At 39.1% G+C, this 57,671-nt stretch carries 46 protein-coding genes and 2 tRNA genes (2 of these 48 cut by a window edge); 26 read left to right on the top strand and 22 right to left on the bottom strand.

Annotated features, from left to right (window positions below):
- The 3 genes from IAG46_RS06245 to IAG46_RS06255 all read right to left on the bottom strand — a co-directional run.
- Window positions 1-2,126 carry the 5' portion of a CusA/CzcA family heavy metal efflux RND transporter gene (locus IAG46_RS06245; protein ID WP_190809444.1) on the bottom strand. Its footprint begins 2,206 nt before the window's first position, so only the first 2,126 of its 4,332 coding nucleotides appear in the window; its start codon is at window positions 2,124-2,126; the stop codon falls past the left edge of the window.
- Between the two features lie 79 nt (window positions 2,127-2,205).
- Entirely contained in the window at window positions 2,206-2,604 is a 399-nt protein-coding gene (locus tag IAG46_RS06250) for a hypothetical protein (RefSeq protein ID WP_190809445.1), read from the bottom strand.
- Window positions 2,605-2,857: 253 nt separating this feature from the next.
- Window positions 2,858-3,886: a LacI family DNA-binding transcriptional regulator gene (locus IAG46_RS06255; protein WP_190809446.1), complete on the bottom strand. Its 1,029-nt coding sequence runs from the start codon at window positions 3,884-3,886 to the stop codon at window positions 2,858-2,860.
- Window positions 3,887-4,093: 207 nt separating this feature from the next.
- On the opposite strand from IAG46_RS06255, the gene IAG46_RS06260 reads away from it, so the two are divergent.
- From IAG46_RS06260 to IAG46_RS06270, 3 genes are all read left to right on the top strand, one after another.
- Window positions 4,094-5,761 (top strand): sodium:solute symporter family protein, encoded by a 1,668-nt coding sequence (locus IAG46_RS06260; RefSeq protein ID WP_190809447.1) that lies wholly within the window; start codon window positions 4,094-4,096, stop codon window positions 5,759-5,761.
- 24 nt (window positions 5,762-5,785) lie between these two features.
- A complete protein-coding gene (locus IAG46_RS06265; protein WP_190809448.1) occupies window positions 5,786-8,086 on the top strand; it encodes an FAD-dependent oxidoreductase in 2,301 nt (766 codons plus the stop codon).
- A 160-nt stretch (window positions 8,087-8,246) separates the two neighbouring features.
- Window positions 8,247-10,187 carry a glycoside hydrolase family 3 protein gene (locus IAG46_RS06270; protein ID WP_368668168.1) on the top strand — a complete coding sequence of 647 codons (1,941 nt, stop codon included), beginning with the start codon at window positions 8,247-8,249 and terminating at the stop codon, window positions 10,185-10,187.
- A gap of 81 nt (window positions 10,188-10,268) precedes the next feature.
- Here the strand turns inward: IAG46_RS06270 and IAG46_RS06275 are convergent, their stop codons facing one another.
- The 6 genes from IAG46_RS06275 to IAG46_RS06300 are packed head-to-tail and all read right to left on the bottom strand — an operon-like array spanning window position 10,269 to window position 19,371.
- On the bottom strand, window positions 10,269-11,186 hold the full coding sequence (locus IAG46_RS06275) for an alpha/beta hydrolase (protein WP_190809449.1): 918 nt from the start codon (window positions 11,184-11,186) through the stop codon (window positions 10,269-10,271).
- A gap of 26 nt (window positions 11,187-11,212) precedes the next feature.
- Window positions 11,213-12,763 carry an arylsulfatase gene (locus tag IAG46_RS06280; protein WP_190809450.1) on the bottom strand — a complete coding sequence of 517 codons (1,551 nt, stop codon included), beginning with the start codon at window positions 12,761-12,763 and terminating at the stop codon, window positions 11,213-11,215.
- Between the two features lie 42 nt (window positions 12,764-12,805).
- Window positions 12,806-14,590, bottom strand: a complete 1,785-nt coding sequence (locus tag IAG46_RS06285) for a hypothetical protein (RefSeq protein ID WP_190809451.1) — start codon at window positions 14,588-14,590, stop codon at window positions 12,806-12,808.
- Window positions 14,591-14,600: 10 nt separating this feature from the next.
- Window positions 14,601-15,794, bottom strand: coding sequence for a DUF4249 domain-containing protein (locus tag IAG46_RS06290; protein ID WP_190809452.1), 1,194 nt, complete (start codon window positions 15,792-15,794; stop codon window positions 14,601-14,603).
- 3 nt (window positions 15,795-15,797) lie between these two features.
- Window positions 15,798-18,593 (bottom strand): TonB-dependent receptor, encoded by a 2,796-nt coding sequence (locus tag IAG46_RS06295; protein ID WP_190809453.1) that lies wholly within the window; start codon window positions 18,591-18,593, stop codon window positions 15,798-15,800.
- Complete coding sequence (locus IAG46_RS06300) at window positions 18,583-19,371, bottom strand: hypothetical protein (RefSeq protein WP_190809454.1); 789 nt, start codon at window positions 19,369-19,371, stop codon at window positions 18,583-18,585. Before IAG46_RS06300 ends, IAG46_RS06295 begins: the two co-directional genes overlap by 11 nt.
- A gap of 604 nt (window positions 19,372-19,975) precedes the next feature.
- Between IAG46_RS06300 and IAG46_RS06305 the strand changes: the two genes are divergently transcribed.
- The 9 genes from IAG46_RS06305 (at window position 19,976) to IAG46_RS06345 (ending at window position 34,585) form a co-directional block, all read left to right on the top strand.
- Window positions 19,976-22,798, top strand: a complete 2,823-nt coding sequence (locus IAG46_RS06305; protein WP_190809455.1) for a hypothetical protein — start codon at window positions 19,976-19,978, stop codon at window positions 22,796-22,798.
- Between the two features lie 122 nt (window positions 22,799-22,920).
- Entirely contained in the window at window positions 22,921-25,020 is a 2,100-nt protein-coding gene (locus tag IAG46_RS06310) for a glycoside hydrolase family 20 zincin-like fold domain-containing protein (RefSeq protein ID WP_190809456.1), read from the top strand.
- A 12-nt stretch (window positions 25,021-25,032) separates the two neighbouring features.
- Window positions 25,033-25,866: a glycoside hydrolase family 16 protein gene (locus IAG46_RS06315; protein WP_190809457.1), complete on the top strand. Its 834-nt coding sequence runs from the start codon at window positions 25,033-25,035 to the stop codon at window positions 25,864-25,866.
- A gap of 13 nt (window positions 25,867-25,879) precedes the next feature.
- Entirely contained in the window at window positions 25,880-27,064 is a 1,185-nt protein-coding gene (locus IAG46_RS06320; RefSeq protein WP_223826594.1) for a cellulase family glycosylhydrolase, read from the top strand.
- A gap of 262 nt (window positions 27,065-27,326) precedes the next feature.
- The gene (fucP, locus tag IAG46_RS06325; RefSeq protein ID WP_190809458.1) at window positions 27,327-28,658 is read left to right on the top strand and encodes an L-fucose:H+ symporter permease; all 1,332 of its coding nucleotides are present in this window, start codon (window positions 27,327-27,329) and stop codon (window positions 28,656-28,658) included.
- Window positions 28,659-28,737: 79 nt separating this feature from the next.
- Window positions 28,738-29,571, top strand: coding sequence for a fumarylacetoacetate hydrolase family protein (locus IAG46_RS06330; RefSeq protein WP_190809459.1), 834 nt, complete (start codon window positions 28,738-28,740; stop codon window positions 29,569-29,571).
- Window positions 29,572-29,575: 4 nt separating this feature from the next.
- Window positions 29,576-31,057 (top strand): alpha-L-fucosidase, encoded by a 1,482-nt coding sequence (locus IAG46_RS06335; RefSeq protein WP_190809460.1) that lies wholly within the window; start codon window positions 29,576-29,578, stop codon window positions 31,055-31,057.
- A 159-nt stretch (window positions 31,058-31,216) separates the two neighbouring features.
- Window positions 31,217-32,212 carry an alkaline phosphatase gene (locus tag IAG46_RS06340; RefSeq protein WP_223826595.1) on the top strand — a complete coding sequence of 332 codons (996 nt, stop codon included), beginning with the start codon at window positions 31,217-31,219 and terminating at the stop codon, window positions 32,210-32,212.
- A 6-nt stretch (window positions 32,213-32,218) separates the two neighbouring features.
- Entirely contained in the window at window positions 32,219-34,585 is a 2,367-nt protein-coding gene (locus tag IAG46_RS06345; protein WP_190809461.1) for a glycoside hydrolase N-terminal domain-containing protein, read from the top strand.
- Window positions 34,586-34,604: 19 nt separating this feature from the next.
- Here IAG46_RS06345 and IAG46_RS06350 read toward each other — a convergent pair whose 3' ends face one another.
- The 6 genes from IAG46_RS06350 to IAG46_RS06375 form a co-directional block, all read right to left on the bottom strand.
- Window positions 34,605-35,228 carry a hypothetical protein gene (locus tag IAG46_RS06350; RefSeq protein ID WP_190809462.1) on the bottom strand — a complete coding sequence of 208 codons (624 nt, stop codon included), beginning with the start codon at window positions 35,226-35,228 and terminating at the stop codon, window positions 34,605-34,607.
- 101 nt (window positions 35,229-35,329) lie between these two features.
- Window positions 35,330-35,605, bottom strand: a complete 276-nt coding sequence (locus IAG46_RS06355; RefSeq protein WP_190809463.1) for an ATP-dependent Clp protease adaptor ClpS — start codon at window positions 35,603-35,605, stop codon at window positions 35,330-35,332.
- Between the two features lie 20 nt (window positions 35,606-35,625).
- Entirely contained in the window at window positions 35,626-36,462 is an 837-nt protein-coding gene (gene prmA / locus IAG46_RS06360) for a 50S ribosomal protein L11 methyltransferase (protein WP_190809774.1), read from the bottom strand.
- Window positions 36,463-36,465: 3 nt separating this feature from the next.
- Window positions 36,466-37,215 carry a triose-phosphate isomerase gene (gene tpiA, locus IAG46_RS06365; RefSeq protein WP_190809464.1) on the bottom strand — a complete coding sequence of 250 codons (750 nt, stop codon included), beginning with the start codon at window positions 37,213-37,215 and terminating at the stop codon, window positions 36,466-36,468.
- A gap of 26 nt (window positions 37,216-37,241) precedes the next feature.
- Window positions 37,242-38,336, bottom strand: a complete 1,095-nt coding sequence (locus tag IAG46_RS06370; RefSeq protein ID WP_190809465.1) for a BT_3928 family protein — start codon at window positions 38,334-38,336, stop codon at window positions 37,242-37,244.
- Window positions 38,336-38,875 carry a DUF1599 domain-containing protein gene (locus tag IAG46_RS06375; protein ID WP_190809466.1) on the bottom strand — a complete coding sequence of 180 codons (540 nt, stop codon included), beginning with the start codon at window positions 38,873-38,875 and terminating at the stop codon, window positions 38,336-38,338. Before IAG46_RS06375 ends, IAG46_RS06370 begins: the two co-directional genes overlap by 1 nt.
- Window positions 38,876-38,970: 95 nt before the next feature.
- Between IAG46_RS06375 and folP the strand changes: the two genes are divergently transcribed.
- The 5 genes from folP (at window position 38,971) to IAG46_RS06400 (ending at window position 42,482) form a co-directional block, all read left to right on the top strand.
- Window positions 38,971-39,804: a dihydropteroate synthase gene (gene folP, locus IAG46_RS06380; RefSeq protein ID WP_190809467.1), complete on the top strand. Its 834-nt coding sequence runs from the start codon at window positions 38,971-38,973 to the stop codon at window positions 39,802-39,804.
- 44 nt (window positions 39,805-39,848) lie between these two features.
- Window positions 39,849-40,634, top strand: coding sequence for a diadenylate cyclase CdaA (gene cdaA, locus IAG46_RS06385; protein WP_190809468.1), 786 nt, complete (start codon window positions 39,849-39,851; stop codon window positions 40,632-40,634).
- Between the two features lie 2 nt (window positions 40,635-40,636).
- A complete protein-coding gene (locus IAG46_RS06390; protein WP_190809469.1) occupies window positions 40,637-41,401 on the top strand; it encodes a DUF3667 domain-containing protein in 765 nt (254 codons plus the stop codon).
- Window positions 41,402-41,573: 172 nt separating this feature from the next.
- Window positions 41,574-42,005, top strand: coding sequence for a DoxX family protein (locus tag IAG46_RS06395; protein WP_190809470.1), 432 nt, complete (start codon window positions 41,574-41,576; stop codon window positions 42,003-42,005).
- Window positions 42,006-42,029: 24 nt separating this feature from the next.
- Window positions 42,030-42,482, top strand: coding sequence for a nuclear transport factor 2 family protein (locus IAG46_RS06400; protein ID WP_190809471.1), 453 nt, complete (start codon window positions 42,030-42,032; stop codon window positions 42,480-42,482).
- 17 nt (window positions 42,483-42,499) lie between these two features.
- Here the strand turns inward: IAG46_RS06400 and IAG46_RS06405 are convergent, their stop codons facing one another.
- Both IAG46_RS06405 and truA read right to left on the bottom strand, forming a co-directional pair.
- Window positions 42,500-44,272 (bottom strand): ABC transporter ATP-binding protein, encoded by a 1,773-nt coding sequence (locus tag IAG46_RS06405; RefSeq protein WP_190809472.1) that lies wholly within the window; start codon window positions 44,270-44,272, stop codon window positions 42,500-42,502.
- The gene (truA, locus tag IAG46_RS06410) at window positions 44,262-45,011 is read right to left on the bottom strand and encodes a tRNA pseudouridine(38-40) synthase TruA (RefSeq protein ID WP_190809473.1); all 750 of its coding nucleotides are present in this window, start codon (window positions 45,009-45,011) and stop codon (window positions 44,262-44,264) included. Before truA ends, IAG46_RS06405 begins: the two co-directional genes overlap by 11 nt.
- An 88-nt stretch (window positions 45,012-45,099) precedes the next feature.
- On the opposite strand from truA, the gene IAG46_RS06415 reads away from it, so the two are divergent.
- The 3 genes from IAG46_RS06415 to IAG46_RS06425 all read left to right on the top strand — a co-directional run bounded on the left by IAG46_RS06415 (window position 45,100) and on the right by IAG46_RS06425 (window position 47,478).
- A complete protein-coding gene (locus tag IAG46_RS06415; protein ID WP_190809474.1) occupies window positions 45,100-45,594 on the top strand; it encodes a metallophosphoesterase in 495 nt (164 codons plus the stop codon).
- The gene (locus tag IAG46_RS06420) at window positions 45,595-46,554 is read left to right on the top strand and encodes an MBL fold metallo-hydrolase (RefSeq protein ID WP_190809475.1); all 960 of its coding nucleotides are present in this window, start codon (window positions 45,595-45,597) and stop codon (window positions 46,552-46,554) included.
- 144 nt (window positions 46,555-46,698) lie between these two features.
- A complete protein-coding gene (locus IAG46_RS06425; protein WP_190809476.1) occupies window positions 46,699-47,478 on the top strand; it encodes a DUF6503 family protein in 780 nt (259 codons plus the stop codon).
- A gap of 73 nt (window positions 47,479-47,551) precedes the next feature.
- Here the strand turns inward: IAG46_RS06425 and IAG46_RS06430 are convergent, their stop codons facing one another.
- Window positions 47,552-47,962, bottom strand: coding sequence for a DUF4293 domain-containing protein (locus IAG46_RS06430; protein WP_190809477.1), 411 nt, complete (start codon window positions 47,960-47,962; stop codon window positions 47,552-47,554).
- Window positions 47,963-48,152: 190 nt separating this feature from the next.
- Here IAG46_RS06430 and rho point away from each other — a divergent pair, with 190 nt between their 5' ends.
- The 4 genes from rho (at window position 48,153) to IAG46_RS06450 (ending at window position 53,518) form a co-directional block, all read left to right on the top strand.
- Entirely contained in the window at window positions 48,153-49,727 is a 1,575-nt protein-coding gene (gene rho, locus IAG46_RS06435; protein WP_190809478.1) for a transcription termination factor Rho, read from the top strand.
- A gap of 139 nt (window positions 49,728-49,866) precedes the next feature.
- Window positions 49,867-50,529, top strand: coding sequence for a hypothetical protein (locus tag IAG46_RS06440; protein ID WP_190809479.1), 663 nt, complete (start codon window positions 49,867-49,869; stop codon window positions 50,527-50,529).
- A 7-nt stretch (window positions 50,530-50,536) separates the two neighbouring features.
- Entirely contained in the window at window positions 50,537-51,226 is a 690-nt protein-coding gene (locus tag IAG46_RS06445; protein WP_190809480.1) for a hypothetical protein, read from the top strand.
- 288 nt (window positions 51,227-51,514) lie between these two features.
- The gene (locus tag IAG46_RS06450) at window positions 51,515-53,518 is read left to right on the top strand and encodes an LruC domain-containing protein (RefSeq protein ID WP_190809481.1); all 2,004 of its coding nucleotides are present in this window, start codon (window positions 51,515-51,517) and stop codon (window positions 53,516-53,518) included.
- A gap of 70 nt (window positions 53,519-53,588) precedes the next feature.
- Here IAG46_RS06450 and rpsT read toward each other — a convergent pair whose 3' ends face one another.
- The 4 genes from rpsT to proS all read right to left on the bottom strand — a co-directional run bounded on the left by rpsT (window position 53,589) and on the right by proS (window position 55,694).
- Window positions 53,589-53,840, bottom strand: coding sequence for a 30S ribosomal protein S20 (rpsT, locus tag IAG46_RS06455; RefSeq protein WP_190809482.1), 252 nt, complete (start codon window positions 53,838-53,840; stop codon window positions 53,589-53,591).
- An 86-nt stretch (window positions 53,841-53,926) separates the two neighbouring features.
- Window positions 53,927-53,998 (bottom strand) — tRNA-Glu (locus IAG46_RS06460).
- A 71-nt stretch (window positions 53,999-54,069) separates the two neighbouring features.
- Window positions 54,070-54,141 (bottom strand) — tRNA-Glu (locus tag IAG46_RS06465).
- Between the two features lie 77 nt (window positions 54,142-54,218).
- Window positions 54,219-55,694, bottom strand: a complete 1,476-nt coding sequence (proS, locus tag IAG46_RS06470) for a proline--tRNA ligase (protein WP_190809483.1) — start codon at window positions 55,692-55,694, stop codon at window positions 54,219-54,221.
- Between the two features lie 95 nt (window positions 55,695-55,789).
- On the opposite strand from proS, the gene IAG46_RS06475 reads away from it, so the two are divergent.
- Entirely contained in the window at window positions 55,790-57,124 is a 1,335-nt protein-coding gene (locus IAG46_RS06475) for a hypothetical protein (RefSeq protein ID WP_190809484.1), read from the top strand.
- 40 nt (window positions 57,125-57,164) lie between these two features.
- Window positions 57,165-57,671, top strand: partial view of an OmpP1/FadL family transporter gene (locus tag IAG46_RS06480; protein ID WP_190809485.1) — the 5' end (the start) only. It continues 993 nt past the right edge of the window; 507 of the gene's 1,500 nt are visible here — the first part of the coding sequence; the start codon lies at window positions 57,165-57,167; the stop codon falls past the right edge of the window.

The raw sequence follows: 57,671 nt of genomic DNA on the forward strand, positions 1-57,671 counted from the left end.
GTGCCTATCTCGTTGCCTTTTTTTGCCAGAACCTCCAAATCCTCCCCAAAAATCTTAATGGCAATATCGGCACGCACTCCGGTAATGAGCTCATTGAATCGCATTTCTATGGGTTGGGTAAACTCTACTTCCATTCCTGGAATAACTTCCAGCGCCTTTTTAAACTTGTCTGCCAACTGATCTTTAGACGATGCGGATGTCCATTCACTTTTAGGTTTAAGTACGATAATGACATCGCTTTCTTCCATAGACATGGGGTCCGTAGGCACTTCCGCAGCTCCTATACGTGTGACCACTTGCTTAACTTCTGGAAATTCTTTTAAAAGTATTTTTTCAATTTCAGTGGTGATTTTTACCGTATTGCTTAACGAAGTTCCGGTTTTCAATACGGGTTGAATCACAAAATCACCTTCATCCAAGGTTGGTACAAATTCGCTGCCCATGGAAGTATACAGATAGATTGAAATAGCTAGAAGTGCCGTAGCGATTCCCAGTACCAACTTCTTACTTTGCAATGCCCAATGGATAACAGGGTCATACATTTTGTTGATCCATTTCATTAACCGTACCGATATATTTTTATCAGTGGTATTAGAGGGCTTCAGGAATATGGAAGCTACAACCGGAACATATGTAAAGCAAAAGATCATTGCTCCAATAAGTGCAAAACTGAATGTCAATGCCATAGGCTTGAACATTTTTCCTTCTACCCCACTCAATGATAAAACCGGTATAAAAACAATTAAAATAATAAGCTGACCGAAGATGGCGGAGTTCATCATGTTTGAAGCTCCTGAGAAAGTGATCTTATCTTTTAAAGCCTGTCTTTCAGCTTTAGCGAAAGCGTTGATCTCATCCTTCTTTTGTGTAATTTGAAAAGCAATGAACTCAACAATAATTACTGCGCCGTCTATAATGATTCCGAAATCAATAGCGCCTAAACTCATTAAATTGGCATCAACGCCAAAGAGGTACATCAGAGACAGAGCAAACAATAAACATAAAGGAATGACCGACGCCACAACCAGTCCTGAGCGGAAATTACCCAGAAGCAGTACCACAACGAATATTACAATGAGACATCCCAGAATCAGATTCTCGGTAACTGTAAAAGTAGTTTTTGTAATGAGCTCGCTACGATCAAGAAAAGCGTTGATATAAACACCTTCCGGCAATGATTTTGAAATGGAAGCAACACGTTCTTTTACAGCTTCAATAACTTTTTTTGAGTTCGCATTCTTGAGCATCATCACCTGCCCCAGTACTTTTTCACCTTCACCATTTCCGGTAATGGCTCCAAAACGTGTTGCACTTCCAAAGCCGACATTGGCGACATCTTTTACATAAATGGGAATTCCATTGTCATTTTTTACCACGATATTTTTGATATCATCAAGTGAAGAAACCAGTCCTTCACCACGAATAAAAAATGCCTGGTTTACTTTCTCAATATATCCTCCACCGGAAACACTATTGTTCATTTCCAAAGCGGAAAAAACATCATGCGCCGTAATATTCATCGCATTCAGCTTCTCGGTATTGATTGCTACTTCATATTGTTTTAAAAAACCACCCCACGTATTGACCTCAACTACTCCGGGTATGCCCGAGAGTTGCCGCTTTACAATCCAATCTTGGATGGTTCGTAAATCTGTAGCGGTGTACTTGTCCTTAAATTCAGGTTTTACATCCAGAATATATTGATAGATTTCGCCAAGACCAGTGGTAATTGGCCCCATTTCTGGAGTACCAAAGCCTTCAGGAATTTTCTCAGATGCGGATTTGATTTTTTCGGCAATAAGCTGTCTAGGCAGAAAGGTTCCCATCTTATCTTCAAAGACAATGGTAACAACAGATATTCCAAATTTAGAAATAGAACGAATTTCTTGTACACCCGGCAGATTAGCCATTTCCAACTCAACGGGATATGTAATGAATTGCTCCATATCCTGAGTTGATAGATTTCTGGATGTTGTGATCACTTGAACCTGATTGTTGGTTACATCGGGTACGGCACCGATGGATATTTGTGATAGCGAATACAACCCAAACCCAATAATAAAGATTGTGAACAATAGAACAATAAACTTGTTCCTTATACTGAATTTAATAATGTGTGATAGCATTTTTTCATAATATAATCAACGTGAATTGCTCCAGGTCAATATTTTTGACCAAGGGCTAAAATGAATACTTCTGATTACTTTATGAAAGCCGAGGTGGTTGAAATAGCCCTTCAGAATGAAGGGAAGATAAAGACGCTTGATAGTAAAAATTTGCAAGGTCAGATTCTGAAAATTCAGGTCCCTTAAATTCTGCAATGAACGTATTTAAGGTAAAATCTGTTAGACAGGAAGTATGGGATTGATGTTGAAAAGGGAGCTCTTCATGTTCCTGCTTTTCTTCTTGGTGTTCTTTATCATGGTCAGCTTTTAGTTTGCCATAATGTTTGGAAATAAACACAATAACATTATCTCCGTATTGTTCGCTGTGAAATTGGGCATGTTCAACAAACTCATCAATTTGTACCAAATCATCAAAGTGCAACCCAAAACTTTGTAATAGGACTAAAAAAGATAACGATATTGAAAATAGTTTGTTCACTATCACAAAGTTAACAAATTGGTCGGGCGTTTTAAAGCCGTAAACAAAATTTAAGTTCACTTTAGCAAATAGATATAAAACAAGCCTATTATGAAACTTTATACATCTGCTAAACATCTGAATCTAAAAAATGTAGATTCATTATAGTTGAAATGAAAGCACACCTCCAAAGTGATGCAGGCCTTGCATTTTCAGAAAGGAACGCAATGGTTTTAGAACAATGCTGCCACGGTAACCACAACAAAAAAGACCTTTACTGATGTAATGGTCTTTTTTGTTTCACTGAAGATTCTCGTATGTTTAAAATACCATTTAGCATAATGGTATCGGACGATATAGCTTCATTATTAATTAATTTCATTAACATTTCGGCCGCTGCTTTTCCCATTTCAAATGTGGGTTGCTTAACACTACTTAATTTTGGAGAAACCAAATTCGCTATTTTCGTCTCCGTAAATCCGATTACACCAATATCTTTTGGTACCTCTATCTGATTTTGCTTTAAAACAGAAATTGTACTTAGTGCAACAAGATCATTAACACACATAAAGGCATCTGGCAAGTCATTCTGATCTATTAGCCGTTGAACTATAGCCATAGCTTCTTCTGATAAAATACCCGTTTCTATCACTTTGTAATTGTTTTTTGAAAAATTATGCTTTTCCATAGCCCTAATAAAACCATGAGTGCGATCTTTTGTTATCCCTAGATCATTGCTTCCCGATAAATGGTATATTCTTTTGTATCCTTGATAAATAAGATGTTCGGTCGCAAAAAAACTCCATTTCGCATTATTGAAAAGTACTTTTTTGGCTGGAAAATTTTGTTCAATTCGATTTAAAAACACGATGGGATACCCCGTGTTGATTTCATTAAGATAATAATCCAAATTACCGCTTTTAACTGAAGGGCATATTACCAAACCATCCATCATGTTTTGCATTAGAGTTTTAACGTTTTTCAGCTCTCTTTCAACTTTGTTGTCAGACTCCATTATTAGAACCTGATAACCAGTTTCGACCAAAACATCTTGAACACCCCTAATCACCTCCGAGTAGTATTCATTTATAAATTCCGGCACTACCACTCCAATGTTATAAGTTTTATTCCGGACTAATTTCTGAGCGATAGGGTTTGGGTAATAACCCATTTCCGTTGCTGTTTTCAAGATACGTTCCCGTGTTTCTTTTTTAATATCATGTGTATTATTGAAGGCTCTTGAAACGGACGAAATAGAAACGTTTAGTTTTTCAGCCACATCTTTTATGGTAACATTTTTCATTGGTCCGCCTTTGAATTAAAAATAGTGATTAATAAATGAAGTGTAATCCATAGTTATTGCTCGGTTTCGGAAACGTTTCCGATCATTTTAATGCTCTTTTTACTTGTTTTTTATACTCTTAGTTTGAAAACAAAAAATAATGGCATTTATTTATCTTATCATGTTTCAAGTTTCCTTGTTAAAACTCATGTGATATATCCATTTTAGATGAGCACAATCGACTACATCGTAATAGTAGTATTTTCTTTAGTCATAGTAGTGGCCGGATTGGCTTTTCGCAAAAGGGGGGCAGATATGAAATCATATTTTGCAGCTGGAGGCGCGGTTCCGTGGTCAATGAGCGGCTTATCACTATTTATGAGTTTTTTCTCTGCAGGCACCTTCGTAGTCTGGGGATCTATCGCCTATGAGCTCGGATGGGTCTCAATCACCATACAAGCGACCATGTGTATAAGTGGATTTCTGGTGGCTTATTTTATAGCGCCCGCCTGGAGAAAAACAAATAGCCTTACGGCTGCGGAGTTTGTTAGGGATAGATTGGGAGATAACGTTCAGAAATTTTTTACGTACCTAATATTAATACTGTCATTGGCATATGCCGGAGCTTTTTTATATCCGGTTGCCAAAATCATCAACGTATCGACCGGTTTTTCAATCAATGCGTGTGTTATTGTTTTGGGCGTATTGATTTTACTTTATACGGTCGTTGGTGGTCTGTGGGCGGTTATTATTACGGACGTACTACAATTTGTTATTCTTTCCGCATCTGTGATTATAGTGGTGTATCTGTCGCTTCAGGAAGTAGGGGGCTATGAACAATTTGTAGAAAAAGCGCCTGAGGACTTTTTTGATTGGACAAGTGGTGAGTATACCTGGTGGTTCATTATTGGAGTGACCATTTTCAACACTATTTTTATTGGTGGTAATTGGGCATATGTCCAACGATATACCAGTGTTAAAGACGCTAAAGATGCCAAAAAGGTAGGATTAACTTTTGGTTGGCTGTATTTGTTAAGTCCATTTTTATGGATGTTACCACCTATGATTTATAGGGTATTGAACCCTTCTTTGCCAGGTTTGGAAAATGAGGGAGCCTATTTACTGATATGTAAACAAGTACTACCATTGGGGATACTGGGACTAATGCTCGGAGGAATGGTCTTCGCTACGGCAAGCTCAGTAAATACAACTTTAAACCTTGCCGCTTCTGTCATAACCAATGATATTTATAAAGTATTGAGACCGAATGCTACAATCAAGCAAACTATGTACATGGCAAAACTCTCTACCATTTTATTTGGCTTCGGCACGATCATAGTGGCCCTATTGGTTCCGGCCGCGGGAGGTATTGTAAATGTGGTGTTAAGCGTTGGTGCAATAACAGGTTGTTCCTTGTACGGGCCTATAGTTTGGGTGATTTTTTCTAAAAGACATACAGGAAAATCTATTTTATGGATTACAATAATAAGTTTGTTTATCAACACAGTACTTAAGCTTTTTGCAGATGATCTATTGGGTGCGTCTTTATCAAGGGCCAATGAAATGCTTTTAGGATCCGTGTTACCATTATTTCTGTTAGGGGCATATGAACTATACGCTAAAGTTCAAAACAAACAAAGTTTGGATTATATGAAGTACTGTGAACTAAAAGCGATTGACACTATTGAAGAAAGTATTGATGTGGAACAAAATTCTTTTGGCTTTAAGGTACTCGCAACAACTTTGTTTGTCGTAAGCATCTTGATTATTATTCTAGCATTTCTGGCCAAAGAATCCAGAGTAATAGTTTTAGTTGTTGGCATATTAATCTTAATCATATCGGGTATTATTCATCCGGGAGTTAGAAAAAGAATTAGGCCGAATATACGTACATAAGTTTTTTAAAAACTAAGTAACAGAATGATCAAAAAAGGTTTCGAGCCGATCAGAGAGAATAAGCTTCTTAGGTTAAAAGCGGATCTAGTTGTTGTAGGAGGTGGATTAGCAGGCGTTTGTACAGCCGTAGTTGCCGCTAGGGAAGGCGTTAAGGTAATTTTGGTCCAAGATAGACCAGTACTTGGTGGCAATGCTTCCAGTGAGGTTAGACTCTGGGCTTTAGGAGCTACTTCATCGATGGGCAACAACAATCGATGGGCCAGAGAAGGAGGCTTAATCAATGAAATCTTATTGGATAATCTAAAACGCAATAGGGATGGAAACCCACTTATTTTTGATACCGTTCTACTAGAAAAAGTTCATGAAGAAAGCAATATAAAATTGTTGTTAAATACCGCAGTTTACGAGGTGCAAAAATCGAATGAAAAAACAATCAATAGTGTAAAAGCTTTTTGCAGCCAAAACTCGACTACCTACTTATTGAAAGCTCCATATTTCTGTGATTCTTCAGGGGACGGAATTGTGGCATTTCAAGCTGGTGCTTCATTTAGAATGGGAGCCGAAACACCAGAAGAGTTTGATGAAGGTTTCGCACCTAATATTGAAGATTATGGCAACCTGTTGGGACATTCTTTATATTTCTATACCAAAGACCTTGGCAAACCAGTTGAGTTCATAGCTCCCTCGTTTGCTATCGATAATGCCGGGGAGTTACCACGTATTCGCAACTACAGGTTAAACGAACATGGTTGTAATCTGTGGTGGGTAGAATACGGTGGAAGACTTGATACGATTCATCAATCTGAAGAAATTAAATTTGAGTTGTGGAAGGTGGTGTACGGTATTTGGGATTATGTAAAGAATAGTGGAAAGTATCCTGATGCTGAAAACCTGACATTAGAATGGGTTGGAACTATACCAGGAAAGAGAGAAAGCAGAAGATTCGAAGGGGATTATATGCTTACCCAAAAGGACATTGTCGAACAACGAGACCATTATGACCGAGTTGCTTTTGGTGGATGGGCAATGGATCTTCACCCCGCAGATGGTATTTACAGCGAACACAACTCCTGTACCCAGTGGCACACAAAAGGAATCTACTCTATACCTTATCGGTGCTATTACAGCAAAGATATTCAAAACCTTTTTTTGGCTGGTAGAATTATTAGTGCATCGCATGTTGCTTTTGGCTCTTCGCGTGTTATGCTTACATGTGCCCACGGAGCTCAGGCGGTAGGAAAGGCCGTAGCTTTATGTTTGAAAAACAAGTGGACTCCTCGTGATTTGGCAGCAAAAGATAAGATAAGGCTACTTCAACTCGCCTTAAATCGAGAAGGTCAAAGTATTCCAAGATTAAACCTTTCGGATTTAGAAGATTTGACAACAAAATCAAAAATATCCGCATCCTCGGAGTTAGAGTTGACTCAAATAAAGGAATCAGGTGATTGGAAACCGCTATTGTTTAATATGGCCCAAATACTTCCCTTGCAGGCTAAAAACATCTACAGATTTAGAATTAAGCTTAGAGCTGCAGACAATACCACAATTACTGTGGCATTAAGAACAAGTTCTAGAGAAACACATTTTACCCCAGACGTTGAAATTCAGTCTAAAACATTTGATTTGATAGAAGGTGAACAAGAAATTACGTTTATCAGTGATGAGCCCATAACTAAAGATAGCTATATCTATGTTTGTTTTATGAAAAATGAAAGGGTTGAAATTATGTTGTCAGATGAACGTTTTACAGGAATTATGACTGTTTTGCAAAAGGAAAATCGCCATGTTTCAAATTATGGTAGGCAAGAACCTCCAATGGAAATTGGAGTTGACACTTTTGATTTTTGGACCCCGGAAAAAATGCCGGCAGGAAAGAACATAGCACTAACCATAGAACCCGCTGTTCAGAATTTTTCTTCTATAAATATTAAGAACAATGATGTAAGACCAACTTCAGATGGATATTCCAACGTTTGGCTGGCCCAGTTAAACGATGAACATCCTCAACTAACATTAAGCTGGACGAAAAAACAAAAAATAAGTATGCTCCAGTTATTTTTTGATTGTGATTTTGACAATGCCCTACCCTCTGTATTTGTGACACATCCTACATCCGAAATTCCATATACGATAAAGGAATATAGAATTTATGACGATCACAAAAATCTTCTTTATCATAAGTTGGATAATTATCAAGCTATTAACAAGGTAATATTTGATAAACCAGCAATTACAGCAGAGCTGAATATTGTTTTTACCAAGAAAAATCTAAATATTCCCGTTGGGTTATTTAAAATCTCAGCATATTCCGAAAATTATCTTTGAAAGTTTTGGGTATAAATGAAAAATGCCTCATAAAATGAAGGTATTATTAGATTTTATTTACCTGCAAAATAAATGCTTTGCAAAGTTTCGCTGTCTTTGGACCATCATTTAAATTGTATTTTTAAAGTAATTATGGCCATAATGACTAAAAACTAAACAAGTGAACAAAGTATTCTTATACATCCTTGGATTCGTCATTTTTACAGGGTGCAAAAACTCTAAAACAAAGGATGGACAAGATCAAATGTCCTCTAATCTTTACCATAAATCTCAAGTAGTAATTGAAAAAGATGGCCGGACATTCAGGGATTTAAACAAGAATGAAAAAATGGATACCTATGAAGATATCCACCAATCCATAGATAATAGGGTTGAAGATCTACTTGGCCAGATGACCTTAGAGGAAAAAGCGGGGATGATGTTTATCAACGGAGTACCCGTTAGCACTGATGCCGTTCCTGACGGCAAGCAAGGTTTAAAGGGATTTGTCGCTACCCAGCCCCCAATAACCGAAAACATGAGTGCCAAGAAAATGACTCATTTTAACACATGGGATATTCCAGAAGATCTCAGCATTTTGGCCAAATGGTATAATAATGTTCAGCAGCTTGCCGAAAATACAAGGTTGGGTATCCCCATAACTATGGCTTCTGATCCTAGACATCATTTTAATGAAAAAAATACCGAGATAGCTTCTCTAGGTTTTACCCAGTTTTGTGAAATGCCCGGTTTTGCAGCCATTGGTGACGAAGATTTGGTAAGACAGTTCGCCAATATTGTTCGCAAAGAATTCATGGCAGTTGGATTCAGGGAATCTTTGAGCCCACAAATTGATTTGGCCACTGAACCACGCTGGGCTCGAATTAATGGCGGGTTTAGTGAAGACGCTTCATTGACTTCCCGCCTGACAAGCTCCTATATCGAAGGGTTACAAGGTGAAAAATTAACTAATGGAGTAGCTTGTATGACTAAACACTTCCCTGGAGGTGGGCCTCAAAAGGAAGGTTTAGACCCAGATTTTATATTCCACAAAGGACAAGTTTATCCGGGTGACAATTTTGATTATCATTTAATTCCTTTCGAAGCGGCTTTTGAGAGCAATACTGCAGGTGTTATGCCATATTATGGCGTCCCAATTGATCAGACCGAAGAAAATGTTGCCATGGGCTACAACAAAACAATTATTACAACATTATTGAGAGAAAAATACAATTATGATGGGGTAGTTTGCACCAATTGGGGGTTAATCACTGATATTCCCATGGGACCGGATGTAACATGGGAAGCTCGAGCTTGGGGTGTTGAACATTTAAGTGAAACAGAACGTGTATTAAAAGTCATAGAGGTAGGATGTGACCAATTTGGTGGAGAGAGTCGACCAGAATTGGTGGTACAGTTGGTGACTGAAGGTAAAATGACAGAAGAGAGAATCGATACATCCGTACGACGTTTGCTGAGGCAAAAATTTGAGTTGGGTCTGTTTGATAATCCCTTTGTGGATGAAATGAAAGTAACCGAAATCATTGGAGCTGAAAGTTCAAAAGTGTTGGGAGAAAAAACACAACAGATTTCCATGACCCTATTAAAGAACAAAAACTCAACCTTGCCCTTGGTCAAAAAAAAGCACAAGGTCTATATTAAAAATTTAGACAGCATTACAGTTGCTAAATATGCAGAAGTCGTTTCGTCACCAGAGGAAGCCGATTTTGCAATTTTAAGGTTAAATACACCATGGTATCCGGTTGAGACCAAAAACTTTATCGCTGCATCTTTTCACCATGGAGATTTAGATTTCAAAGGAGAGGAAAAAAAGGAAATTTTGAACTTGTTGAAAAAAGTTCCTACCATAGTGGACATCTATTTAGATAGACCCGCCGTTATTCCCGAGATTACGCAATCCGCAGTAGCGGTCATCGCCGATTTTGGAGCGAGCGATAAATCAGTATGCGAAATTCTTTTTGGAAATTCTGAACCCCAAGGAAAATTACCTTTTGAACTACCATCCTCAATGGAGGCCGTTAGAGACCAAAAAACTGACGTCCCATATGATAGCAAGAATCCATTATTCGAATTTGGGTTTGGATTAAAATATCAACAATAGTTTTGATTCCAATTCAAGTAAAAATCTTGTTCTGATTTATCATCTATACAAGTTGTAGTAAGGAACTTTAAAATCAAGCAACTAGTCAAAATTTCCTAACCAGTCCGTAAGTCTGTCCGTCCAAGATTGAAGATATCCTTGACCGATAGCCAAACTATATCCATGACCTCCTTCGGGATAAATATGCATTTCGGCATAAACACTGTTTTCTTTTAGAGATTGATAAAACAGCAAGCTATTTTCCACGGGAACCGCTTCGTCGTCTGTTGAATGGACCAAAAAGGTGGGTGGAGTGTTTTTATCAATATGTAATTCATTAGAATATTGATTTATCAATTTCTGCTGTGGGTTCTCCCCTATTAGATTGACTCTTGACCCCATATGGGTATGTGCAGGGTTCATGGTGATGACCGGATATATTAATATCATGAAGTTTGGTCGTGCACTTATTTGATCTAAATCATCTGATTTATCAGTAACCTCATCATTATAATGGGTGCCCAAGGTTGAGGCCAAATGACCCCCTGCGGAGAATCCCATTATTCCTATTTGTTCTTTTGCTATATTCCATTTTTCAGCATGGTAGCGCACAAGTCGTACTGCTCTTTGGGCATCTTGTAGTGGCGCTTTGCTTTTTTCAATCAAGGATTTTGAACCTGGCAATCGATATTTCAAAACAAATGCTGCTATTCCAATGGAATTTAACCATTTGGCCACATCCGTTCCTTCCCAGTCATAGGCCAATCCTTGATATCCTCCTCCAGGACATATTATAATTGCTTTGCCTGTCGCATTTCTTTTACTGGGTAAGAAAATTTGCAAACTAGGTTCCTGAACGTTCTCAATCCAGAGTATATCGTCATTGTTATGAGATTCTTTCTCGTTGCTTTCCCTCTGGTTTGGAATTCCGTTTGGCCACAAAGGCATAAGGTCATCCTGCCCAAAACTATTTGTTACTCCAATCAACATAATAAAAACGGATATCGCATATTTTTTCATCCTTTTAAAATATCTAAAATATTTGATTACTTAAGTTCCAATTGTTCAATGTTATCTGATTTTGTGCCTCGAATTTTTTCGAAAGTCGCTATCATTTCAGCTAACTTATCGGGATGACTTTCGGCCAAATTGTGTTTTTGATCCAAATCGTCCTTTAGGTTATAAAGTTGATATTCTTTGCTGTTTCCCAATTCAATATTGACATGTGCATTGATAGCCGGTCCGTCATAGGGTGGAATCAAGGCCCAATCTCCTTTTCGAAGTGCTGTTCTGGTTGAGGCTTCAAGAATCAGTTCTTCTCGACCACGGTTGCTTTTTCCCAATAGTACGTCCAGCAACTCCTGGCTATCTTGTGATTGAATATCACTTTGCACTAATTTGGAAAGCGACGCCAACAAATCTACTTGGCTAACCATGGCATCAGAGGTTCCAGGTTTGATCTTTCCTTTCCAATATGTAACAAAGGGAACTCGTGTTCCTGCTTCAAAAAGACTGTATTTGCCTCCTCGTAATTCACCAGCAGGCTTATGATTTCCCAATTTTTCGACGGATTCATCATAGTATCCATCATTAACCACCGGACCATTGTCACTAGAGAAAATAATCAACGTATTTTCCAGCAAGCCTTCTTCTTCCATGGTCTTTATGAACTCCCCAACACACCAATCGGCTTCAACAATTACATCTCCACGTGGGCCCATTCCGCTAGACCCCACAAATCTAGGATGTGGTGTTCTTGGAACATGCGGCTGCTGTAAGGCATAGTATAGAAAAAATGGCTTGTCTTTGTTCTCCTTAATATAACGTTGGGCTTCAACTAAAAAGGTGTCGGCCATGTCCTCATCTATCCATTTGGCTGCTTCTCCACCTTTCATAAAACCAATTCTTGAAATACCGTTCACAATGCTATTGTAATGTCCATGGTGCCATTTCATTTTAAGCATTTCGGGGTTATCCATTCCCGTTGGTTCACCTGGAAAGTTCTTTTCATAATCTATTTCGATGGGGTCATTGGGATCAAGGTTCACAACTCCTCCATTTTCAATATAAACGGTAGGTACTCTATCTTGGGTAGCCGCCATAATGTAACTATGGTCAAATCCGATTTCGTTTGGGCCCGGATTTACTCTTTGGTTCCAGTTTACATTTCCGCTGCCAAGTCCCAAGTGCCATTTTCCAACGATTCCTGTTTTGTACCCCTTTTGCTTTAGCATTTTTGGGATGGTCATTTGAGTGGTGTCAATAATCAAAGGTGCCGTACCAGGCAATATTTTAGCACTTTTATTGCGCCAAGGATAAACTCCTGTTAAAAGGGCATATCGGCTTGGGGTACAGGTCGCTGATGAAGCATAACCATTGGTAAATCGCATTCCGCCATTGGCTAATTTGTCCAGATTAGGGGTTTTAAGTTCGGTTGCACCATAAGCCCCAAGTTCTCCATAGCCCAAATCATCTGCATAAATAACAACTATATTAGGTGTGGGTGTAGCTTGTTGTTCTGTTGATTCGGGCTCCTTTTTTTCTGTTTTACAAGCGAAAAAAATAAACAAGGTAGCAAATAGGATGTTTTTGTTCATGTTGGCTATTATAGATAGTAAAAATTCAATTGGTACTTTGATTTATTTGACTTTTATGGTTTCCCGAAGTGATACTGGAATTCCATCCAATGTAAAGCCTTGTAGGACGATTTCGAAATCGCCCACATTATCACTTGTATAAAATTTAATATGGGTTCGGTCTTCTTCTACTCTCAGGTTGGGTTGCCACAACAGTTGATATCTGAAATCAGGGTATTTCCTTTGCACTTCTGTGACTCCCGCTCCATATCCCTGAAAGAAATATCTTTTTTTAGGTAATGGCGCCATCAAAGTCTCGCTATGAATGGATTCATTTTCAGATGGTCTAAAATTCTGGTCGCTTATTGAAATTGATAAGATTCCATGGTATACCTGTGGACCCACATAGTATTTGTTGCGGGAAACAGCTATGCGCTCAATTTTCTTAACGTCGTATTCCATAAGACTATTGATGTCTTGTACAAAAAACCCGTCCACAAATACCAACGGAACTTCGTTTGAAGCAACAAAAAAGGACTCTGTTCCCCTAATCTGAATTTTATGATTGTCTTTTTCCTTTTTTATCCAAACATTATCCAAAATCTCAACAATAGTTTCCTTCAGCGTAGAAAATCGCTGGTAATCATTTAAAATATATGTTTCTTCCAGGTTATTGAGAAATTCATTCTCAGTGTTTTGCGTTAAAGTACTGTCCATTCTTTTATGAAAATAGGCGCTTTCAATTTGATTGTGCACACTCCTCTTCAAAATGGTTTTGGCCATTTCTGCTGAAATCTTAAGTTTTTTAAAAGTAAGGTCGCTATAATTGATTGGATCGGATTCATCAATTGTTATTCGTTTATTGTTAAAATTATCCTCTAAGATCAATACCTGCGCTTCACTATTTCTATCTGCTTCATCGATGTTAACAAAGAACCTTCCATTTGTATCTGTGATGGCAGTTTTGATAACTGGATAATTTTTGGAAAGTGAGATTGCTATTTTTTGGTTGGGTTGCGGAATTCCTTCTTCCTTGGACACCACTGTTCCTGTTATCAATTCTCCACGCAATTCTGGCAGAAAAATGTAGTCACCGGGTTTCGTTTTGTTCAATCCCTCTTTGGTATTGAGTTTTACTTGCTCTGGATTTGGAGGTGAAAATCGGTGTAATGAATCCAGTTTCCGGACGGAAAGGGAAAAATTTCCTTTTACTAGGGGTTGGTGATCTCCCCTAATTTCAAGATTAACCAATTCACGTTTATGATATATCTTTTTTGAAAGAACCATCTGAACATAATCGCGTCCAGATTGCTTGGAAAGATTTGCCATTGGGGTTTTTCCTTTTGGTATTGGTGCAATTGAATCTGCCGATTGGATTACCTCGGAAAGTAGTATGGTCCTATCTAATTCTTGGTAAGGATTAACTATGGCTATATCGGCGTAAAAGAAATCCTCTTGTCCCATATTTCGCATCCACTGGGTATATCCAATCAGTTTATAGCTGCCGGAGGGTGTTGCGGTTGGAATAAAGAACTCGCCTTGACCTTGTCCCGAAGAAAGTTTGACCTTATGTTTGAATACTATCTGGCCATCACTCCCCACTAATTGCACGTAAGCTATTTTACTAATAGCACTTTGGGTGCCATTTTGGGCATCTAAACAATAGATTTTATAGTACAGATATTCTCCTGAGAGTAGAAAAGTGTCATTGAAATGAAGGTATATACGTTCTTTGGAAATAGATTGATAGCCCTCCTGTTCATCAGCGGTTTTTATTTGATATTGAGCGCTAATGGAATTATAAGTTCCCATAGATATCAATAAAAATAAGACTATCCTTCTTATCATTTTACTTGGTTTATTCCTCCCAAAAATCAGGTTCTACATTAGTGCCCAACGCCGTGCAATCGCCACAGACCCTAGGTTGGATAATATAAGTGACAGATCCATCCCCATTATCGAGAAAACCTGCAAGGCTTACCGATTGAGCTTTCACCGCTTGACCCAATACCTCACTATTTGTTGCAAGTGATCTGCGACATTCATCAACAAAGGGAGGTAATGCTTCTTCCGGAAAAAAATCGACATAATTAAAAAAAACTCTTCTTTCTGAAACCGACGATACTTCAAAAATACCAACAACCCTTTCATCGGAGCCATCTTCCGGAAAAATGTTCCCAATGATAAATCCAGGTTGTATCTGTGAAAATATACTCTCAGATTCTGAAAATTCATTTAATTGTTCATAAAACTCATAAGTATCCTCATTCAGTACAAATTGTCTTACCAATATACTGTAGCGGTGAGAAATGATAAAATTATCCGCAGCTAAAAACCTCACCGCAAAACTGGTTATCCGATCTTCACTCGAATCTGTAGTTTTGGTAAGGATTATGCTATTGGATTTTTCAGTGGCAAAACACACTCTTTTCTCTTCGGTATGTAGTGCATCTGTTGCTATCGGAGGATCTTCATTTGCAAGTACCAATTCCCATGGCCTCCATTCAGGAGCTATTACTTTATAGGTCTCTTCGTACTTATATCTGTAATACACCGAATTTCCGGTTGGATCAAAGCTATCCACATTTATGTTAACCCCATCTATGCCTGTATCCGTCTGGGTCAATTCAGCATAAACATTGTCAATCTGTGTTGCCTGTGGCAATTGGATTGATTTTGAACGATAATTCTTTCCTTCAGCGGTTGTAATTCTTAATTCGTATGCATTATTGGATTGGGCGGCAAAGGCCATATCTGATTTGTACCTTCCAGGTGCTATTTCAGTAAACGTATATGTTTGCTGATTGTCAACTTCAACACTCAGGTTAGCAGAACGCTCAGGAATAGGTTCCTCAGTGTCCGATTGTGAAGAACGGCTCAACAATATTTCATGGTTCTTGAGCTCGTTGGTAATTGTTGCATCGACCACAAGCACACTGTCTGAACCTGAAACATCAATAAACAATGGTTCGGTACATCCATACAAAAGAACCACAACAAGCCATATAACCCACGTTGCAAATTTTCTAATATGTAGACTGGAATGGGTCATTTGTTAGAACTTAAAATTATATGTTATGGTCGGTATTGGAATTGAAAATATGGAACTTTGATAGGCTTGTAACTTCCCATTTTCAGTAATAAAAAACACCGAATACGGGTTATTTCTTCCCAAAACGTTATAAATGGATATGTTCCAAAAGCTATGGGCAAATTTTTTGATTTTATGATTCCCTTCTATGTTAAAACTTAAATCCAATCGATAGAAGTCGGGAATTCGGAACTTGTTTCTGTCGCTAAAAAGAGGAAACTCCGCTCCGTCCAAAAAATATGTCCCGATTGGGAAAGTAACGGGTCTTCCAGTCTGATAAACAAAGTTGGCAGATAGGCTAAACCGCTTGGTGAACTTATAATTTGTCACCAAGCTAAAGTCGTGAGGTTTATCAAAATTGGAAGGAAAATATTCTCCATTGTTCACTTGTTCTTCAATGAATTGACTTTCCAGCTTTGTAAATGTTCTTGAATACGTATATCCAAGCCATCCATTCAACCTGCCTTCGTTCTTTTTTAACAAGAATTCTACACCATATGCTTTTCCCTCGCCCTGTAATACTTCTGTCTCAATAGATTCATTCAACAACAACTGTGCACCAACCTTGTAATCCAAAAGGTTTTTCGATTTTTTATAATATCCCTCAAGACTTACCTCATAGTTACTTTCATCAAAATTCTTAAATAGTCCGAGTGAAAATTGTTCAGCCCTTTGTGGTTCAACATTCAAATCAGATAGTTTCCAGGTATCCGTGGGTGAAACTGTGGTATTGTTCGAAAGGGTATGTATATATTGATAGGTGTTGTTGTATCCGGCCTTAACCGAAAAATCAGGCAACAAGAAATATCTTCCTGAGACCCTTCCTTCCAACCCCCCATAGGTTTTTATAATTTCATTGGCACCAAATTCTCGAACCTCCAGCAATGTGCCCTCACTTTTTGGTAAATTTTCATCGTAAATAGGTTGCGAAGATTCTCCCAAGGCGGCAAACAATGAATACCTCAACCCAATATCAAGTGAGAGATTCTCACTTACCTTAAGATTGTCTGAAACAAAAACCGCTGATTCCAGGCCCTTTTCCTTTTGTATTTCCAAAGGTTCTATTATGGAACTCGAACCCAAAGGGTCCATATATCCTGGATCTACATTGTATAATTTTCCGGAAATACCGTAATTAATATTATGGGAGTTATTAAAAACGCTCAAAACTTTGGCTTTCAGCTCCGTTTCGTTGATTCTATACCCCAAATCGAAATTCTTATCTGCATCTCCATCAAACTCAATGTTAAAGTCGTATTGACTATTGGAAAGGGATATGCCCAAGGTGTTCTTTTCATTTATCTGATGGTTCCATTTTATAGCAAAAAGTCTGTTTTTATAACTGTAAATAGAGTCAGACGTAATACTAAAGGCATCACGGCTGAGGTAGGCAGTAGCCTCAAGGCTATTGTTTTCATTTAATTTGTCGTTGTATTTGGCAATTATGTCAAAAAAAGAGGCTTCACTATTTTTTAATTCTTCATCATCCAATGAACGTAAAATCCAATTGGAATACGTTGTACGTCCTCCGATTAAAATTCCCGATTTGTTCTTTATAATGGGTATTTCAACACTAAGGTTGCTGGTCACAGGGCCTATTGCTGCCTCACCAGTGAATTTTTCAGTGTTTGCTTCTTTGGTTCCAATATCAAAAACCGAGGACAGCCTACCACCGTATTCCGAAGGAATATTTCCTTTGTAAATGGTTACATTACCTGTGACAAAAGGGTTCAGAGCGGAAAAGATACCAAAGAAATGACTTGGATTATAGATGACCGCTTTATCCAATAAAAACAGGTTTTGGTCCGTTCGCCCTCCCCTAACGTTGTACCCTGAGGAACCTTCTCCTGCATTTGTTATTCCAGGAAGCGTAATTGCGGTTTTAAGAATGTCCCTTTCACCAAGTACCAACGGAATAGTTTTTATTTCGGCTACATCAAGTTCGACAACTCCAGCAATTACATTTTCCACATTCTGGATTCGATTGCTCTCTACAACAACTTCATCCAACTGTTCAGCACTATCCGTTAAATCGAAATCTAATCGACCATCGTTGTACATGATTATTTTTTTTCGCGAAGTCTCAATACCTATCGCCTGGGCTTGAATAATGTTTATCCCCGGAGGTAATTCAATTTCATAATATCCATTAGCGTTGGTTACGGTTCCCAATGATAATTGTTCAACCACAATCGCTAGATTCGGGATGGGTTCTCCCGTATTGGCATTCTTTACTATTCCGCTCAGTTTATATTCATCTTGCTTAACACCCCTACGTTGTCTTCCAATACGAACAATATCAAGTTCTGTTTCCTGTTGCTCCTTTTCTTCCAAGAATGGTGGTGGTTCTTCAATGGGTAGTGAAGAAATTGATAATGAATCTGATTTTTTTTCGTTTTCGCGATCAAGAAAACCAAAACTTTGAGGCAACTTATCCTGAATCACCACATTGGAGGTCAGTATAATTGTTTGTGTATCGAGCACATGAAAATTGATTACAGTATTTTTAAATATCTCGGTTAATATTTTAGTAACCGGGGTACTACGGAAATCACCGGATATCAACTCCGCCCCCAGCCCTTGTTCATCATAATAGAACTCATAACCAGATTCTTCCTCAATCTGCAAGAGCACCTCTTTTCTGGTTTTATTTTCATAACTAATAGTTATGTTCTGCTTGGTTGTCTGTGCCCATGACCATTGGCATAACATAAAGACCAAACCCAGATTCCCCCAAAAAAATATACCCCTATTCTTCATCCTTGGTATGGCTTAACTGTTCATGAAGGAAGTCGATCAAGGTGTCTATGGAGGTATCGTCAATCAATTTTGCGCCTTTCAAGGATTGATCGATAACCATTTTCAGGTCATCTGAATATTCAGGAAATATTAATCCAATGTCCTTTGTTTTTTTAAGGATGAAAAGTTCATTTTTATATTCAAGCACAAACCCGGGTTCTAAATCTTTAAACTCATCATAGCTTATGGAATTACCCAGATTATTTAGCAACCTTTTATGATGTTTTTTTAAAACACTAAAAAAAGGAGTTGTTCGGTAAATTTCATAGAACCCCGGTGAAACTTCACTTTCAGCGCTCCTTGGAGTAATATTCTTGAATGTATGGTTTTCTATGACAAAACTATCTATATGCTCTTTTCGTAAAATCAGTGGTTTTCCACCTAACCTGTTTTTAACTTGAACGATGAGGTTATCTTCGTAAACGTCATATTTTAAATTGAGGTTGAAATATGGTTGGTTGTTGAAATAAACCACACCCTGTCTAAATTCTGGGGAAATAAAAAACTTGGTTTGAGTACTTTTTGAGCGATGTTTTTCCAGATAAACTTGCCCGTAATGCAATTCTGAACTTTCTACTCCAGTGATATTGTCAAACCAATTGTGAACGAACACATTTTTTTGTAAATGTTGGGCGTCAATGGATTGGAACACCAACAGCGCAAAACAAAAATACAGCCATGAAAACTTAAGGTTTTCATCGACGAATAACGCTGAAGATGTTTTTATGTAACTCTTCATTATAAAAAGGGTAAAAGCATAGCCAGCTTCGAAATCAAGTAAGAAAGGTAGAGATAAATGTAGTTCTTATCTCCTTCACTAACAAATCTAAATAGTTATAAAAATTTAAATGCCAAAAGACGAAACAAGCACAAAACTATAGGGATAAATAACCAGTAGCTTTATAAAATCAGAAGCAATTTCCCCTTCAAAACTTATATAAAGAAGCAGATACTGCGGACTCAAACATCAGAATTAGACCACAAATCACAATACAAGTCTACTTTTAGCAAAAAAAGTATCAGGGTCGGTTTAAGTTTTTGTAGATACTTAACGCCCACTGACCTAAATTAGTTTCACCTAAATAACCAACCCTTCTTTTAGAAGTTGGTTTGAACCAATAATAACCAAACTACCAAGCAAGAGGGTGGATTCAAAATTTACAAAAGTCATTTCAATCGTATTCAATGGATTGAAATGGCTTTGAATCCATTTGTAAAGAGGTTGTCTGCTGAAATCTATTATTATCACATTGCTAAGGTTCTTCAAAAATCTTAAGATGTATAATTTCTGCATAAAATAATTCTATCAAAAATCGATTAGCAAAGTCCTCAGTCAACACCTTATGAAAATCACGAAACATTTTTCCATTTCGCTAGTAATAGTCATGTGCTATTTCAACTTACAGACTGCTTTGGCGCAGACGGATTGGCTAATAGATGGCTCATCCTATACCACAGAAATGAAACAAACGGACAAAACACTTGAAATGTCCAATGGACTTATCAGAAGAGTTTTCCGAATAGCCCCAAATGCAGCAACGGTGAGGTTGGATAATTTAGTAACAGGTGAATCACTCCTTCGAGGAGTTAAACCTGAAGCCATTGTTAAGTTCAATGGGGTAAACTACGAAGTAGGAGGCTTAAAAGGACAGCCCAATTATGCATTTCTTAAACCTGAATGGTTAGATAAAATGACCGTAAATCCTGCTTCCATGCAATATACGGGGTATGAAGTTAGTGAACCTCAAGCGCCTTTTCAATGGAAACGAGTTCGGAACTATACCAAAGGCTCCAACTGGCCTCCCAAAGGCAAACATTTGCGAATGGATTACCAAATGCCGGAGCCTCAAAACCTAATTACCGGCCAAGCTCTGCTTCCAAGTTCATACGGGAGGAATACTTTATATTATACCGACTTTAATTCCCTCGACAATCTTTGGAAAACCACATATTCTGAAGCTCACGAACGTTCGTCTTTTCAAAATGAAGGTAAAATTGGAGAAATATTCACTCCAGCCAATACGGCGGTGTATGTAGAAAAAAAATTGGCCGCTAATACAAATATTATTGAAGCCACTTTTAATGTTGGAACGGATAAGAGCAAGGAATATGGCCCAGGAATCACCTTGGTATGGCCCAACAAAACAATGAAATTTTATCTGCGTCCAGGTGGCAATAATTACGACGATGGAGTCGCCATGTTTGGGCTTTGGGATGGTCAAAATGAAAACAAAGCTGCTGGTGGACGCCAGGCATTAGATCTTACCAAACCTTGGAAGCTTCGTTATAGAATCACTGACCAGAACGTATTTTGTGAGGCAAAACCGGAAGATGGTGATTGGTTGACAATCGAAAAACTCAGTTCTTTTGATATCATGCCTTCCCATGTGCGCATTGGAAAAACCAATGCGCAGGGAGAGGGAATTGACCATAAAACCCAGCAGGGAGAGCTAATCAGAATGCAGGTCATCAATTATACTGAATATGGAAGTCTTTCGCAAAACAGCAAAGCAGGATTCAAGAAAGACGCAATAACCCTGTCTGTTCATTATGAACTTTATGATGGAATTCCCGTTATGGCCAAATGGCTCACCATCAAAAACAACAGTGATGAAGATATCACCGTGGATAAATTTATCAGTGAGATTATTGCGGCTGTGGAATACGGAGCGGCAGTGGAAACCCGTAAATTCAACGTACCCAGTCCCAACATTCATGTGGAAACCGATTATGCCTTTTCAAGTTTTAATGTTGAAGACGCCAACCACCATGCTGTACGTTGGTTGCCCGATCCGGATTATCAAACTCAGGTCAATTACCTACGAGTCACTCCATGCTTACTTAATGTAGGACCGGAAATTGGCCCTGCCAAAACTATTGCTCCCGGTGAAACCTTTAAGACCTTCAGAACCTTTGTTATGCCAAACGACAGTTATGATAGGGAAAGAAATGGTATGGCATTGCGAAGAATGTATCGCACCCTGGCACCATGGACCACCGAGAACCCTCTGATGATGCATGCCAGATTTGCCGATTGGGAACGAGTAAAAACTGCAATTGACCAGGCAGCCGAAGCGGGATTTGAAATGGTCATTCTAACTTTTGGAAGTGGGTTCAATATCGAAGACGACAGTCAGGAATATCTATCCAAAATGAAAAAGTATTCCGATTACGCCAAAAGTAAAGGTGTTGAAATTGGCGGCTACTCCCTCCTCGCCTCGCGCAGAATAGGTGGTGGACATGATGTGGAAATGCCTCCGGGACAGCGCCCAACCTTTGGCAACTCACCCTGCATTGAAAGTCACTGGGGACAGGATTATTTTAAAAAACTGTATAATTTCTATAGGAAAACAGGTTTTTCCTTACTTGAACATGACGGTTCTTATCCAGGTGATGTCTGTGCTTCAAAAGATCATCCAGGACACAAAGGGTTAAACGATTCCCGATGGGAACAGTACGAAACCATTTCACAATTCTATCAATGGTGCAGGGCAAATGGAATTTATCTCAATATTCCAGACTATTATTATATGACCGGGGGTAACAAATGCGGAATGGGATACCGAGAAGTAAACTGGAGTCTACCCCGAAACCAACAAGTCATCCATACTAGACAAAATATTTATGATGGAGCATGGCAAAAAACACCTTCCATGGGATGGATGTTTGTGCCCCTAACCGAATATCACGGAGGAGGTGCTGCCGCCACCATTGAACCTCTAAAAGAACATCTTTCACATTATGAAATGATGATGGTAAGCAATCTTGGCGGTGGGGTACAAGCATGTTATCGAGGACCAAGGCTATATGATTCCGAAGAAACCAAATCCATGGTTTCACGAGTGGTCAATTGGTTTAAAAAACACCGGGAGGTACTTGAAGGTGATATTATTCATCTTCGAAGGGCCGATGGCCGGGATATAGATTATTGGCTGAGTGTAAATCCGCAGGGAGAAGAAAAAGGAATGTTGATGGTCTACAATCCCACCAATACCAAAATCACAAAGACCATTAAAGTTCCGTTGTATTATACCGGACTTTCCGATAGTGTTGCAGTACAGATAGAGGAGAAAGGGGTAGAAAGCTATTCCTTGGAGCGAGATTATTCCATTTTGTTGGAAATTACGATTCAGCCTAATAGTTATACCTGGGCAGTATTCAAGTAAATAAGACTGAATATCAACATTATCAACAAACATTTAGATCAAATTATGTTATCGTACACATTTACAGGATACTTTTTCATATCTTGGACAAAATGCACAATGATCACAAATAACCAATACCAATGAAAACTCCAACCAAGATTATTTACCTTCTTTTGATATTCATTATTAATGCATGTGGATTTCAAGAAGAAAAAAAGTTAGGTGATTTCAAACTTCTCCCCTCCCCACAAGAATTTGAAATTTCAGGAATTAGCGATTTAAAAATCGACGAGTTAAAACTGTTTTATTCTGAAAGTAATGACAGTCTGCCTGTTTTGGGCGATGCCTTTGGAGAACTTAACCAGACAGATAAAAAGTCTGATGCGCAAATAATCTTTTGGATAGATGAAAAGCTGGATCTGCCAGCAGAGGGATACTTCCTAAAAGTTCAGGAAGATCAGATCATCTTAACCGGAAAGGATAAGGCCGGGCTGTTCTATGCCTTCAAAACTTTGGAACAACTAGCAATAGACGCCAAAGATCAAGATGTGCATTTACCTATTTGTAGTATTAAAGATTTTCCCCTCCTTGCATACCGCTCCATTCATTTGGATATTAAACATCATTTGGAACAAACCGAATATTACTATCAACTCATTGATAAACTGGCCAGTTACAAAATCAATGCAATTATTGCAGAAGTAGAGGATAAAATCCAATTTGAACGCCATCCAAAAGTTGCTTCGGCAGATGCGTTAAGTAAAGGAGAATGGCAAAAACTCTCAGAATATGCCAAAAACCGAAATATAGAGATTAGCCCACTTATGCAAGGGTTGGGCCATTCCTCTTTTGTGCTTAAGCACGAAGAATACAAACACCTTCGCGATGACCCAGAAATTGATTGGGCATATAATCCGTTGGATCCAGAAACCTATAGAGTACAGTTCGACCTCTATGAGGAGGCAATAGAGGCAACTCCGAATGGCAAATACCTGCACATTGGTGGCGATGAGGTGCATACAACAGGTCGAGGCAGTGGGAAATCTTCCCTTGAACTTCAATTACAATGGTTGAACAAAGTTTGCCAATTTGCCGAGGACCACAATCGTATTCCCATTTTTTGGGACGACATGCCCTTAAAGCATGCCGAAGTTTATGGTCCAATGTTCGACACTGAAATCACTAACGAAGAAGTTGACAAAATCTGGGAGGAAAATGAACACAAACTGGTTGAATTTTTAGACCAATTTCCAAAAAATTGCATTTACATGCGATGGAATTATCATTCCCCAGAAACTTATGGCAATAGCAAGGCCATGGATTGGTTCAGTGACCACGGTTTCCAAGTAATGGGAGCAACCGCAGGGCAAACAAGATGGGTATTAATGCCGCAAAGGGAAAGCAATATTGATAATATTAAATCCTTTGCACTATCATCTATTGAAAGTGGATTGAATGGCCTTCTGTTGACGCTTTGGGATGACGACTCTCCCCACTTTGAACTTTACATGAGGGGTATACTGGCTTTTTCCGAGTACACTTGGTCTGGAGATAAGCGCACAAAAGGAGAGGTGAAATCAGCTTATAGACATAGGGAGTTTTCCGACTCACTTTCAAACGAACAATTTGGGTTTATCGATCTTTTGGAAAGTCCCGTGGCCCAATGGAAAAATATATTATTGGAAGGAAACAGCCGTAACTATTTGATGAGCAAACCTGAAGCAATGGAAAAATTGGTTATTGAAATGCCTGTTGCAAATAATCCTGGAAAATGGTCGGAAAAATATGCTGATAGGATCAAAATAGCCAAAGAAACAATTAAAACAACTGATACCATTGCATCCAAAATTGGAGAAATGAAAAATCTTGCCAAACGAAACACCTATAATCTGGAAATCTATGAGCAAGTGAACAATTTGGTTCGGTTTAGCAACCAAGCCTTGCTGCAATTAAATGACTATGATCAAACCACTGACAACCTAGAGCGGAAAAAAGCTTTGGAAAGATTATCTGAACTAAAAGCGCAATTTGGGGCACTTCGAAAAGAAATGGAGTCAACTTATGGTAAAACCCGAATCCTTACCAAACCAGATAATTATATCTTAGATCAAGATCACCACGTGCATTTAGCCAATCAATCTTTATCTTTTGACTGGCAATTTTATGCCGAGATTTTGTTCTTGCAAAAATTGGAGAAAAACATAATAGAAAAGGTCACTCTCTCGGATATTAAAGATTAAATCCATATATAAATGAAAAAAAACCTCCCTTTTGCATTATGCTGTATGGTGTTGCTCTGTTTTGGGTGTAAACCTTATCAACTTAACAACGACAAAGCTAAAATCTATATACAAAAGCCACATCGTCATAACAAACTGTGGAAAGTGGTATGGGAAGATCATTTTAACTCCCGCGACCTAGACGATACCAAATGGACCAAAATCCCGCAGGGAAAAGCAGATTGGAACGATCAAATGACCGACTTGGATTCGAGATGCTTTGATTGGAAGGATGGGAAACTCCATTTGATCGGGATTCAAAACATCGATACGTTAACGGACCAAAGAACCTACCTCACCGGAGGCATATTTACTAAGGGTAAATTTGCTTTTCAATATGGTAAAATTGAGATTCGGGCCAAACTGGAATCGGCACAAGGAGCTTGGCCTGCCATGTGGATGCTCTCTGAACTAAACAAACATGGCGCATACCCTAGAAACGGCGAGATTGATATAATGGAACATCTCAATTTTGAAAATGTCTTCTATCAAACCACCCATTCCTATTATACATTAGAGCTGAAACAAAAAGAAAATCCGCCTTATTATACCACTACCCCATTCAATGCCGACGAATTTAACACCTTTGGTTTGGAATGGTATCCAGATAAATTGGTTTACACCTTAAACGGAAAGCCCACTTTTACCTATCCCAAGGTTGAAGGCGTAGATCCATCGCAATGGCCTTTTGATCAACCCTTTTATATTTTGATTGATCAACAACTTGGAGGTTCGTGGGTCGGCGACGTGGATCTTGAACAACTTCCAGTCAATATGATTATTGATTGGGTGAAAGTATATCAATAAACCAGTACAGACAATGAACATGATATCAACATACATTCGAATCGGCACTTCAATCCTAATACTTGCATTGTTGGTTTTATCCTGTAATGAAAAAAGAAAAAACAATAGTACGAAAGATGAAACCATTGTCACCACGGAATCAAGACCAACCGGCAAATGGAGTGTTGAACGTGCCAATGCATGGTATAATCAACTCGATTGGCTTGTAGGTTGCAATTTTGTACCTTCCAACGCCATAAATCAGTTGGAAATGTGGCAAAAAGACACCTTCTCCCCGGAACTGATAGATAAAGAGTTGGAGTGGGCCGAGAATTTGGGTTTTAATACGCTACGTGTATTTCTGCATTATCTCCCATGGAAAGAGGACAAAGTTGGCTTTTACAATAGAGTTGATGACTTTTTGGATATATGCGAAAAGCATAACATACGGGTCATGCTCATTTTTTTTGATGATGTATGGCATCCCTACCCCGAGTCAGGCCTACAACCTGAGCCAACAAAGGGTGTTCACAATTCTGGGTGGGTGCAAAGTCCCGGTATTACAATATTAAAGGACCTGGCCCCACACGAGGCCAGTTTAAAAAACTATGTACAAGAAACCATAGAGCGTTATGCCGAGGATTCCCGCGTTCTTATTTGGGATTTGTACAACGAACCTGCGAACCCAAATCAAGCAAGTTATGGTGAAATTGAACTTGAGGCCAAAATGGACTATTCGTTGGTTCTCCTCAGAAAAGTTTTTGAATGGGCACGAGAAATCAATCCTAGTCAACCTATTTGCTCGGATGTTTGGAGAGCTGGAAATTTGGACTTGACAAAATTGGATGCCATCGACGAATTTTGCTATGAGAACTCCGACGTGATCAATTTCCATTCATATTACGGACCTGAAAACACTGAAAAAATAGTAGAAATGCTCTCTGCATCTGGTCGTCCACTGCTATGTACTGAATATATGGCGCGTACCGCAGGGTCTACTTTCGAAACCATCCTTCCTATTTTCAAAAAACATAAGGTTGCAGCCTATAACTGGGGGTTGGTCAATGGTAAAAGCAATACTATTTATCCGTGGAGTAGTTGGGAACATCCTTTTGCCAATGAACCAGAAATCTGGTTCCATGATATCTTTAGAGAAGATGGTGAGCCTTTTTCCAAGGCTGAGGCGCAATTTATAAAGTCGATTATCCGTCAAAAGTAAAACGGAAAGCGAGCGAAATTGCAACAAATTTGTCATTTAAAAAGTGTTGTTATTTTTGATTGATTTTCGTTTTAAGGCACAAAAACTTGTTTCTGATTTCCAATTTTCAGCGATTGATTCATTTTACAGCAAAAAAAGTATCAATTGATGTCATTATAGTAATGGTGATATCCAGCGATAACCAATAGATTTGTTTAATGTGCATATTCCATAACATCCTATAAATTGGAAAAGGCAACAGGAACTAAATTAAAATACCAATATGGAAAGTGACAATGCTACAGTTGTACAACGAAAAATACTTCTTCCTTTTATTCTAATAACATCTCTTTTTGCATTATGGGGTTTTGCCAATGATATCACCAATCCAATGGTATCTGCCTTTAAAAAAATCCTAGAATTGAACAATACACAGGCTTCATGGGTGCAGGCGGCATTCTATGGGGGCTATTTTACCATGGCGCTACCCGCAGCTTATATTGTAAAAAGATTTTCATACAAGACGGGCATTTTGGTAGGGTTGGCATTATACGCAGGCGGAGCTTTGCTATTTTATCCTGCGGCGGCCAAAGAAAACTACTTTTTCTTTCTTATGGCATTGTACATTTTAACTTTTGGATTAGCATTTCTGGAAACTACGGCCAACCCTTTCATAATGTCAATGGGATCAGAAGAAACCGCAACAAGGCGATTGAATCTGGCCCAAGCGTTTAATCCCATTGGTGCTTTATCGGGACTTTTTGTTGCCCAGACCTTTATTCTTGGCGCATTGCAATCCGATGATGTAGATGCCAACGGCAATGGCATCTATGAAACGCTGTCCGAATCTGCCAAGGCTGTAGTAAAAACTTCTGACCTGGCCGTAATCCGAGATCCATATGTAGGGTTAGGACTTTTTGTTCTGTTGATGGGGGTTATCATCGCTTTGGTCAAAATGCCGGAAACGAAAAAATCGAACAATTCTGTCGATATGTGGGCTTCCATTAAAAGAATTTTCAAAAGGGCACATTTCACTGGTGGAGTTATCGCTCAAACCTTTTATGTAGGTGCACAAATTATGTGTTGGACCTACATTTATCAATATGCAGAAAATATAGGTATAAACAATCGAGATGCTGTAAATTATGCTTATGCCGCACTAGGTATTTTCCTTTTGGCTAGGTTCATTTTTACTTACCTATTGAAGTTTATCAATTCAGGAAAACTAATGCTTATATTATCTTCAATGGCCATCGTATTTTGCTTGGGCACGATTTTCTTACAGGGAATGCCCGGATTATACAGTTTGGTCATGGTTTCATTTTGCATGTCACTCATGTTCCCCACTATTTATGGAATAGCGCTAAATGGTCTTGGTGATGATGCCAAAACAGGTTCGGCATTCTTAATAATGGCCATTGTTGGTGGCGCCTTTATGCCAATATTACAAGGTATGATCTTGGATATTGGTGGATCAGGCTATAACGATGTAAGGATTTTGGGCACACCAGAGGTGAACTTCTCTTTTGTACTGCCCATGTCATGCTTTGTGGTTACATTGCTTTATGGCTATAACACCTTAAAAAGGTCAAAAAAAATTGAGCTCAACGCCTAAGAGGTGAACATTTAAAAAGATTACATCCCTAATTTCAATCATTCAACTGTTCTGTAACAGCGAATATTTGGCTATATCCATGAAAGTTTACAAAACCAAGAACGGCATTATAATAGAAAAAAAAGGACGCTATTATAAAACAAAAACCCAAGACTGGAATGCATTGATGAATCGCACTAATCTTCATAGTGCGCTATCTTCAGAAGTTAAGGGTCAAGAACCAATTGCCTTTGATGCCTCAACCATTGTTGCGCCTATCGCTGATCAAGAAATATGGGCTTCCGGGGTCACGTATATGAGAAGCCGTGAAGCCAGAATGGAAGAATCCAAAAAGGCCGGAGGTGACACTTTTTATGACAAAGTTTACGATGCAGAAAGACCAGAACTTTTTTTTAAAGCAATGGCAAATCGTACAGTGGGAACCCACGACTTGGTCAATATCAGAAAAGATTCCAAATGGGATGTTCCCGAACCGGAACTGACACTTTGGATCAGTTCAGAAGGAACCATTGAAGGGTATACCATAGGGAACGATATGAGCTCTCGCAGCATAGAAGGAGAAAATCCCTTGTACCTTCCTCAAGCTAAAACATATGAGCGCTGTGCTGGGTTGGGCCCATGTGTGTTTGTTCCAGAACGTCCAATTGACCAAAGCACTAGTATTACATTGGAAATTCGAAGGGGAAATGATCAGATGTTTTATGGGAAAGTCCCCATCAGTAATATGAAAAGAAACCATAAAGAATTGGTAGGGTTTCTTTTTAGGGAATGTAATTTTCCAAATGGATGTTACCTGATGACCGGAACGGGTCTGGTTCCTCCGGACGATTTCACCCTTCAACCCAATGATGAAATAAAAATTACAATAGACCATATCGGAACCTTGGTAAACCATGTTGCCTACAAAAACTAACATTATGAAGAATATACTGAACATTAAAAGGATATTGATTGCGATTGCATTGATGGTTGGAGGAAATCTTGCTAATGCCCAACAATATGAAGCTAATTGGGAATCTTTGGACAAGCGACCCGTAGCCGATTGGTTTGAAAATGCCAAATTCGGAATTTTTATTCATTGGGGACCCTATTCAGTTCCAGCTTGGTCTCCGAAGGGAACCTATTCCGAATGGTACCAATATTGGATGCAGAGCAAAGCACTTTTTGGCAATGGGGATTTTAAAGGTGACGAGGTATATCAATTCCATAAGAAAACCTATGGTGACCATTTCGATTATTACGAGTTTGCCGATAAATTCACTGCGGACCTTTATAATCCGGAAGAATGGGCGCAACTTTTTGAAGAATCAGGCGCAAAATATGTCGTGCTTACATCTAAGCACCATGATGGGTTTACCCTTTGGCCCAATGAACAGGCCAATGACAGGGGATTTGCATGGAATAGTATGGAAACCGGTGCCCAACGTGATTTGGCCGGGGAACTTTCAAATGCGGTAAAAAAGACCAGCGTAAAAATGGGCTTCTATTACTCACTTTACGAATGGTACCATCCGTGGTGGCAAAATGACAAGGAACGTTTTGTCAAAGAACATTTCCATCCACAGTTCAAAGATCTTGTGGAAAAATACCAACCCGATTTGCTTTGGGGAGATGGAGAATGGGACATGGAATATGAAAAATGGAAAACCCCTGAGCTTATGGCATGGTTGTTTAACGAATCCAGTGTCAAGGACAAGGTGGTTATCAATGATCGCTGGGGAAAAGGCATCCGTCAAAAACATGGGGGGTATTATACTACGGAATATGAAGCTGGAAAAACCTTTGACAAACCATGGGAAGAATGTCGTGGCATGGGCTTTTCATTTGGCTATAATCAAAATGAAGATGCCTCCGATTACAACAGTACCAGAACACTATTGTTGATGCTTATCGATATTGTGAGCAACGGTGGAAACCTACTATTGGATATTGGGCCAGATGGAAGGGGCAGCATCCCTCCTATCATGCAACAACGATTATTGGAAATGGGTGCCTGGCTCAAGGTCAATGGAGAGGCCATCTACGGTACCCGTAAATGGAAAAATCCGATACAATGGTCTGCCGGGGATAGAAAATTGGACAAAAACACCCATTATCTGGGAGGTGACTACATCTTAAAACAAACCGTAGATCCCCAACCAGGAAAAGCGGTTAAAGAGATATTTTTTACCAGCAAGGGCAAAAACCTCTATGCCATCACTCCTAAGTTCCCAACAAATCAACTTGTCATTAAAGGTGTAAAGCCTTCGAATAAGACCCAAATTGAGCTTTTGGGGCATGAAGGACAGTTATTTTATGAATATAAGGACGGCAATATCGTGGTTCAAGTTCCGAATTTGACTTATGATGAATTGCCATGTCAACATGCTTGGAGTTTCAAAATTTCAGAAGTTAAGTAGCTTTGTCTTATTAATCTAAATATGCAAATGAGATACTTCAAACTTTCCTGTAGCAAAAACGTTTACTTCATTTTCCAAATGATTGTGAAACTGCGACACCTACTACTTGTTTTGTTCCTTTTACTAGGATTCCATAATATAATAGCCCAAAATGAAAACATGCCCAATAAAATCATTTTGGTTATTGGTGATGGTATGGGACTGACCCAGATATCGTCCTTATATGAACTTGGAAGCCTGGAACACTCCAATTTTGAGCGTTTTAAACACATTGGATTGTTAAAAAATAACGCCTCCAGTCACCGAATCACAGACTCAGCAGCTGGCGCAACGGCTTATGCCTGTGGGGTAAAAACCTACAATGGTGCTATAGGAATGGACAGTGATTCATTATCCGTTAAAAATATTGTTGAGATTTTACCTGATCAAAATTGGAATACAGGTTTAGTGGCAACAAGTTCCATCACACATGCAACACCTGCATCCTTTTTCTCGCATGTAAAACTACGAGCCGAACAAGATGCCATTGCCAGTTCCATGCACGCATCTAATATCGATTTCTTTGCCGGAGGAGGGAAACGTTTTTTTGAACAACGACCTGATGGTTTAAATTATAGCGATAGTTTACGTTTGAATGGCTTTGATGTTTTCTACAGTTTGGACAAAACTCTGGCAAAAAGCACTAAAAAACTCGGATTCCTTGTAGCCAATGAGGGCCTTCCTAAAATGATGGAAAATCAAGGAGACTTTTTAACCGATGCGACCCAACTGGCCCTGGAATATCTGCAAAAAGATGAAAAGAAGTTTTTTTTGATGGTAGAAGGCTCCCAAATTGATTGGGGAGGTCATGAAAATGATGCCAACTATATTATCACGGAAATGTTGGATTTTGACCAAGCCCTTGGAGTAATTCTAGATTATGCTGAAAAAGATGGCAATACTTTAGTATTGGTTACTGCTGATCATGAAACGGGTGGATTTGCTCTTTCTTCCAATAAAAACAATTATAACGATGTTACAGGTACTTTCTCAACAGGTGGCCATACAGCAACCATGATACCCATATTTGCTTTCGGTCCTGGCAGTAACAGGTTTACAGGTATTTATGAAAATTACAATGTGTTTCATAAAATCATGCACATCCTTAACCCATAAGTTCCTATGAGATATTCATTTCTATCAAAAATAGATCGCTGGCCATCATACTTCCTAAAACCACTGCTGTATTTCATTGTCATTGTGATGGGAGCGCCCCAAATGAGTGCTCAAACATCCGAAAGTCTTAAACTATGGTACAAGCGCCCAGCATCCAATTGGAATGAAGCTTTACCGGTTGGTAATGGTAGTATTGGTGCAATGGTTTTTGGCGGAATACAGAAGGAACGCCTACAAATCAATGAAGAATCCATTTGGTCCAAGGATGGAGCCTATACAGACCGTCCAAACGCTCACAAATATATTGGGGAGATAAGAAAATTACTTTTTGAAGGTAGATACTCAGAAGCCGAAAAACTATATGGTAAGCAAGTACTTTCTCCCAGATTACCCTCCAACACCAACACCTATCAAACGCTGGGAGACATTACACTCACTTTTGATGGAATTGAAGATGTTACCGAATACTACAGAGATCTAGATCTTAACAATGCAACAAGCACCACAAGATTCAATAGCAAAGGTGTGGCCTACAACAGAACGGTATTTGCCTCCGCTGTGGATAAAGCCCTCATATTGAAGGCTACCGCCAGTGAACTGGGAAAAATTAATTGTACCATCAGATTGGCTAGGCCTGGAGATGGAGAAAAAATTACAGTTCAAGACAACATGCTGATTATGACCCAACAATTGAGCAATGGAAAAGGGGTTAAATATGAAGCAAGACTGCAAGTGATTACAAAATCGGGTTCAACAAAAGTCATCGATAATCAATTCATTGTCAAAAATGCAGACGAACTCGAACTGCGTTTAGTGGCAGGTACAGATTTTCGAAAAAATAATCCTGAAGTGCTATGCGATAGCTATCAAAAAAAATTAAACGTTCTCAGTTATAACAAAATTTTAGCCAACCATATAGCTGAATATCAAGGATATTTTAATCGAGTAAAATTGGAAATCCCTCCTTCCGCGGCTGCAGGCTTTGCCACTGATGAAAGGGTTAATGCCCAAAAAAGAGGGGTAAACGACCCATCATTGGCAGCATTGTATTTTCAGTTTGGCAGATATTTGCTCATTAGCAGTTCCAAACCGGGAGGTTTACCAGCAAACCTGCAAGGTATTTGGGCAGATGGACTCACACCGCCTTGGAATTCTGATTATCATATCAACATTAATATCCAGATGAATTACTGGCCCTCAGAGACCACCAACCTCTCCGAGCTTCACCTACCATTTCTGGAATTTATTGCCGGTTTACGGGAAAATGGGCGAAAAACCGCCAAAAATATCTATGGAATAAATGGATTTGTAGCCCATCATACCACTGATGCTTGGAGGTTTACTTCACCAATTGGAAAAACAGAATATGGAGCTTGGCCCATGGGTGCTGCTTGGAGTTCTACCCATTTTTGGGAACATTACCTGTTCACTGAGGACAAAGAATTTTTACAGAATTTAGGGTATCCAGTAATGAAAGAGGCTGCTGAATTTTTGTCCAATTTTTTGATTAAAGACCCCAAAACAGGAATGCTGGTCACAGGCCCTTCCATGTCTCCCGAGAACAAATTCATAACCCCGGACGGGGGTGATGCCGCCTTGGTCATGGGGCCTGCAATGGACCTTCAAATTGTACGGCATCTTTTCAACGGGACCATATCCGCTTCGAAGGTACTTGGGGTTGATAAAAAATTCCGAAAAAAACTCGAGCAACAGCTTACTAATTTAACACCCTCCAAAATTGGTAAAGATGGTAGAATTTTGGAATGGTCAGATGAAAGTTTAAAAGAAGTTTGGCCGGGCCACAGGCATATTTCGCATCTCTATGGACTACACCCTTCTAATGAGTTTAACTGGAACGATAGTCCCCAATATATGGAAGCGGCCAAAAAAGTGATACAAGCCCGTTTAAGGGAAGGAGGCGGACATACCGGTTGGAGTAAAGGTTGGATCATGAATTTCTATGCCCGCTTATTGAATGGAGACCAGGTCTGGGAAAATTTGGTTGATCTATGGGCGCACAAAACATATCCCAACTTGTTCGATGACCACCCTCCCTTTCAAATTGATGGAAATTTTGGTGCCACTGCGGCGCTGGCCGAAATTTTGGTGCAATCCCATGCAGGTGAGATAAATCTATTGCCAGCCCTTCCCAAAATTTTACCCAATGGAGAGGTTTCAGGACTTATGGCAAGAGGTGGTTTTGAGGTGGATATTGAATGGCAAGATGGGAAAATGAAAACGTCTACTATTCATTCAAAACTAGGCAACAAATTAAAAGTTCGAAATGATGGTATTATAAAAGACTTTGATTTGGAAAAAGGAAAATCGATACTGCTTAATGATAAATTAGAGGTAATTCGGACCTTCCAATAGCAAAACATATTGCCCACAATCATTCTAAATCGGTGAGCGTTTTTCTTTTTAAAGAATCAATGATTATTCGCGTTTCTTCAAGTTCTGCTGCGAGTCTTTTATTCTCCTGAATGTATTGTGAACGTACTTGTTCCAATTTTCTCTCGAATTCATCCGCAGGCACATATTCAGGTTTTAGCAAACCGTTGTAAATCAAACTTAATAGCGTAAAAACGAAGCTTATGCCAATGGCGGAAATCAAAATTATTAAAAGCGTCTTCTCTTTTTTATGTTTTGGGGAAGTTCTTTTAAGCAGCTGGGTTTCCTCCTTGGACATTTGGGGGTGAGGAGCCAACTGACCTAAAAAAGCATCCCATTTTTCCTCCTCTTTTATATGCATATCCTTAAAGCCTCCGGCCTTTAGGAATTGTTCAGTTTTGGGGGTTGAGGCTATCATAAAGATCTCGACCCCGTTACCTCCCATAATATCTAACAAGGTAGGGTCGAATTCTTGAATTTCCCTTATCAGTTTTCCAACAAAATCGAGGCTGTAATTCGGACTTAGAAACTCCTCATACAGGGTTTTAATCTCAAAATAGTCACTTCGTTCCAAAGCGTATTTCAAAAAACGGTCTTTTATTTCAGCTTTAAAAAAATCGCCCATTTCCCGGCAAGAAAGTTAAAAGTTTGGTTTAGTGGTACTTTCGGACAAAGTTAATTCAAAATGAGGTGTGCTTTCTTAACTGCACATCAAGAATTAATGGGTTATATAATCTCAGCGCTGAGCCCCGCTTCCAAAAGTTTGGAGCATCTGGGTTTAAGGTCCGTGTACTCCCCTGTCTTTACGGTACACTTACCATTGTGATGCACAATCAAAGAGCATTGTTCTGCCTGTTCTGGAGTATGCTCGCATACTTTGATCAATGTTTCAATAACATGATCAAATGTGTTTACGTCGTCGTTGAAAAGAACAATTTCATTCTGCTTTACAACCTTTTCTTCTAAAAGTAACTCTTCCGATACTTTCTCTTGAGTGCCCATGATTGTTGAATTAATCAATTCTAATTTACATATTTTGCTGAAATCCAGTTGTTATTTTCCAACTTTTTTACAAATCTTAAGCCGTATTCCTCACATTTTGAAGATATTATATCCAAATCTTGGGAATAGAAGCCACTTAAAAAGATTGCTCCACCCTTATTTAAACATTTGGAATAGGTGGGCATATCATCCAACAAAATATTTCTGTTAATGTTGGCCAGAATAATATCGTATTTCTTATCCGTCAACAAATGGCTATCACCTTGATAAACCTTTATTTTGTTACAACGGTTTCGTTCAACGTTCTCCTTGGAATTTATAAAACACCATTCGTTAATATCAATAGCGTCCAATGTGGTAGCTCCCTTCATTTCGGCCAGAATGGCCAAAACACCAGTACCACATCCCATATCCAACACAGCTTTATTGCTGAAATCAGTATCCAAAATATGTTGCAGCATCATATGGGTGGTTTCGTGGTGACCTGTTCCAAAGCTCATTTTGGGTTCTATTACAATGTCATATTCTACTTTTATTTTTTCATGAAAAGGAGCTCTGACAATGCATTTATCGGCAACAGTTATGGGATGAAAGCTATTTTCCCATTGGGCATTCCAATTCTGCTGTTCAATCTCTTTAATTGTCCAAGAAATTTTGACCTCTGGATTTTTTAGGATATAAATGTTATTTAAAATGGCATCCTCACATTCAGATTTAAGGACATAGGCCAGCAAGCCTGAGTCATTTTCAACAAAACTTTCAAAACCAGCCTCTGCTAGCTCAGCAATCAAAATATCGGCTGCAGGTTGTAATGGGTCGATTTTGAAGTTATATTCAATATAGGTCACACTGAACAGCTGTTAAATGGCTTTGATTATGGCAATAAAGTCATCGGCCTTTAACGAGGCTCCACCAATAAGACCACCATCCACATCGGGTTTTGAAAAAATATCGGATGCGTTTGCCGGTTTTACACTTCCGCCATACAAAATGGAAACATTGTCTGCAATGGAGTTGTTGTAGGCCTCAGCAATTGTTTTTCTGATAAAAGCGTGCATTTCTTGTGCTTGTTCTGGGCTTGCAGTTTCGCCTGTTCCTATTGCCCATACAGGTTCGTATGCCAGTACAATATTCTTCCATGCGCTTGCGTCCAGATCAAACAGGGCATTTTTTAATTGACTTTCTACCACTGCAAAGTGATTTCCAGATTTTCGTTCTTCCAATTCTTCTCCAAAGCAGAAAATAATTGTCATGTCCTTTTCCAAGGCTGTTTTCACTTTTTGGGCCAACAGGTCATCTGCTTCTCCGAAAATTGAACGGCGTTCCGAGTGTCCAAGAATTACGGTGTCCACATGGATATTCAATAGCATGTCCGCAGAAATTTCACCTGTGTAGGCTCCATTTTCAGCAAAGTGCATGTTTTGGGCAGCCACTTTTATGGTTGACGATTGTAAACTTCTTTGTGCTTGGGCCAAGTTTACGAAGGTTGGTGCCACAATGACTTCAGCATGGGTATCAGGAAGTTTGGCAGAAAGCTCGGTTAACAATGCTTCTGTTTCTTCAAGATTTTTGTTCATTTTCCAGTTACCTGCTACTATTTGGGTTCTCATGATATTGGTTTCTTAGTTATTTATGTTTAAAACTTTAATTGGTCAAGGTCGTTGAAATGGACTTTCTGTTGAATGGTGCCTCGCTCCAAAACCAAAACAGCCGGGTTGGACCGCACAATGGTCTTTAGCGTGGTTTCATCTGTAAAGTAGAAGTCGAAGTCCAGCCCATAATCTTTCTTAATCTGGTTGGCCATGACGTCGCTGGAAGCAGACATTCCAATCACGGAATATCCTTTTTCTTTGGCTTTTGAGGTTATAACTGCAACCTCCGAAAAGGCATCGTAATGACTCTTGGCCAAATCATAAGCAATAACCATAACCAATTTGTCTTCTTCCAAAATGGAGGATGCCATGTCTTCCCCATTTCTTTCGATGGTAAAATCATGAATTGGGGGTTCATAGGCTTTTTGGATTTCTGTAGTCTCCACTCCAATAAACTCACCCTCAATTGAAGGGTATTCGCCATGGGTCACTACAATTTTTTCTTCTCCGTTCACATCAAATTTCCAAGCGTATTCACTAATAGATTTAGGAGCATTATCAGGAATGGTCATACCTTCTTGTATGTTGGCTCCTATCTTATAAGGTCTAAAATCTACGGAGGGTAAGTGATTGAGTACTTGGTTTGCAAATAAAATACAAGCCACAAGCGACACTCCTGTTATAATCCAATTGGTTTTAGCATTGAACAAGGATGTAATATGTTTTTGACCGTAGAATAAAATCAGAATCAGCACCAATAAGATCACATCTTTGGTAAAGGATTCCCAGGGAGTCAACTTCACAGCATCACCAAAACAACCACAATCGGTTACTTTATTAAAATAAGCTGAATAAAATGTCAGGAAAGTAAAAAAGATTATCATTAACAAGAGACTCCAAACAGTAAATTTTGGCTTGAATCCTATTAACAGTAATACTCCCAAAATCACCTCAACAATGACCACAATAATGGAAATGGCCAAGGCCAAGGGCATCAAAAATGGTAAATCCAGTACACCTTGACTAAAATATTCTTCCAGCTTAAACGAAAACCCAACAGGGTCGTTCAGTTTAATAAGTCCGCTAATTATAAATAAGACTCCGACAAAAATTCTAGAAATCCATACTAAATATTTCATCACTCTTCGTTTAAATGAATCAAAGCAAAAACCGCATAATTCACCATATCTTGATAATTGGCGTCTATGCCCTCGCTCACCAAAGTTGCTCCTTGATTGTCCTCTATCTGTTTTACCCTCAATAATTTTTGAAGAATCAAATCGGTCAACGAGCTCACTCGCATATCGCGCCATGCTTCTCCATAGTCATGGTTTTTGTTCTCCATAAGCTCTTTGGTAATGGCAATTTGCTTGTCGTACAATGCTATGGCTTCGTCGGCAGAAAGATCAGGTTGTTCCACCACGCCTTTTTTCAATTGAATCAATGCCATAATGGAATAATTGATAATTCCAATAAACTCGGAACGTTCACCTTCATCAACTTTACGTACCTCATTTTCCTGCAAACTTCGGATGCGTTGGGCCTTAATAAAAATCTGATCGGTCAATGATGGAAGTCGTAGTATGCGCCAAGCGGTGCCGTAGTCTTTGGCTTTCTTTAGAAACAGTTCCCTACAGGTGTTGATCACTGCATCATATTGTTGGGAGGTGTGCTGCATGTATTCTGGCTAATTTGCGTAAATTTCGTCCAAACTTATGGTGCCCTAAAACACCGTGCCAAAGATAATCAAACCCATCAAAGCGCATATTTTTTATGACTATAAACTGTAAAGGGACCTTAATTGATCTACGCAAGCCCAAAGTAATGGGTATTTTAAACCTCACCCCAGATTCTTTTTATGATGGAGGGAAATTCAAAGACGATGCCCCAATTCTAAAACAGGTGGAAAGAATGCTTGGCGAAGGTGCTACTTTTGTTGATATGGGAGCCTACAGTTCAAGACCTGGTGCCGAACATGTTCCAGAGGATGAGGAATTACAGCGAATGCTTCCCATAATAGAGTTGATTCTTAAGAATTTTCCAGAAACTTTCATTTCAATTGATACGTTTCGAAGCAAAGTGGCTTCAGAGAGTTTACAGCGTGGAGCGGCATTGATCAATGATATTTCTGCAGGAAACTTGGATACAAATATGTTTGCCACCGTTGCCAAGTATCAGGTTCCGTACATTATGATGCACTTAAAAGGTACTCCTCAATCCATGCAAAAAAAGGCCGTTTATGACGATTTGATAAAAGACCTTCGCCATTATTTCTCAGAAAAGATGAGCAAGGCAACTGAACACAAAATCAACGATCTGATCATAGATCCAGGTTTTGGTTTTGCTAAGACCACGGAGCAGAATTACACATTACTGAACCAACTAGACCTTTTTAAAACTTTTGAAGTACCCCTCTTAATAGGTTTAAGTCGAAAATCCATGATCTATAAAGTGCTAAAATCAACTCCTAGTGATGCTTTGAACGGTTCAACGGCTCTCCATACTGTTGCCCTGTTAAAAGGTGCCAATATTTTAAGGGTTCACGACGTTAAAGAAGCAAAGGAGTGCGTAATGCTCATAGAAGCATTGAAAGCCAATGCACTCTAATTTTTGGTTAGGCTATTTTTGTTAATTTTACAAAAACACCGCGGTTGGATTTTCTTAATTTTCTTGAATTTAAAATCACAGATGTCATTGACATTGTGCTTGTGGCCGCTCTACTCTACTACATTTACAAACTGGTCAAAGGTACAGTCGCCATCAATATTTTTATTGGGATTGTAATTGTTTGGGCACTTTGGAAATTGACCGAACTATTGCAAATGCAAATGATCAGTAGTATGGTAGGTGGTTTTATGAATATTGGTTTGATAGCATTGATCATTGTGTTCCAACAAGAAATCCGAAAATTTTTGTTGATGATCGGTTCCACAAATTTTGCCTCTAAACGGAGTTTTATCCGTCATTTTAAATTTTTGCGGCAGGAAGCTATGCCAAGTGATACCAATGTTGAGGCAGTTGTTGCAGCTTGCGAAAAAATGGGAAGTACAAAAACTGGTGCCCTGATAGTCATGGAACGAACCAATTCCTTGGATTTTATAAAATCCACTGGAGACACCATGAACATTGAAATTACCCAACCCATTTTGGAAAGTATATTTTTTAAGAATAGCCCATTGCACGATGGCGCGGCTATTATTCAAGATAATTATATTACGGCAACACGGGTAATTTTGCCTGTTTCCAATGACAGAAACATTCCTTTACGTTTTGGACTGCGTCACCGTGCTGCGGTGGGCATTACCGAAAAGACGGATGCCATTTGTTTGGTGGTCAGTGAAGAAACCGGGTCTATCTCGTACATTAAGAATGCGGAGTTTGTTCCGTTCAAAGGTTTAAGCGAGTTAACGAATTTCTTAAAAAAGGATTTGGAATAATCATGGAATGCAAAAACTGCGAAGCAAATCTAAGTTCAGATTTTAGCTATTGTTCTTCCTGTGGCGCAAAGGTTATCCATAACCGGTTAACACTAAAAAATGTCTTTCAAGATTTAAGTGTTCAGGTGTTCAATTTGGACAATACCCTTTTAAAAACTTTTCGCCATCTATTTTCCAAACCAGATACAGTTATTTTGGAATTCATTTCTGGTACCCGAAAAAAATACATGAACCCCATTGGCTTTTTCGCTATTGCAGTGACCCTGTCTGGTATTATGTTTTTTGTGCTTAAAAATGTCTATCATCTAAATCTAACTCAGAGTAGTTTCTCTGATGCGGATGCTCAAGACATGAGTTTTATGTTCGATTACCAAGGGTTGATGTCTTATATTATCATGCCTTTGTATGCCTTGCTTTCTTGGATGTTGTTCAGAGGAAAAAAAAGATTTAATTACACCGAACACCTTGTTGCCAACGCTTACATCATTGCACAAACATCTTATGTACAAGTTGCGCTGTACATATTTGTCTTAGGCCTTTTCCCAATTAAATTCGACATTTTTAATTTTTTGTTTTTGCTTTTGGTGGTGACCTACCAGTTTATTGTTTTGGGAAGAATGCACCAGACCAAACTGTGGGGCACGCTATGGCGAGCTTTTGTTTATTTGTTCTTTTTGCTGGTTCTGATGATAGGGATAGGTATTGTCGCAGTGCTCATAACCTTAATGACCGGACAAGCTTCATTGGAGGATTTCGCACCAAAATAATCGGATTCCCTGAATAAAATTAAGTTGACCCCGATTACCAACATGGAAATGAGGGTTTAATCATCTAAATAAAAAACAAGATTCCAATCTTCCTTTCAATCCAAAGGAAATCTTAATTAACATGTATTTGTTGTTGCCTTATCATACATTTGGCCAAACAACCAAAACGCTTATGTATCCAAGAACTATAAAGTTATTTCTTAGACTAGCCATTTCTACCGCATTTCTTTCCGCCGTTGCAGATAGACTGGGAATGTGGGGCAAAGACGTCTCTTTTTGGGGAAATTGGGGCAGTTTTCTGCAACATACACAATTGATAAATCCATGGTTTCCCAACGCAATGATTCCGGCAATCGCCAATTTAGTTACCGTAGCTGAAGTTATTTTTGGTATTTGCTTGATAATCGGATTGAAAACGGAATTGTTTGCAAAATTAAGCGGCTTGTTATTGCTCTTATTCGCACTTTCAATGACTTTTTCAACCGGAATTAAGGGAGCTTTGGACTTTTCCGTTTTTACAGCTTCTGCAGGAGCTTTTGCGCTAAGTTTAATGAAAGAGAAATACTGTGAATTGGATTTGCTGATTTTTAAATCACAAGATTAGCCTACATCAAAATGTTAATGTAAAATGAAACACTCTGTAACCTTGCTTGCTTGTCCATTACTATTAATGGTATTTAGTGTGAACGCACAAACCAAAAAGGACTCCATTGAGATCAAACAAGTCGCTTTGGACTATATAGAGTCTCAACACAATGTGCAGCCAAAACAATTTGAACGTGCGGCCCATCCAAGAATGGTGAAAAGAACTTTCTGGACCGACAAGAATACCCAAAAGGAATATTTAAGGGAAACCTTTACCGATGCCATGATCTTGTTGGCAGAAACTTATAATAAAGGTGGTGACAAATTTCCGCAGAATCCTAAAAAGGAAGTGGTAATACTTGATGTTTACGATAAGTCAGCCTCCGTAAAATTAATTGCCGATGAATGGATAGATTATATGCACATCATTAAACTAAATGGGAAATGGCAAATTGTAAATGTACTTTGGCAGTTTAATGATTCGAGCAACCAATGACTCAACTTAGAGAAAATTTACGCTACTTCCTCAGCTAAAAACTGGGCTTCGTAAAGATCATTATAATATCCGCCTTTTTTAAGCAATTCTTTGTGGGTGCCCATTTCAACAATCTGACCAGCATCCATCACAATTATCTTATCTGCCTTTTTAATGGTAGCCAGTCGGTGAGCTATTATGATAGAAGTTCTTCCCTCGGTAATCTTATCCGTAGCCCGCTGAATGAGTTGTTCGGAATAAGTATCTACAGAAGAAGTGGCCTCATCCAAAATCAATATACTTGGATTGCTCACATAGGCCCGTAAAAAAGCTATCAATTGGCGTTGACCGCTGGAAAGCATACTTCCTCGTTCTTTCACATTATATTGGTAACCTCCGGGCAAACTCGATATAAATTCATGCACTCCAATCTGTTTGGCAGCAGCCTCAATTTCAGACAAGGTAACGTTGTCATCACGAAGTGATATATTATTGGCAATAGAGTCAGCAAACAAAAACACATCCTGTAATACAATCGCAATATGGGAACGCAATGACCGCAACGAGTAATCTTGAATGTTGTGTGAATCTATCAGAATATCCCCGGATTTAATCTCATAAAAACGGTTCAACAAGTTTATGATCGTAGATTTTCCTGCTCCGGTAGCACCAACAATGGCAACAGTTTCTCCAGCTTTTACATGGAACGAGATACCATGAAGCACCTCTTCATTCTCCACATACGCAAACCTAACGTCTGTAAATCGAATATTTCCTTTTACATCATCCTTTTCTAAAGTTCCGTTATCTGCTATTTGACTATCTGTATCCAAAATTTTGAACACTCGGTTTGCCGCAACCATTCCCATTTGAAGGGTGTTGAACTTATCAGCAATCTGGCGAAGTGGACGGAACAATAGATCCATTAAAAAGAAAAAGGCAAAAATAGAACCTGTATCATTCAGGCCTACGTTTTCAATATTTTGGATAACTCCAAAGTATACAACCAGACCTATCCCAATGGAATATGAGATTTCGGCTATCGGGAAAAAGATGGAGTTGTACCAAACCGTTTTTAACCAGGCATTTTGATGCTTTTCATTGATCTTTCGGAATTTTTCTTTTTCAATTTCCTCTCGATTGAAGAGTTGAACGATTTTCATTCCCGCGATACGTTCCTGTACAAATGAATTTAAATTTGATACCTGGGCACGAACCTCAATAAAAGCAACTTTCATCGCTTGCTGGAACACTCTTGTGGCAACAAGAATAACAGGTAAAATAGCAAATACGATCAAGGCCAGTTTCCAATTAATGTAGAGCATTACCGCTGCTCCTGAAAGCATTTTTAACATGTCGGCTACAATCACAAAAAATCCCTGGCTGAATATTTCACCGATACGTTGCATATCGGCGACTGCCCTTGTGACCAAAACACCAATGGATGAGTTATCAAAATAGGTCATTTTAAAACCCATCATTTTTTGAAAAAGTCGCACCCGGATATCTTTAATCACAGATTCCCCTAACAGGTTCGCATAATAATTAAATGAAAGCTGACAAATTACCTGTCCAAAAAGAACACCTAACATGGCCAATACCGTAATCACCAATAATTCGATGTCTTTATTGGCAAGTGCATCATTTATGATATTCCTTACAAGAACAGGAGTCAAAACAGCGAAGCCGGCAGATAAAATCGCAACTACCGCTACCACCCAAAAAGTAACCCGATAGGGTTTGGTATGCGCGAATATGCGTTTGAACAACCCAAAGTCAAACGCTTTTCCTATTTCGTCATTATTGCTCATTAAATATCTTTTTTGGGTAAGTGACCTTTGTCAAATATAATCCTTTTGCAGGGACAGAAACACCTGCTTTTCCCCTATCCTTACTTTGTAAAATGAGGTTGATTTCTTCGGGTTTCATTTTACCAAGTCCAACATCCAACAAAGTTCCTACAATGGCCCGCACCATATTGCGCAAGAAGCGATCTGCGGAGATGGTGAACACCAATTTATCTCCTTTTATCTCCCAGAAAGCCTTTCTAACATCACACAGGAATGTTTTTACATCCGTATTTGATTTGGAAAAGCACTCAAAATCGTCATATTCCAACAGATATTGGGCAGATTCGTTCATTGCATCAACATTCAAAGGGAGTTTTACCAAATGGGCAAAATCTGCATAAAACGGATTCTTTTCCTGAACAACCCAATACTCATAGGTTCGCTCTATAGCGTCGAACCGAGCATGTGCCTCTAAAACAACAGTGCTGATTTTTTTCACTGCAATATCCTCTGGCAAAAATGCATTTAGTCTATAGGTGAGTTCTTCGGAGTCTTCAATACCATCAACATCGAAATGTGCAAACATTTCCCTGGCATGCACTCCAGAATCCGTCCTGCCAGCACCAACAAGCTCCATCTTTTTCCTTAAAAGGGTGGATAATGCTTTCTCCAAAACCTCTTGGACAGTTATTGCATTGGGTTGGTTTTGCCAGCCATGATAGGCCTTTCCGAAATAAGAAAATTGGATAAAATATCTCAATTGGATCCCTTACTTTTAAGTTGTTAAAGATACTTTAATCCCATCCAATAGAAATTTTACTATAATTTTTTAGCATATTTTTAGCGTTATGACCAAAATCTTGTTGCTTTCGGACACCCATGGACATATGGACGAAGCCATTTTAAAGTATGCAGCGCAGGCTGATGAAATATGGCATGCCGGGGATATTGGAAATATCGGGGTGACCGATAAATTGAAAGCACTGAAGCCACTTCGCGGGGTTTTCGGCAATATTGATGATCATGTAATTCAAATGGAGTTTCCGGAGCATAACCGTTTTTTTTGCGAAGGGGTCGATGTTTGGATCACCCATATTGGAGGATATCCCACTAAATATAATGTCAAGGTTCGGGATGCCATCAAAAAAAATCCGCCTAAATTGTTTGTTTGTGGACACTCCCACATATTGAAGGTTATGAATGACCAAAAACTGAAGTTGTTACATATGAATCCCGGTGCCTGCGGTAAACATGGATTTCATCATGTACGGACAATGCTCCGTTTTGTCATTGATGGAGAAAAAATTTCAGATTTGGAAATAGTTGAATTAGGAAAAAATTAAATGAGATATTCTTTTTTAGCCATCACTTTGCTATTGATCGCATGCAATAACCAGCAGAAGCAGAAAAAAGCATATGTAACATCCGAAAAGGTCCAAAACCAAGTAACACTATATGTTTTAGGTACGGTTCAGGATGCTGGAAGTCCCCATGTAGATTGTCACAAAGAATGTTGTTCAGCCTTATTTAATAATCCAGACCCAAGTCGTAAGGTAGTTGCTTTAGGAATGGTCGATCATGAAAATGAGAAATCTTATCTTTTCGAAGCTACACCAGATATGCCTTCGCAATTGCGGTTGTTAAAAGATTTTTCTGGCAGAAATAATGACATTCCTGATGGTATTTTTTTAACCCATGCCCATATAGGACATTATACTGGGCTCATGTATTTGGGGCGCGAAGCCAAGGGTGCAAACCAGGTTCCCGTGTACGCAATGCCCAAAATGAAATCTTTTTTGGAAACTAATGGCCCTTGGGACCAATTGGTGAAATTAAATAACATTGCCATTACAGAGATACAGTATGAAACATCCATAGAGCTGACTTCTAATATCTCGGTTGTTCCCGTTATAGTTCCTCATAGAGATGAATATTCGGAAACCGTTGGATACAAAATCATAGGTCCAACCAAATCCGTACTCTTTATTCCGGATATTGATAAATGGCATAAATGGGAAAAGAATATTGTGGAAGAAATCAAGAAAGTGGATTTTGCATTTTTGGATGCTTCCTTTTTTGATGAAAAAGAAATCAACAATAGGGATATTTCGGAAATACCCCACCCTTTTGTGATTGAAAGCATGAAACTTTTTGATGAACTTTCCAATGAGGAGAAAGCGAAGGTGCATTTCATTCATTTTAATCATACCAACCCACTTTTAAATCCAAAAAGTACCGAATCCCGATTGGTTCAAATACAGGGTTTCAACGTTTCGAAATTTCTACAAATGTTTGAACTATAGGATATAGACCCATTCGTAAGAATTACCTTAGACAATCGTCTAAGCAATCAAACAATCCAAAAACAAATGAAAACACCACATTTTAAACTACTCGCAATTACAAGTATCTTATTGTTGACATCGTGCGGACAAAAAGATAAGAAAGTGGAAAAAGTTAGTAATACTGTTATCGAAACAGTAGTCGAAGAGCCCATTTACGATACTAATCACCCTGAAACAATCTTAGCCGCCGTAGAGCATGCCCATGGAGGCTGGAATGGTCTTTGGAAAAAGGGCGATGTTGAATATACGTATGATTACCGATCACCATCTACGGGAAAAGCTGATGTTTCATTGGAACGGTACATCTTTGGCTCTGAAGTTTCGTACGGTAATTACAGTCAACATCAGATCAATTTCATGCAGGACAATGATGATAAGGTCATTCAATATTTTAATGGCGACGAAATCGCAGTTTTGGTCAATGGAGAAGAAAGCCAAAATCCAGCATTGTCTGCGGTAAGTGATTTCCTTAGAAGAACCAATTATTATTGGTTCACCATGCATTATAAGTTGAACGACAAGGGCACAAAAGTCAAATATTTAGGGCAAGAAGAGTACAATGGAAAAACCTATGACAAAATTGATGTAAGCTACGATGCTGAAGTTACCGGCAAGGAACAAAACGATAGTTATATTGTATTGGTAAATCCGGAAACCAAATTGATCGATAGATTCTTCTTCTCAATACCATTTTTGGGCGTTAATGAACCTGTTATCGCCGCCAACTATGAATATGAAAATATTGACGGGCAGTTGATATCGACCAAACGATTCTATTTTATGCCCAGCGAACAAGGGTACCCAGAGGAACCCAATCTTGTTCAAACATTGACCGATATAAAGTTTGGAAACGGTTTCACCGTCGAAAACATTCAGCAATAAATTAGGTGCACATAAAATTAAAAACCCCGGCATTGCCGGGGTTTTTCGCACTAATACTACTAAGATGTTAGGTTTATCGTAAGCGATCAACAGATTTTACAAGATCCTCATCCTTTTTGATGGCTCTGTTGGCCAGAACCAGAAAAACGATAGAAAATACAGGAATCAGCATCCCAATACCCTTCTCAGAAATGGTGTTTTCTCCGGATAAGTTTAGCGATCGGTAAACGAAAAATCCTAGTAAAAAAAGATTTAATATCATATTCAATCTGTTTATAACAAATTGATTTTGTCTGTTTTTGAACATAAAAATCGAAATGAGTGCCAATGCCGCAGATGCATAAAAAACAATGCTTATCCATAGCGAGCTTTCTGCGAAAACGGCTGCTCCTTCTCCATCGATCCACAAATTCAAAACAAATGGCAATATCCCAGAGGCAAGAGCCACAATCACTAAAAATAATGTCTGAATTCGTTGAATCATTGTTTAAATCGACTTCGGAAGGCAAAAATAGGTGTCTTTTTGATAATTGCCCCTATTTGTTGAAAAATAATTCGTATAATTGTGTCGTTATTAACGAAGCACTCGCCCAAGGAAATCTTTCCTACCGTAGTACCCCAAATAACTTTTTACTTCAAATTACATTCGATAAGTTTAATTTATTCATCATTTAATGTTTGAGATTTCAGATCTAAAAGCTAAAAAGCTACCTGAATTGCAGGAAATTGCAAAGAACCTAAATGTTCCCAAATTTAAGACCTTAAAAAAGCTTGATTTGGTCTATCAAATCCTGGATGTACAGGCATCCAACCCAAAGGTTGTTCAAGAGAGTTCAGCCCTACCAAAAGAAAACGGAGAGCCAAAGCCCAAGCGAGCAAGAACTCCACGCCCCAAGAAGGAACAAAAAGATAGTACTTCTGCCCCAAAAGAAAATGCACCCGAAAAAGTTTCCGAAGAAAAGAAGGAAACTACTAAGGAGATGCCTCCAAGAAAAGAGCCCCACAAGCAAAATGGCCATCAAAAAACCCAACATAGCAAGAAGGGCGGCCAGCACCATAGCCGTGGACATGAGAAGAAAAGCAGCAATTTTGACAAAGATTTAAAAAATAGGTATAAGGAACCTGAGTTTGAATTCGATAGTATAATCGAAAGTGAAGGGGTTCTTGATATCATGCAGGACGGATATGGATTCCTGCGTTCTTCCGACTACAATTACCTTTCATCGCCAGACGATATTTATGTATCACAATCCCAAATTAGATTGTTTGGACTAAAGACAGGAGATACTGTACTTGGAAATGTGAGACCTCCCAAGGAAGGAGAAAAGTATTTTCCCCTTATTAAAGTTAGTAAGATAAATGGATTGGATCCGCAAGTGGTGCGCGATAGGGTTTCCTTTGAGCACTTAACGCCATTGTTTCCACAGGAGAAATTTAACCTTGCAGAAAGACAAAGTACCCTGTCAACACGTATTATGGACCTGTTCTCACCCATTGGTAAAGGGCAACGGGGCATGATCGTTTCCCAGCCAAAGACTGGTAAGACTATGTTATTGAAGGACATTGCAAATGCAATAGCCGCCAACCATCCCGAGGTATATCAAATCATTCTTTTGATTGACGAACGCCCCGAGGAGGTTACCGATATGCAACGTAATGTTCGCGGGGAAGTAGTTGCCTCTACATTTGACAAGGAAGCTACAGAACATGTTCGTGTAGCGAACATTGTACTCGAAAAAGCCAAAAGATTGGTAGAATGTGGCCATGACGTTGTTATCCTTTTGGATTCCATTACACGTTTGGCCCGTGCGTACAATACTGTACAGCCTGCATCTGGTAAAGTTTTGAGTGGTGGTGTGGATGCAAACGCTCTTCACAAGCCGAAAAGATTCTTTGGAGCTGCCAGAAATATTGAAAATGGTGGATCGCTTTCTATCATAGCGACTGCATTGACCGAAACAGGTTCCAAAATGGACGAGGTTATTTTTGAAGAATTCAAAGGAACTGGTAATATGGAACTTCAATTGGATAGAAGAATTTCTAACCGTAGAATTTTCCCTGCCATTGATTTAATCTCTTCATCTACACGAAGAGATGATCTACTTTTGGATGAAACCACGATACAGCGTATGTGGATCATGAGAAAATATTTGGCGGATATGAATCCCGTTGAAGCCATGGAGTTTATGGAACAACGTATTAAACAGACCAAAAACAACGAAGAGTTTCTGCTGACCATGAATAATTAGTCGTAACACTTCGATATTTAAAATATCACAAATTTAAAACCCTTTGAGCATGCTCAAAGGGTTTTTTTCTTAATAGGTTTTACAGAAAAAACATATCTTTAATACGGTTTCCTCAACCCATAAACTAAAACACTTTAATATGAAAAACACCAAAACCGCATTTGCTATGCTGTTCGGCTCCTTAATGCTAATCTTGGGAGCTTGCAAGCAAGTCCAAAAAACCGATGAGCCAAAAGAAGAGCCCAAGGAACGGGTAAAACCGCCTGAACAAATTATTTCATTGGAAGAATCCAAGTCCTTATATGACAATTACTCCAGAAAACGGGTCGATCTTATCCAACAGTTTGAGATGGAGCAAAATCCGGATGAAAAATTCCGTCCTGCAAGGTTTGCGTCTTACGACTATAGTACCATCAAACAATATATAGACTTTATAGAACAAGAAGCCAAAGATGCTCATGTAGATATTTCTTCACTTCGATTTTATTTTGGCAATTACCCAGATAAAGAGAAATTTCCTGATGGCAAAAAAGTGGTTCACCCTAGACAGAATTCCATTTTTATTGTTCCAACAATAGATGTTGATGGCCATAATTATGGTTTTTATATCGGAGAGGATGGAAAAGCCAAATTAATCAAGGATGCGGTCGGACAAAAAGGCTTGGGAAGTACTAAGAAAGGTGAGCAAAAAGCTTATGCGAGTTTTGTTCCAACTTTTTCATCCCCTTCGGCACCATATGCTGGCCAAAGTTTAACACTGAACCGTGGAAGTGCCGGACCTCCTCCAGATGCAGATTATTAAATAGATTATGACCCAAGAGTTCCTAAATTTCATAAAGGATAATTACTATATTCCCTTGTATCTGTTTACATGGATCGTTGCCGTGGCCGGATATAAGAGGTATTATGATACGGTGTTGAAATACTTCCCCGTGTTTATCATCTATACGTTTTTAACGGAGCTCTTGGGTTATTTTATTAAACATACGGACGAATTCCAATTCTTTTCAGATTACAGATACGCTTGGCATAACGTAATTATATACAACCTGTATTCCGTTGTAACTTTTTGTTTTTTCTATTACATCTACTTTAATGTCTTAAAAAACAAAAAACACAAAGTTCGGATAAAGTATGCCGCCATAATTGCACTTGCTGGCTACTTGGTAAGCCTACTTTTTCAAAACCCATTTCATAAAGGTCTCTATTATGCGGATCTAGTGGCTTCAATTGTGTTATTGTATGCCATTGGTTTGTATTTTATTGAAAAAAGAAAAGAGAGCAGTTATTATTTATTAAAACATAATCTGTTGTTTTGGGTAAGTATCGGACTTTTTATTTTCCATATATTTTTCCCATTTATTTTCATCGCGGCTTATGACCTACCCATTTTCTATTATGAGTACCGTTTGCATGATTTATTGAAAATACTTATTGTAATCATGTATCTATGCTTTATATCAGGTTTCTTGTTGGGCAAAAGAAGGGCCTTTAGATAATTAAACGGTCTTCACCACACTTTTCCTTTCTTTTACAACTTCATAGGTCCATTCATCGATTAAACATATAATTTTGTAGGTTTTTTCGTTCATTTATTGCGTAAAAAGGCTATAAATTATTTCATCGATGAATAATTACCATTCACCGACGTTTAATAGAAATCCATCTAAATTGAAATAACAAGCTATTCAATTACGCATAATTTTAACCCAAAATTGGATGTAAGTCCAATAAATTTTTAAGCGATGAAAAAGTCCCAAATCCTTTTATCTATCATTTGTATTCTTATGCTTTTATTACACACTGCGTGTGTTAAAGACAGTCTTGATGGCCCAATTCCCGACCCAGATACTGATGGTGGAACACCAGACCCAGAAGTTCCCATTGATGAATTGGAAATCACAGAATTGAAAATTCCATCTGGATTTGAATTCAAAACCGAAAAAGAGGTGCAACTTATCATTAATGATAATACCTCGGGCGTTAAGTACGATGTCTATGCATACAATGACCAAGTGCTTACTGGCGAGCAAATATCCTATTTAAATGAAGAGAATGAAGAAGAAACCGGAGTTGAAATTTCGGTAGACAATTTGAACCACTTAATTCTTAGCGGGATGCCCTCCGGTGGTAAGATTGAGCATACGTTCGTGGTTCCGGAATATTTTGAAAAGCTCTATATAAGACGAAAAGAAGGTTTTACGTATACATCCGCTGTGGTAAACATTACTGGTACGGTTGTAACCTATAATCATTCCTCCCAAAGTGGAAAAGGAGCCTCATCGGCCAAACCGATGGTAGAAGATTATTTGTATTGCGTTAACGGATCTGGTGAAATGTTCCAAATTGACCCACTTACAGGTGGCTATACATTTATAAGTGATATGCCCATGGGTAGTTGGACTGCTGCAATAGATCAAGAAAACAAAGTTTTATATTCCATTGGAAGGTCTAAACCCAATCCCTTGATGAAATATGATATGGTAAATGACAGCTGGACAACAGTTGGGAACTTGAATATTGGAGGTCCGCGATTGGATTACAATGCAAATGATGGCCTATTATACTTTTCAACAGGCTCAAGACTCTATACAATTGACCCTCAAAATGCAAATATTCTATCCAATTGGGACATTATCGGGCTACATAAAAAGAATGGCGGTGATTTGGCCTTTGCTGAGGACGGCACTATTTTTCTATGCTCATTCTCCGGGTTATATCGTCTAGATTTAAATGCTAACGGGGATTACGATGCCACACGAATAAGTGGAGAAGATCTACCTTTTGAGCCCACTTCCATGACTTTTGATTCCAACCAAGAATTATGGTTGGCCAACAATGGAGGAAGTAGCAACCTAATTGTTATGGATACCCAAACAGGAGGATGGGAATATCGTTATGGTCCCAACTCCACCTCTGGGGTTTCGTTTAACAGAACAATAAATGACCTTACTACTTTCAGGGTTTTTGACGAAGTTACCGTTGACCCAGATACCGATGGGGACGGAATCACCGACAGCAATGATGCTTTCCCTGAAGAAGCGGATAAGGCTTTTGAACAATTTACGCCAAGTAAATATGGATGGGGTACAGTAGCGTTTGAAGACCTTTGGCCTTTTTTAGGAGACTATGATTTTAACGACACTACGGTGAACTACAGATTTGTGGCCATTTTAAATGCAGATAATATGGCCGTACAATTGGATATCCATTTTGAAGTAACCTCGGACGGAGCTGCATTGATCAATGCTTTTGGCATCGAGCTTGAAAGTATATCGCCTAGTTTGGTCGAGTCTGTAACCGGTACGGTTTTGACCGAAGGCTACATAAACGTCGCGGCTAATGGATTGGAACAGGGACAAAATAGAGCTGTGGTCATATTGTTCGATAATAATGAAACCATGCTTAACGTACCAACAACTGTCTCCATTAAATTTACAACACCGATTACAACTGCACAGCTAGGAATTGCACCATTTAATCCATTTTTGATTGTTGCCAAAGACAGAACTAGGGAAATTCACTTGCCCAACAGGTTTAGAACAACCTTAGGAGTGAACGATACATCAGTGGAAGGTGTGAACCAAGATATAGATGGAAATTATCAAACAGATTCCGGCTTACCGTGGGCCATTAATATTGTCCATAATTTTAAGCCTCCTAAAGAAAGCACACCCATTAATCAAGCATACAATTTTTTCAATCAGTGGGCCACTTCCGGTGGAAACTCATATCAGGATTGGTACAAAGATTCTACAGGTTATAGAAACGAATCTGAACTTAAGGACTAGAACTTAGCCCTATACGAAAACAAAAAACGCCCCAAATTGGGGCGTTTTTAATTTTATTAAAGGTAGGTGCTTACATTCCAGCAACTCCGCTCATCAACTTGCTTTTTAAGTTGGCGGCTTTATTGTTATGGATAATATTTCGCTTGGCAAGCTTATCGATCATTCCAACAACGGTTGGCAACAATGCTTCTGCAGCTTTCTTATCCTCTTCGTTACGCAATTTTTTGATTGCATTACGAACGGTTTTGTGCTGGTATCTGTTACGTAGACGTACCGCTTCGTTTCTTCTGATTCTCTTTAATGCTGACTTATGGTTTGCCATTATATTTATTTAAAATGGATAATGAAAACGGAAAACTGGAACTCCCATTTTTCACTTTTCAATTATAATTTACAATTCTTCTTTTGTAGCCCGTAGGGGAATCGAACCCCTGTTACCAGGATGAAAACCTGGCGTCCTAACCCCTAGACGAACGGGCCATTTCAAGCTTAAAGTTAAACGTACAAAGTAAAATCCATTTTTAACTTTGTACCTCTAACCTGGTACTTTGTAGCCCGTAGGGGAATCGAACCCCTGTTACCAGGATGAAAACCTGGCGTCCTAACCCCTAGACGAACGGGCCATAAGGTTGCATAATTGCGGATGCAAAAATACAACTATTTTTAAGTCTTGCAACAGTTAGTAAAAATTTTTAACCGCTTAATATGCCTTTGCAAACAGTACCCTTTGAACGGAAGGGTTGCCCGTGACCATGCAGCTCCCATCTTCTTTCTCACCATAAAAAGGAATGCATCTAATGGTCGCCTTGGTCTCTGTTTTGATCTTATCCTCAGTTTCAGAAGTTCCGTCCCAATGGGCAGAAACAAATCCACCTTTTTCTTCAATTACTTTTTTAAATTCATCATATGAATCTACTTCGGTAATATGAGCTTCACGATAATCCAGGGCCTTCTTATAGATATTCTTCTGAATCTCTTCTAGCAAAGAGGTGATCTTAGCCACAATATCATCCGCTTTCACCGATTCTTTTTGCAAGGTATCTCTTCGGGCAACTTCAAACGTCTCATTTTCCAAGTCACGTTGACCTACTGCTAAACGCACTGGAACTCCTTTCAGCTCATATTCGTTGAACTTAAACCCTGGCTTGTGGGTATCTCGTTTGTCAAATTTTACCGAAATTCCTTTAGAGCGAAGTTCCTTCACCAAAGGCTCTACTTTCTCCGAAATGGCATCCAATTGGTCTATACCTTTATATATAGGAACAATCACCACTTGAATAGGCGCCAATTTAGGAGGAAGCACCAAACCATTGTCATCACTATGGGTCATGACCAATGCTCCCATTAACCTTGTCGAAACTCCCCATGAAGTTGCCCACACATGCTCTTGTTTTCCTTCCTTGGTGGCAAATTTTACATCAAACGCCTTGGCAAAGTTCTGTCCCAAAAAGTGAGAAGTCCCTGCTTGCAATGCTTTTCCATCTTGCATTAAAGCCTCTATGCAATAGGTCTCCTCGGCACCGGCAAAACGTTCGCTTTCAGTTTTGGTACCCTTAATTACGGGAACAGCCATGTGATTTTCTGCAAAATCAGCATAAACGTGCATCATTTGTTCAGCTTCTTCCAGTGCTTCTTCTTTTGTGGCATGTGCGGTATGTCCTTCTTGCCATAAAAACTCAGCTGTACGTAAAAACAAGCGTGTACGCATTTCCCAACGCACCACATTGGCCCATTGGTTGATCAATAGGGGTAGATCACGATAGGATTGTATCCATTTTCTATAGGTATCCCAAATAATGGTCTCAGAAGTTGGTCTAACAATTAGCTCCTCCTCTAATTTGGCATCCTCATCCACGATAATACCACTTCCATCCTCCGCATTTTTCAATCGATAATGGGTCACTACCGCGCATTCTTTGGCAAATCCTTCAACATGACTAGCCTCCTTGCTCAAGTAGGATTTCGGAATAAACAGCGGGAAATACGCATTTTCATGCCCAGTCTCTTTGAACATCTTATCCAACTGGGCCTGCATCTTTTCCCAAATTGCAAATCCATACGGTTTAATAACCATGCAGCCCCTGACACCAGAGTTCTCCGCTAAATCAGCCTTTACCACAAGTTCATTATACCATTTGGAATAATCCTCGCTTCGACTTGTTAATTTTTTACCCATCTACAGTAGTTTGGCACAAAACTTGTGACTTTATCATCAAAAATAGTTGGGCAAAACTAACTATTTTTAGTATGTTCAACAATAAAAATTGCATCATGACAAAGTCTTTACCCCGCCCAAAAACCCAAATCATTGCCGTGTTTGTTATGGCCACTCTCTTATTGGCCTCCTGCGGTTCTTACCAACAAGCTTCATATTATGATGACGATGGAATTTATTCCAACGGTAATCGTGTTGTTAATGTTGAAAAGAAATCAGCGGAAGGTGTTAGGATTCAACAGCAGGAAAGTGATCTATATGGAGATTATTTTGGGCAAAAAGCTGATGAGTACAACGAAATTTTGGAAGATGAAATCTTTACCGATATCGACAGTTATAATAGCGGTGTAGAAAACGACAGTATTCCATTGGGCGAACAGACCAATTATTTTGCAAACAACAATACATATAGCGGAAATCCAGGATGGGGTGATAACCCAACAAGTGTTTCCATCAATGTTTATGACAACTGGGGATGGGGCGGCTTCGGTTTGGGATGGAACGACCCATGGCTGTGGAATGGCTACGGATGGGGTGGATTTTATGGATATGGATGGAACAATCCTTGGAGATGGAACCGTTGGGGTTATGCAGGCTACGGATATGGTTGGGGTGGTTACCCTTACTGGGGTTATGCTGGAGTTGGTTTCGGATGGGGTGGATATTACGGAAATCGCTGGGGCCGTCCTTACAACAGAGGTTATTCATACAACCGTGGCAGAAGAGGATACGCAAGTTCCGTTCGGGGGACCTCATTAAGGGGAAGATCTAACCTAGCTTCAAGAACAAGAGGAAATTCCTCACGATATAGAGCTAGTGGTCGTTCCAATGCCAGTCGTACTTCATCTGCAGCCAGAAGCACAAGGTCTTACCGAAGTGGAACAACAGCAAGAAGAGCAGTTGGTGCCGATGCCATTGCAAGAAACAGAAATTACCGCTCTAGCAGAAGCACCCGTACCACACCTAATTATAGAGGTTCTAGAACTGGTCGTTCTTATGGCACTTCACCATCCACTAGAAGTAGTGGAACTTACAGAAGAGGTGCAACTTCAGGACGGAGTTCAACCATTTATCGTACGCCGGGGAGAAGCTCAAGAAATTACCAATCTTCTGGTCGAACTGCACCAAGAAGCAGCAATTACAGAAGATCTACCAGCCCAAGAAGTTCAGGCAATTATAGAAGTGGATCTAGCGGAAGAAGTTATAGAAGTTCTGGTAGTAGTTCTAGAAGTTATCGAAGCTCGGGCAGTAGCCGAAGTAGTGGCAGAAACTTCAGTAGAAGTTCCGGTGGAAGCAGAAGCTCAGGGGCAGTGCGCTCATCATCAAGAAGTAGCAGCAGCAGAAGCTCAGGAGCATCGCGTTCATCATCAAGAAGTAGCCGTAGACAATAACATTTCACACTGTTTTATTTAAAAAACTAAATCACTCAAAATGAAAAGGATTTCAACTTTCATCATGGTGTTGGTATGCGCTTTTGCAAGTGCCCAAAACATTAATGATGTATTGCGATACAGTCAAGAAAACATTATTGGAACCGCAAGATTCCAGGCAATGGGAGGCGCTTTCGGGGCACTTGGTGGCGATTTGTCGTCTTTAAACGTAAACCCGGCCGGTTCTGCCGTTTTCAATTTTAGTCAGTTTACTATTTCAGGTTCCAACTACAATCGGGACAATGATGCCTTGTTCGGCAATAGCTTTAGAAATAGCGACACCAACAGCACCGAACTGAATCAGGTAGGTGGGGTTTTTGTATTCAAATCGACGGACAACCCATGGAAAAAACTGGCACTTTCTTTCAATTATGACCTTGCGCGAAATTTTGACAATGAATTTGCCGTTGCCGGTAACACAACTCAGGGCATAGACAATTATTTTTTAAATTTTGCCGATGGAGAAACCCTTGGTAATTTGAGGGTCCAACAAGGCGAGAACATTGAA

The organism is Flagellimonas sp. S3867 (assembly GCF_014698935.1).
Lineage (GTDB): Bacteria > Bacteroidota > Bacteroidia > Flavobacteriales > Flavobacteriaceae > Flagellimonas.

Coding starts and splice junctions, on each gene's coding strand:
- IAG46_RS06255 (WP_190809446.1), bottom strand. CDS start 3,886: ATGAAAAATGTTACCATAAAAGATGTGGCTGAAAAACTAAACGTTTCT.
- IAG46_RS06260 (WP_190809447.1), top strand. CDS start 4,094: ATGAGCACAATCGACTACATCGTAATAGTAGTATTTTCTTTAGTCATA.
- IAG46_RS06265 (WP_190809448.1), top strand. CDS start 5,786: ATGATCAAAAAAGGTTTCGAGCCGATCAGAGAGAATAAGCTTCTTAGG.
- IAG46_RS06275 (WP_190809449.1), bottom strand. CDS start 11,186: ATGAAAAAATATGCGATATCCGTTTTTATTATGTTGATTGGAGTAACA.
- IAG46_RS06280 (WP_190809450.1), bottom strand. CDS start 12,763: ATGAACAAAAACATCCTATTTGCTACCTTGTTTATTTTTTTCGCTTGT.
- IAG46_RS06285 (WP_190809451.1), bottom strand. CDS start 14,590: ATGATAAGAAGGATAGTCTTATTTTTATTGATATCTATGGGAACTTAT.
- IAG46_RS06290 (WP_190809452.1), bottom strand. CDS start 15,794: ATGACCCATTCCAGTCTACATATTAGAAAATTTGCAACGTGGGTTATA.
- IAG46_RS06295 (WP_190809453.1), bottom strand. CDS start 18,593: ATGAAGAATAGGGGTATATTTTTTTGGGGGAATCTGGGTTTGGTCTTT.
- IAG46_RS06300 (WP_190809454.1), bottom strand. CDS start 19,371: ATGAAGAGTTACATAAAAACATCTTCAGCGTTATTCGTCGATGAAAAC.
- IAG46_RS06305 (WP_190809455.1), top strand. CDS start 19,976: ATGAAAATCACGAAACATTTTTCCATTTCGCTAGTAATAGTCATGTGC.
- IAG46_RS06310 (WP_190809456.1), top strand. CDS start 22,921: ATGAAAACTCCAACCAAGATTATTTACCTTCTTTTGATATTCATTATT.
- IAG46_RS06315 (WP_190809457.1), top strand. CDS start 25,033: ATGAAAAAAAACCTCCCTTTTGCATTATGCTGTATGGTGTTGCTCTGT.
- IAG46_RS06320 (WP_223826594.1), top strand. CDS start 25,880: ATGAACATGATATCAACATACATTCGAATCGGCACTTCAATCCTAATA.
- fucP (WP_190809458.1), top strand. CDS start 27,327: ATGGAAAGTGACAATGCTACAGTTGTACAACGAAAAATACTTCTTCCT.
- IAG46_RS06330 (WP_190809459.1), top strand. CDS start 28,738: ATGAAAGTTTACAAAACCAAGAACGGCATTATAATAGAAAAAAAAGGA.
- IAG46_RS06335 (WP_190809460.1), top strand. CDS start 29,576: ATGAAGAATATACTGAACATTAAAAGGATATTGATTGCGATTGCATTG.
- IAG46_RS06340 (WP_223826595.1), top strand. CDS start 31,217: ATGCCCAATAAAATCATTTTGGTTATTGGTGATGGTATGGGACTGACC.
- IAG46_RS06345 (WP_190809461.1), top strand. CDS start 32,219: ATGAGATATTCATTTCTATCAAAAATAGATCGCTGGCCATCATACTTC.
- IAG46_RS06350 (WP_190809462.1), bottom strand. CDS start 35,228: ATGGGCGATTTTTTTAAAGCTGAAATAAAAGACCGTTTTTTGAAATAC.
- IAG46_RS06355 (WP_190809463.1), bottom strand. CDS start 35,605: ATGGGCACTCAAGAGAAAGTATCGGAAGAGTTACTTTTAGAAGAAAAG.
- tpiA (WP_190809464.1), bottom strand. CDS start 37,215: ATGAGAACCCAAATAGTAGCAGGTAACTGGAAAATGAACAAAAATCTT.
- IAG46_RS06370 (WP_190809465.1), bottom strand. CDS start 38,336: ATGAAATATTTAGTATGGATTTCTAGAATTTTTGTCGGAGTCTTATTT.
- IAG46_RS06375 (WP_190809466.1), bottom strand. CDS start 38,875: ATGCAGCACACCTCCCAACAATATGATGCAGTGATCAACACCTGTAGG.
- folP (WP_190809467.1), top strand. CDS start 38,971: ATGACTATAAACTGTAAAGGGACCTTAATTGATCTACGCAAGCCCAAA.
- IAG46_RS06390 (WP_190809469.1), top strand. CDS start 40,637: ATGGAATGCAAAAACTGCGAAGCAAATCTAAGTTCAGATTTTAGCTAT.
- IAG46_RS06395 (WP_190809470.1), top strand. CDS start 41,574: ATGTATCCAAGAACTATAAAGTTATTTCTTAGACTAGCCATTTCTACC.
- IAG46_RS06400 (WP_190809471.1), top strand. CDS start 42,030: ATGAAACACTCTGTAACCTTGCTTGCTTGTCCATTACTATTAATGGTA.
- IAG46_RS06405 (WP_190809472.1), bottom strand. CDS start 44,272: ATGAGCAATAATGACGAAATAGGAAAAGCGTTTGACTTTGGGTTGTTC.
- IAG46_RS06415 (WP_190809474.1), top strand. CDS start 45,100: ATGACCAAAATCTTGTTGCTTTCGGACACCCATGGACATATGGACGAA.
- IAG46_RS06420 (WP_190809475.1), top strand. CDS start 45,595: ATGAGATATTCTTTTTTAGCCATCACTTTGCTATTGATCGCATGCAAT.
- IAG46_RS06430 (WP_190809477.1), bottom strand. CDS start 47,962: ATGATTCAACGAATTCAGACATTATTTTTAGTGATTGTGGCTCTTGCC.
- rho (WP_190809478.1), top strand. CDS start 48,153: ATGTTTGAGATTTCAGATCTAAAAGCTAAAAAGCTACCTGAATTGCAG.
- IAG46_RS06440 (WP_190809479.1), top strand. CDS start 49,867: ATGAAAAACACCAAAACCGCATTTGCTATGCTGTTCGGCTCCTTAATG.
- IAG46_RS06445 (WP_190809480.1), top strand. CDS start 50,537: ATGACCCAAGAGTTCCTAAATTTCATAAAGGATAATTACTATATTCCC.
- IAG46_RS06450 (WP_190809481.1), top strand. CDS start 51,515: ATGCTTTTATTACACACTGCGTGTGTTAAAGACAGTCTTGATGGCCCA.
- rpsT (WP_190809482.1), bottom strand. CDS start 53,840: ATGGCAAACCATAAGTCAGCATTAAAGAGAATCAGAAGAAACGAAGCG.
- proS (WP_190809483.1), bottom strand. CDS start 55,694: ATGGGTAAAAAATTAACAAGTCGAAGCGAGGATTATTCCAAATGGTAT.
- IAG46_RS06475 (WP_190809484.1), top strand. CDS start 55,790: ATGACAAAGTCTTTACCCCGCCCAAAAACCCAAATCATTGCCGTGTTT.